The sequence below is a fragment of the Rhizorhabdus histidinilytica genome, assembly GCF_900167915.1.
Taxonomy (GTDB): Bacteria; Pseudomonadota; Alphaproteobacteria; order Sphingomonadales; family Sphingomonadaceae; genus Rhizorhabdus; species Rhizorhabdus histidinilytica.
This window is the reverse complement of the sequence record NZ_FUYM01000019.1, coordinates 1-50,250: the sequence shown is the minus strand read 5'-3', so window position 1 is coordinate 50,250 and position 50,250 is coordinate 1. Positions and strand designations below refer to the sequence as shown.

44 protein-coding genes and 1 tRNA gene are annotated in these 50,250 nt (G+C 67.2%); 27 read left to right on the top strand and 18 right to left on the bottom strand.

Annotation, left to right across the window (positions count from 1 at the left end):
* Positions 1-200 precede the first annotated feature (200 nt).
* Positions 201-2,507, top strand: a complete 2,307-nt coding sequence (locus B5X82_RS24345; protein WP_079650901.1) for a TonB-dependent receptor — start codon at positions 201-203, stop codon at positions 2,505-2,507.
* A 30-nt stretch (positions 2,508-2,537) separates the two neighbouring features.
* Here the strand turns inward: B5X82_RS24345 and B5X82_RS24340 are convergent, their stop codons facing one another.
* The 3 genes from B5X82_RS24340 to B5X82_RS24330 form a co-directional block, all read right to left on the bottom strand.
* The gene (locus B5X82_RS24340; protein ID WP_079650900.1) at positions 2,538-3,644 is read right to left on the bottom strand and encodes a calcium-binding protein; all 1,107 of its coding nucleotides are present in this window, start codon (positions 3,642-3,644) and stop codon (positions 2,538-2,540) included.
* Positions 3,645-3,761: 117 nt separating this feature from the next.
* Positions 3,762-4,715: a quinoprotein relay system zinc metallohydrolase 1 gene (locus B5X82_RS24335; protein WP_079650899.1), complete on the bottom strand. Its 954-nt coding sequence runs from the start codon at positions 4,713-4,715 to the stop codon at positions 3,762-3,764.
* Positions 4,712-5,512: a quinoprotein dehydrogenase-associated SoxYZ-like carrier gene (locus tag B5X82_RS24330; protein ID WP_079650898.1), complete on the bottom strand. Its 801-nt coding sequence runs from the start codon at positions 5,510-5,512 to the stop codon at positions 4,712-4,714. Before B5X82_RS24330 ends, B5X82_RS24335 begins: the two co-directional genes overlap by 4 nt.
* Before the next feature lie 75 nt (positions 5,513-5,587).
* Here B5X82_RS24330 and B5X82_RS24325 point away from each other — a divergent pair, with 75 nt between their 5' ends.
* Together B5X82_RS24325 and B5X82_RS24320 are read left to right on the top strand one after the other, a co-directional pair.
* Complete coding sequence (locus tag B5X82_RS24325; protein WP_079650897.1) at positions 5,588-6,136, top strand: rhodanese-like domain-containing protein; 549 nt, start codon at positions 5,588-5,590, stop codon at positions 6,134-6,136.
* Between the two features lie 81 nt (positions 6,137-6,217).
* Positions 6,218-6,661, top strand: a complete 444-nt coding sequence (locus B5X82_RS24320) for a pseudoazurin (RefSeq protein WP_223811300.1) — start codon at positions 6,218-6,220, stop codon at positions 6,659-6,661.
* A 12-nt stretch (positions 6,662-6,673) separates the two neighbouring features.
* Here B5X82_RS24320 and B5X82_RS24315 read toward each other — a convergent pair whose 3' ends face one another.
* Positions 6,674-8,041 (bottom strand): amino acid permease, encoded by a 1,368-nt coding sequence (locus B5X82_RS24315; protein WP_079650895.1) that lies wholly within the window; start codon positions 8,039-8,041, stop codon positions 6,674-6,676.
* Between the two features lie 174 nt (positions 8,042-8,215).
* Positions 8,216-9,049 (bottom strand): helix-turn-helix transcriptional regulator, encoded by an 834-nt coding sequence (locus tag B5X82_RS24310; RefSeq protein ID WP_235862792.1) that lies wholly within the window; start codon positions 9,047-9,049, stop codon positions 8,216-8,218.
* 105 nt (positions 9,050-9,154) lie between these two features.
* Between B5X82_RS24310 and B5X82_RS24305 the strand changes: the two genes are divergently transcribed.
* The 6 genes from B5X82_RS24305 (at position 9,155) to B5X82_RS24280 (ending at position 15,375) form a co-directional block, all read left to right on the top strand.
* Positions 9,155-10,321, top strand: coding sequence for an acyl-CoA dehydrogenase family protein (locus tag B5X82_RS24305; RefSeq protein ID WP_079650894.1), 1,167 nt, complete (start codon positions 9,155-9,157; stop codon positions 10,319-10,321).
* A gap of 32 nt (positions 10,322-10,353) precedes the next feature.
* Positions 10,354-11,112, top strand: coding sequence for a crotonase/enoyl-CoA hydratase family protein (locus B5X82_RS24300; protein ID WP_079650893.1), 759 nt, complete (start codon positions 10,354-10,356; stop codon positions 11,110-11,112).
* 3 nt (positions 11,113-11,115) lie between these two features.
* Positions 11,116-12,297 (top strand): thiolase family protein, encoded by a 1,182-nt coding sequence (locus B5X82_RS24295; RefSeq protein WP_079650892.1) that lies wholly within the window; start codon positions 11,116-11,118, stop codon positions 12,295-12,297.
* Between the two features lie 21 nt (positions 12,298-12,318).
* On the top strand, positions 12,319-13,083 hold the full coding sequence (locus tag B5X82_RS24290; RefSeq protein WP_079650891.1) for an SDR family NAD(P)-dependent oxidoreductase: 765 nt from the start codon (positions 12,319-12,321) through the stop codon (positions 13,081-13,083).
* 136 nt (positions 13,084-13,219) lie between these two features.
* The gene (locus B5X82_RS24285) at positions 13,220-14,578 is read left to right on the top strand and encodes an aromatic ring-hydroxylating oxygenase subunit alpha (RefSeq protein WP_079650890.1); all 1,359 of its coding nucleotides are present in this window, start codon (positions 13,220-13,222) and stop codon (positions 14,576-14,578) included.
* Positions 14,575-15,375, top strand: a complete 801-nt coding sequence (locus tag B5X82_RS24280; protein WP_328588207.1) for an enoyl-CoA hydratase/isomerase family protein — start codon at positions 14,575-14,577, stop codon at positions 15,373-15,375. Before B5X82_RS24285 ends, B5X82_RS24280 begins: the two co-directional genes overlap by 4 nt.
* 14 nt (positions 15,376-15,389) lie before the next feature.
* On the opposite strand, the gene B5X82_RS24275 is transcribed toward B5X82_RS24280, so the two are convergent.
* From B5X82_RS24275 to B5X82_RS24260, 4 genes are read right to left on the bottom strand one after another with little or no spacing between them, the layout of a single operon-like run.
* The gene (locus tag B5X82_RS24275) at positions 15,390-16,466 is read right to left on the bottom strand and encodes an acyl-CoA dehydrogenase family protein (RefSeq protein ID WP_079650889.1); all 1,077 of its coding nucleotides are present in this window, start codon (positions 16,464-16,466) and stop codon (positions 15,390-15,392) included.
* A gap of 31 nt (positions 16,467-16,497) precedes the next feature.
* Positions 16,498-17,682: an acyl-CoA dehydrogenase family protein gene (locus B5X82_RS24270; protein ID WP_079650888.1), complete on the bottom strand. Its 1,185-nt coding sequence runs from the start codon at positions 17,680-17,682 to the stop codon at positions 16,498-16,500.
* On the bottom strand, positions 17,679-19,343 hold the full coding sequence (locus B5X82_RS24265) for an AMP-binding protein (RefSeq protein ID WP_079650887.1): 1,665 nt from the start codon (positions 19,341-19,343) through the stop codon (positions 17,679-17,681). Before B5X82_RS24265 ends, B5X82_RS24270 begins: the two co-directional genes overlap by 4 nt.
* A 1-nt stretch (position 19,344) precedes the next feature.
* Positions 19,345-20,106 (bottom strand): acetoacetate decarboxylase family protein, encoded by a 762-nt coding sequence (locus B5X82_RS24260; RefSeq protein ID WP_268878264.1) that lies wholly within the window; start codon positions 20,104-20,106, stop codon positions 19,345-19,347.
* Positions 20,107-20,424: 318 nt separating this feature from the next.
* On the opposite strand from B5X82_RS24260, the gene B5X82_RS24255 reads away from it, so the two are divergent.
* On the top strand, positions 20,425-21,498 hold the full coding sequence (locus tag B5X82_RS24255; protein WP_176152688.1) for an AraC family transcriptional regulator: 1,074 nt from the start codon (positions 20,425-20,427) through the stop codon (positions 21,496-21,498).
* A 7-nt stretch (positions 21,499-21,505) separates the two neighbouring features.
* Here B5X82_RS24255 and B5X82_RS24250 read toward each other — a convergent pair whose 3' ends face one another.
* The 3 genes from B5X82_RS24250 to B5X82_RS24240 are packed head-to-tail and all read right to left on the bottom strand — an operon-like array spanning position 21,506 to position 25,851.
* On the bottom strand, positions 21,506-22,309 hold the full coding sequence (locus B5X82_RS24250; RefSeq protein WP_079650904.1) for an enoyl-CoA hydratase: 804 nt from the start codon (positions 22,307-22,309) through the stop codon (positions 21,506-21,508).
* A 14-nt stretch (positions 22,310-22,323) separates the two neighbouring features.
* Positions 22,324-23,571, bottom strand: a complete 1,248-nt coding sequence (locus B5X82_RS24245) for a cytochrome P450 (RefSeq protein ID WP_079650884.1) — start codon at positions 23,569-23,571, stop codon at positions 22,324-22,326.
* Between the two features lie 15 nt (positions 23,572-23,586).
* On the bottom strand, positions 23,587-25,851 hold the full coding sequence (locus B5X82_RS24240) for a TonB-dependent receptor (RefSeq protein ID WP_176152687.1): 2,265 nt from the start codon (positions 25,849-25,851) through the stop codon (positions 23,587-23,589).
* A gap of 268 nt (positions 25,852-26,119) precedes the next feature.
* Between B5X82_RS24240 and B5X82_RS24235 the strand changes: the two genes are divergently transcribed.
* From B5X82_RS24235 to B5X82_RS24210, 6 genes are read left to right on the top strand one after another with little or no spacing between them, the layout of a single operon-like run.
* Positions 26,120-26,653 carry a nuclear transport factor 2 family protein gene (locus B5X82_RS24235; RefSeq protein ID WP_079650882.1) on the top strand — a complete coding sequence of 178 codons (534 nt, stop codon included), beginning with the start codon at positions 26,120-26,122 and terminating at the stop codon, positions 26,651-26,653.
* Entirely contained in the window at positions 26,650-27,627 is a 978-nt protein-coding gene (locus B5X82_RS24230; RefSeq protein ID WP_079650880.1) for a thiamine pyrophosphate-dependent dehydrogenase E1 component subunit alpha, read from the top strand. Before B5X82_RS24235 ends, B5X82_RS24230 begins: the two co-directional genes overlap by 4 nt.
* Complete coding sequence (locus B5X82_RS24225) at positions 27,624-28,607, top strand: alpha-ketoacid dehydrogenase subunit beta (RefSeq protein ID WP_209046993.1); 984 nt, start codon at positions 27,624-27,626, stop codon at positions 28,605-28,607. The genes B5X82_RS24230 and B5X82_RS24225 overlap by 4 nt, the downstream gene beginning before the upstream one ends.
* Before the next feature lie 21 nt (positions 28,608-28,628).
* Positions 28,629-28,859 (top strand): biotin/lipoyl-containing protein, encoded by a 231-nt coding sequence (locus B5X82_RS24220; protein ID WP_079650877.1) that lies wholly within the window; start codon positions 28,629-28,631, stop codon positions 28,857-28,859.
* Between the two features lies 1 nt (position 28,860).
* Positions 28,861-29,667: an SDR family NAD(P)-dependent oxidoreductase gene (locus B5X82_RS24215; protein ID WP_079650876.1), complete on the top strand. Its 807-nt coding sequence runs from the start codon at positions 28,861-28,863 to the stop codon at positions 29,665-29,667.
* Positions 29,657-30,412, top strand: coding sequence for an SDR family NAD(P)-dependent oxidoreductase (locus B5X82_RS24210; protein ID WP_079650874.1), 756 nt, complete (start codon positions 29,657-29,659; stop codon positions 30,410-30,412). Before B5X82_RS24215 ends, B5X82_RS24210 begins: the two co-directional genes overlap by 11 nt.
* Positions 30,413-30,835: 423 nt before the next feature.
* Here B5X82_RS24210 and B5X82_RS24200 read toward each other — a convergent pair whose 3' ends face one another.
* From B5X82_RS24200 to B5X82_RS24190, 3 genes are all read right to left on the bottom strand, one after another.
* Entirely contained in the window at positions 30,836-32,413 is a 1,578-nt protein-coding gene (locus B5X82_RS24200; protein WP_079650871.1) for a DUF4139 domain-containing protein, read from the bottom strand.
* Positions 32,410-33,774 (bottom strand): DUF4139 domain-containing protein, encoded by a 1,365-nt coding sequence (locus tag B5X82_RS24195; protein ID WP_079650870.1) that lies wholly within the window; start codon positions 33,772-33,774, stop codon positions 32,410-32,412. Before B5X82_RS24195 ends, B5X82_RS24200 begins: the two co-directional genes overlap by 4 nt.
* Before the next feature lie 278 nt (positions 33,775-34,052).
* Positions 34,053-34,139: transfer RNA gene (locus B5X82_RS24190), tRNA-Leu, on the bottom strand.
* Between the two features lie 101 nt (positions 34,140-34,240).
* On the opposite strand from B5X82_RS24190, the gene B5X82_RS24185 reads away from it, so the two are divergent.
* The 7 genes from B5X82_RS24185 (at position 34,241) to B5X82_RS24155 (ending at position 43,980) form a co-directional block, all read left to right on the top strand.
* On the top strand, positions 34,241-35,179 hold the full coding sequence (locus B5X82_RS24185; protein ID WP_079650868.1) for a complex I NDUFA9 subunit family protein: 939 nt from the start codon (positions 34,241-34,243) through the stop codon (positions 35,177-35,179).
* A gap of 10 nt (positions 35,180-35,189) precedes the next feature.
* Positions 35,190-35,990, top strand: a complete 801-nt coding sequence (locus B5X82_RS24180; protein WP_079650867.1) for an undecaprenyl-diphosphate phosphatase — start codon at positions 35,190-35,192, stop codon at positions 35,988-35,990.
* A gap of 161 nt (positions 35,991-36,151) precedes the next feature.
* On the top strand, positions 36,152-37,609 hold the full coding sequence (locus tag B5X82_RS24175; RefSeq protein WP_079650865.1) for an NAD(P)-dependent oxidoreductase: 1,458 nt from the start codon (positions 36,152-36,154) through the stop codon (positions 37,607-37,609).
* Positions 37,606-38,151 carry a DUF2059 domain-containing protein gene (locus B5X82_RS24170; protein WP_079650864.1) on the top strand — a complete coding sequence of 182 codons (546 nt, stop codon included), beginning with the start codon at positions 37,606-37,608 and terminating at the stop codon, positions 38,149-38,151. The genes B5X82_RS24175 and B5X82_RS24170 overlap by 4 nt, the downstream gene beginning before the upstream one ends.
* A 9-nt stretch (positions 38,152-38,160) precedes the next feature.
* Entirely contained in the window at positions 38,161-42,690 is a 4,530-nt protein-coding gene (gltB, locus tag B5X82_RS24165; protein ID WP_079650862.1) for a glutamate synthase large subunit, read from the top strand.
* 241 nt (positions 42,691-42,931) lie between these two features.
* Complete coding sequence (locus B5X82_RS24160; protein WP_079650861.1) at positions 42,932-43,213, top strand: hypothetical protein; 282 nt, start codon at positions 42,932-42,934, stop codon at positions 43,211-43,213.
* 53 nt (positions 43,214-43,266) lie between these two features.
* Positions 43,267-43,980 carry an extensin-like domain-containing protein gene (locus B5X82_RS24155; protein WP_079650859.1) on the top strand — a complete coding sequence of 238 codons (714 nt, stop codon included), beginning with the start codon at positions 43,267-43,269 and terminating at the stop codon, positions 43,978-43,980.
* A gap of 5 nt (positions 43,981-43,985) precedes the next feature.
* Here the strand turns inward: B5X82_RS24155 and B5X82_RS24150 are convergent, their stop codons facing one another.
* The 3 genes from B5X82_RS24150 to B5X82_RS24140 all read right to left on the bottom strand — a co-directional run bounded on the left by B5X82_RS24150 (position 43,986) and on the right by B5X82_RS24140 (position 46,171).
* The gene (locus tag B5X82_RS24150; protein ID WP_079650858.1) at positions 43,986-44,294 is read right to left on the bottom strand and encodes a hypothetical protein; all 309 of its coding nucleotides are present in this window, start codon (positions 44,292-44,294) and stop codon (positions 43,986-43,988) included.
* A 40-nt stretch (positions 44,295-44,334) separates the two neighbouring features.
* Positions 44,335-45,078 carry a Crp/Fnr family transcriptional regulator gene (locus B5X82_RS24145; RefSeq protein WP_079650856.1) on the bottom strand — a complete coding sequence of 248 codons (744 nt, stop codon included), beginning with the start codon at positions 45,076-45,078 and terminating at the stop codon, positions 44,335-44,337.
* A gap of 163 nt (positions 45,079-45,241) precedes the next feature.
* Positions 45,242-46,171, bottom strand: coding sequence for a LysR family transcriptional regulator (locus B5X82_RS24140; RefSeq protein WP_079650855.1), 930 nt, complete (start codon positions 46,169-46,171; stop codon positions 45,242-45,244).
* A 64-nt stretch (positions 46,172-46,235) separates the two neighbouring features.
* Between B5X82_RS24140 and B5X82_RS24135 the strand changes: the two genes are divergently transcribed.
* The 4 genes from B5X82_RS24135 to B5X82_RS27155 all read left to right on the top strand — a co-directional run.
* Positions 46,236-47,744 carry a CoA-acylating methylmalonate-semialdehyde dehydrogenase gene (locus B5X82_RS24135; protein ID WP_223811307.1) on the top strand — a complete coding sequence of 503 codons (1,509 nt, stop codon included), beginning with the start codon at positions 46,236-46,238 and terminating at the stop codon, positions 47,742-47,744.
* Positions 47,745-47,886: 142 nt separating this feature from the next.
* Positions 47,887-49,032 carry an acyl-CoA dehydrogenase family protein gene (locus B5X82_RS24130; RefSeq protein ID WP_079650853.1) on the top strand — a complete coding sequence of 382 codons (1,146 nt, stop codon included), beginning with the start codon at positions 47,887-47,889 and terminating at the stop codon, positions 49,030-49,032.
* A complete protein-coding gene (locus B5X82_RS24125) occupies positions 49,029-50,093 on the top strand; it encodes an enoyl-CoA hydratase/isomerase family protein (protein WP_079650852.1) in 1,065 nt (354 codons plus the stop codon). The genes B5X82_RS24130 and B5X82_RS24125 overlap by 4 nt, the downstream gene beginning before the upstream one ends.
* 11 nt (positions 50,094-50,104) lie before the next feature.
* On the top strand, positions 50,105-50,250 hold a 146-nt coding region (locus tag B5X82_RS27155; protein ID WP_235862793.1), incomplete at its 3' end, for an enoyl-CoA hydratase-related protein.

Below are 50,250 nucleotides of genomic sequence, written 5' to 3'. Positions count from 1 at the left end.
GGCAAGATCATGCGCCGCATCCTCCGCAAGATCGCCGAGGGCGACGTCTCCTCATTGGGCGACACCTCGACCCTCGCCGATCCGGCGGTGGTGGAACATCTCGTCGGCAACCGGATTAGCGCCGAGCGACCAAAGGTATAATGGAGCTGCTCCGCTCTCTCTTCCTAAACGATCGAAAGACAAGGGAAGAGGGAGCGGACATGGGGGGCAGGCAGCGGCTGATCGCCGGTATCGCCGTCATTCTGGCGCCGATGCCGGCCATGGCCGCCGAAGAGACCGAAGCTTCGGCTCCGATCGTCGTCACCGCGCCGGGCGGCGCGATCGATCTCGACGATGCGATAAGCCTGACGGGCGATGATATCGCGCGCGCCGGCCGGCCAGACCTGATCGGCGCGTTGACCCGGCAGATTGCGGGGATCAGCTTGCAGGACGCGCAGAACAACCCCTGGCAACCCAACCTCGTCTATCGCGGCTTCACCGCCTCGCCCCTGCAGGGTCAGGCGCAGGGCCTCGCCGTCTATCTCGACGGCGCACGCTTCAACCAGCCATTCGGAGACACCGTCCAGTTCGATCTGATCCCCGAGGCGGCGATCCGGCGGCTGTCGGTGCTCGATACCAGCCCGGTCTACGGCCTCAACGCGCTGGGCGGCGCGATCCTTCTCGACACCAAGACAGGTGCCAGCGATCCGGGGCTGGAGGCGAGCGCCACCGGCGGGCGCTTCGGCTATAGCGAGACGAGCCTGTCGGGCGGTCTGCAACGCGGCGCGTTCAGCGCCTTCGGCGCCTTCCAGCACAGCCGCGAGCATGGCTGGCGCGACCACAGCCCGTCGCGCCTGTACAACGGCTATGCCGACCTGGGTTTCGACATCGAGGGTGGCGGCATGCACCTGAAGCTGGTCGGCGCGGACACCGACCTGACCGGCAACGGCGTCGCCCCGGTCGAGCTGCTCGCCGCCGACCGGCGCGCGGTGTTCACCTGGCCCGACAACAGCCGCAGCCGCTATGGCCGGATCAGCCTCCATCCCTGGGTCGCGCTGTCAGAGCGAACCCGGCTCGAAGGCACGCTCTACGCGCAGCGGCTGACCCTGCGCACCGTCAACGGCGACGCCGCCGACATCGAAGGCTGCGAGGATGACGACGATGCCGGCCTCGTCTGCCTGGAGGCGGTCGGCGGCGACGAGGAGGAGGCGCAGGCGCGGCTGATCGGGGCCGACGGCCTGCCCGTCGCCGATCTGCTCGGCGGCGAGGGCTATGGCGTGCTCAACCGCGGGCGCACCCGCACCGACGCAATGGGCGCGCTGTTCCAGATCATCGACGAGCGGCCGCTGGGCGCGGGCGACAATCACTTCGCGCTGGGGCTGAGTTACGACACCAGTCGCACCCGCTTCACCACCTCGACCGAGCTGGGCGAACTGACCGACGAGCGCAGCGTCGACGGGCTGGGCACGATCATCGTCCAGCCCGACGGGGCGATCGCTCCGATCGGGCTGGTTGCCCATGCCGATTATTGGGGCGTCTTCGTGCAGGACCGGCTGCCGATCCTGCCGGGCCTCTCGGCCGAGATCGGGCTGCGCTACAATCATGCGCGCATCCGGCTGGTCGACCGGATCGGCACCGCGCTCAACGGCCGCCACGATTTCGACCGGGTCAATCCGGGGATCGAGCTCGACTATCGGGTGGGGCCCGGCCTGACGCTGCGCGCCGGTTATGCCGAGAGCAATCGCGCGCCGACCCCGGCCGAGCTGTCCTGCGCCGATCCCGCCGCGCCGTGCAGCCTGACCAACTTCTTCGTCGCCGATCCGCCGCTCAGGCAGGTCGTCGCGCGCAATTGGGAGGCTGGCGCGAGCGGCAGCGGCGAGCCGGGCGGCGTCCATCTCGAATGGCTGCTGTCGGCTTATCGCGCGACCAACCGGAACGACATCCAATATATCGCCTCCGCGATCCGCGGGCGCGCCTATTTCCAGAATGTCGGCAGCACCCGCCGCCAAGGGATCGAGGCGAGGCTGAAGGCCCGGCGCGGCGGCCTGGCCGCGACGCTCGGCTATGCCTTCACTGACGCGCGCTACCGGACCCCGCTGACCCTCTCCAGCCCCGCCAACCCGGCGACCGGGGCGGACGGCACGATCGCGGTCGCGCGCGGCGACCGGCTGCCCGGCATCCCCCGCCACAGCGCGACGCTGGCGATCGACTATGCCGGGCGCGGCTGGTCGGTGGGCGGCGACATGATCGTCCGCTCGGGACAATATCTGGTCGGCGATGAAGGCAACGACAATCCGCGCCTGGGTGGCTACGCGGTCTTCAACCTGCGCGGCAGCGTCGACCTGATCCGTGGCGTCACCCTGTTCGCCGAGCTGCGCAACCTGTTCGACCGGCGATACGCCACCTTCGGCACCTTCAGCGAGGTCAGCGAGATCGAGCTGGACGAGGCGCCCGGCGCGTCGAACCCGCGCGCTTATGGGCCGGGCGCGCCGCGCCGCTGGTATGCGGGGATGCGGGTGCGGTTGTAGAGGCGGGCCGAAGCCCGCCTCTACAACGAGTCAGAAGTCTGCGACGGTGATCGAATCGGCGCTCACGCCGCTCAGCAGGATCGCCGAGTTGGCATTGCTCCCTTCATCGTCGGAGAAGAAGAGATAGGTGTCGCTGCCGACGGCGACCGACGCCACCTCGCCATTGCCCGCATGGCCGTCGAACAATTGCTGGGCGAAGAGCGAGGCCGCCGCATAGTCGGATTGCGCCGCGCCGGTCAGGATCGCGGTCGGCGTATAGCCGATCTGGATATGATCGACGCCCTCTTCGAAGTCGGAGATTGTGTCGAACTGCCCCGTGCCCGACAGCGACGATCCCCGTTCGAAGACGAAATAGTCGGCGTCCGCGCCGCCCGACAGCGTATCGCTGCCCAGATCGCCGCGGATGACGTCGTTGCCTTCGCCGCCGGAGATGGAATCATTGCCCTGGCCGCCGCGCAGCACATCGTTGCCGGTGCCTCCGTCGATGCTGTCGTTGCCGCGATTGCCATTGACGGTGTCGTTGCCTTCGCCGCCGATGATCGTGTCGTTGTCGGCGCCGCCGTTGATACGATCAGATCCGGTGCCGCCGTCGATCAGGTCGTCGCCCCGATTGCCCTGGAGATAGTCGTTTCCTTCGTCACCAAAGAGGTCGTCCGCGCCGTCGTCCCCACCGGAACCGGAGAAGCCGAAGACATGGTCGTTGCCGCTGCCACCATGGAGCGTATCGGCACCGCCGCCGCCGAAGACATTGTCGTTGCCCGCACCGCCGTCGAGCACGTCATCGAACGCGGTGCCCCGCATATTGTCATGGCCCGAGAAGAGCTGAGCCAGCGCTTCTTCCCCATGACCCGACGTCGCGTCGGCATAGAGTTGGGCGGCATCGCTCTGAAGGCCGTTGATGCTGAGGTTCAAGTCTCCGTTGATGCTGTAGTCGATATCGCGCACGGTGCCCGCCGTCGGCGCGCCCGAGCCGTTATAGGTGAAGCCGTTTCCGTCGAAATCGGTGACCACGCCGCCCGAGCCGGTCACGCTGAACGAGGTGCCGTCCGCATCGTGGAAACTGCCGGAGAAGAGATCGGCCAGGCTAAGCTGGTCCATCCGGATCGCGGCATCCGTGCCGCCTTTGAGCTGTACCATTTCTGGTATCCTTTCTGCATCGCGATCCCCTATCGCGCGCACAAACGCCGAAAGCCGTGCCGAGTTGCACTGTTCCGGCAAAAGACCGCGATCGGTCGTTTCGCAGGCCCCCCCGCCTCAGTCGGCGGGCTCGTCGATCCGCGGCAGCAGCCTGGCCTCGATTCCCGGATAGAGGTGCGAGACGCTTCGCTGCAGCTCGTAGCGCGCTGCCGCCATCGTCGCGAAGCGGTCGGGGATGGGGAGGTCGCCGGCCTCGACCATGTCGAGGCCCGATCGGACCGCCTCTGTCAGCGTCGCCTCCAGCCAGTCAAGCCAGTCGCGGGTCTGGGCGATCGCCTCCCGGCCGGATGGATCGAATGGACCATGGCCGGGGATCGTCGCCTTGTGGTCGAGCGCCGCGAGCCGGTCGAGGCTGGCTCGCCAGGCGGAAAGGTCGGCGGTCGGGGTGCTCGGCGCGCGGTCGTGGAAAAGCAGGTCGCCGCCAACCAGCAGGCCGGTGCGCTCGTCGACCAGGGCGAGGTCGGCTGCGCTGTGCCCCGACAGCGCGATCAGTCGCAGGCGCCGCCCGCCGAAATCCTCCACATCGCTGATGATCGGCTGGCCGGGCAGGACCAGTTCGGTTCCGCGCATCCAGTCGTTGAGCATCCGGTACATCGCATCGGAAAAGCCCCGCCCGTCGCGACGCATGTCGTCGATCGTGCCGGGCAGCGCCGCGACGATCGCGGGATCGAAGGCGGCGATGCCCATGCCATGGTCGGGGTGGAGATGGGTGACGTAGACCCGTGCGACAGGCTTGCCGGTCAGCTTCTCCGCCACCATCCGGAGCGCGCGGCCATAGCGCAGCGAGGGGCCGGAATCGCACAGCACCGTGCCGGCGGGCGTATCGATGATGGCGATATTGGCGATCGCGCCGCCATTACCGGGCTCGATCGGTGCGTCGGCGCCATGGATCATCCAGATGCCGTCGGCGACCGCGACCGGATCGATCCGATAGTCAGGCGGTGCGGCGATCGCCGGGAGGGCGAAGCAGGCCGCGAAACCGCCGAGCAGGGTGCGCCGGTCGATCCTCATCGCGCGGGCGCCGACTGTTTCGCCACCGTCACCGCGGCGCGATAGTCGCGGCCGTTGGTGTCGCGCGCCTCGATACGCAACGGCTCGCCCGCGCCCGCCTTGGGCAGCAGCGTGATCGCCGGATCCTCGGCCACCGACGCCCAGATCTCCATGCTGCCCAGCACGCGCCCGCCGCCGCTCTTCACCGTCAGCGCCTCGAGATGATAGGTCGGGATGTTGTCGACCAGGCCGGTGTCCATCGGATGGCGGAAGGTGACGCGCAGCCGGCTCGCGCCGGGGCCGGTCGGCCAGGCCTCGCCGCGCATCTCGCCGAGATGCTGGGCCCAGTCGCCCTTGACCCGGCTGACCGGCGGGGCCGAGCAGCCGCCGCCCGCCGCGTCGATCCAGCGGCCCGACACCAGCCATTGCCCGTCGGCGAGCTGCACCGCCGCGCGCACCGGCGTCCGCTGGTCGAGCTTGATCCGCGTCGCGAGATAGGGCTCGGCCGCCTGCGGGCGATAGTCGATCGCGACCGGGATCGGGTTGAGATCGGCGAACAGGATGATCCGGACCACGCCGCCGATGCCCCGCGCGTCGACCGCGACCGGGAAGACTCGCTGGTTCTCCGCGATCGCGGGGAAGGCGACGCGGACGCGCGGATCGAAGCGGACCGGATCGTCGCCGAACAAGGTGCGGGCATGCGCCTGCCACATCGGCGAGCCGAGCGGATCGGTCGGATAGGCCCGTGCCGAGGCGGGCAGACCGCTCGTCGCCAGCAACAGCGCCAGGCCGGCGCGGATCATCAGCTTCACGCTCATCCTCTCCCTTGGTGCAATGGTAGCGGGAGCGAGGACGGGCTACCATTGGACCTTCAGACGAGATCGGACGCGACCATGGCAGGCAGGGGGATGATCGGGGTGTTGCTGGCAGGCCTGCTGGCCGGGGCGCCGCCGGTCATGGCGCAGGACGCGTTGTTCGACGCCGCCGGCTATCGCATCGCCCATTATCGCGCGCCGGTCGATCGTCCGCCCGCAGGCACTCCCCGCATCGCCCCGCCGGCCGCGGCGCGGCTCCGCCCGGATGTCGACGCGCTGTTCGTCGACGTGACCCCGGCCCAAGGGGCGGTGCGCGACGCGGGCGGGCAGTGGCGCCTGGCGCAGCCGCACGACAGCATCCCCGGCGCGCACTGGTATCCCGAGGCCGGGCGCGGCGTACTGGCGCCGGGGATCGGCGACTGGTTCGAACGGGGGATGGCCCGGCTGACGGCGAAGCGGCGCGACCGGATGATCGTCGTCTTCTGCCTGGCCGATTGCTGGATGAGCTGGAACGCGGCGAAACGGCTGCGGACGCTGGGCTATAGCAACATCTGGTGGCTGGCGGAGGGGAGCGACGGCTGGCGCGACCTCGATCTCCCGCTCGCGCCCGCCCGGCCCGAACCCTGACGCAGGACCTGGTAGGACCAAAGGTCAATTTTGCGCGGCGGACAGGGCGCTATGACGGCAGGCGAACAGAGAGGAGTTCGCATGGTCCGCTTCGCCCCCATCTCGATCGCCGCGATCGCCCTGCTGGCCGCGCCGCCGCCGGCTTATGCCAAGGACATCGTCGTCCACATGAAGAATATGGGCAAGGACGGCGCGATGGTGTTCGAACCCGCCTTCGTCAAGGCGAAGGTCGGCGACCGGATCGTCTTCAAGCCCACCGATCCCAGCCATAATGCCGAGACGCTGCCGGCGATGCTCCCCACGGGCGCGGCCCCGATGAAGGGCGCGTTGAACAAGGAGGTCGCGATGACGGTGAGCGCGCCCGGCCTCTACGGCATCAAGTGCATGCCGCATTATTCGATGGGCATGGTCGCGCTGGTCCAGGTCGGCCAGCCCGCCGCCGCCGACGTCGCGGCGGCGAAGGCGGTCAAGCTGCCGCCGTTGGCCGCCAAGCGGATGACGGCGCTGCTGGCCAAGGTCCGCTGAGGCGGCGGCGCGTCACCGCGCCTTGCGCAGCAGGAAGATCAACGCGACGAGCAGCAGCCACGGCACGCCGATCGCGACCGATATCCGCCATATTCCGCCGCTGAACAGCATCGCCGCGACGATCGCCAGCAGCCCGGCGAGGCCGATGCATTGCGGTATTGGGAAGAAAGGCGCGCGATAGGCCAGCCCCTCCGTCCCGACGCGGCGGCGGAAGCGGAAATGGGTCACCAGGATGAGCATCCAGGTGAACAGCCCGCCGAACAGCGCGATGCCGAGCATATATTCGAAGGCGCGCGGGCTGAGCAGCGCGACGGCGGCGGCGATGAGGATGCCGAGCCCGGATGCGAGCGCGGCGCGGGCGGGCACCGCCGCTCCGTTCAGCACGCCGAACGACGCGGGCGCATCGCCGGCGCGGGCCAGCGAGAACAGCATGCGGCTGGCCATGTAGAGGCTGCTGTTCATCGCCGACAGGGCGGCGCACAGCACGACGAAGTTCATCACGCTCGCCGCCCCGACGATGCCGAAGCCGGCGAACACCTTGACGAACGGGCTCTGGTCGACGACCGCCGCGCCGCTGCTCGACCAGGGCACGATGGCGAGGATGATCGCGATCGACAGCAGGTAGAACAGGCACAGCCGGACGAGCAGGGTGCGCATCGCGCGCGGCACCGCCGTGCCGGGATCATCGGCCTCGCCGGCGGCGACGGCGATCATCTCGATCCCGAAGAAGGAGAAGATCGCGATCATCGCGCCCATCCACACGCCCTTCAGGCCGAACGGCAGCGGGCCGCCGTCGACCATATAGTTGGACAGGCCGATCGCCGGCGTGCCGACGCCCAGCACCATGCCGAGGCCGAGCAGGATGAAGGCGAGGATCGCCGCCACCTTGATCGCCGACAGCCAGTATTCGACCGTGCCGAAGCTGCCCACCGCGCGCATGTTGACGAACAGGATGCCGCCGCCGGACAGCAGGATCGACAGCCACACCGGCAATGCCGGCACCCAGAAGCTGAGATAATGGCCGACCGCGACCGCTTCGCTGCCGATCAGGATCACCATCTCCGCCCAATAGGTCCAGCGCGCGATCCAGCCGGCGAGGGGCGAGATGTAGAGTTCGGCATGGGTGCCGAACGATCCCGCCGTCGGGTTGAGCACCGCCATCTCGGCCAGGCTGAACATCACCGCGAGCGAGATCACCGCCGCCAGCAAATAGCTCAGCAACACGCCCGGCCCGGCATAGCCGATCGCCAGCCCGCTGCCCATGAACAGCCCGGTGCCGATCGCGCCGCCGATGCCGATCATGGTGAGCTGGCGCCGGGTCAGGCCGCGTTCGAGGCCTTCCTCGCGCCGCCGAGCGCCGTTCGGCGATGATATGTCCACCCTTGTCCCTTTCGTCCCGGTCTCGACCGATCGGCCTCGTGATCGACCGGCCGATCGCCGGATTGATGTGCTGGACGCCCGGTAGCAGCGTCGGGTCATAGCGCAACATGTTGTCGTGCCAGGCGACGTGGCGGCGGTATTTTCAAGGCTCGCAAGGATATGCGCCCGGCGTTTTCAGCCGGCGGACCATTCCCCCACCTGCGATCCGGTCGGCGCTGTCAGGAATCCGAGCTGGGCCGCCCGGAACACCGCCTGGGTGCGGTTGACCGCACCGAGCTTCAGCGATGCGTTCTGGAGGTGGAAGCGAATGGTGGGGCGGGCGCGGCCCATGATGATCGCCACCTCGTCGTCGGTCTTGCCGCGCGATATCCAGCGCAGGCAGGCGACTTCGAGCTGGGTCAGGGCGACGGGATCGGGCAGCCACTTCTTCGCGGTGAGCGCGAGCCTGGCATAATCCCCGATGAAGAAATGGCTCATCAGGTAGAGCGCCGGCCCATGGAGGCGCAATTCCTCCGACAGGTCGGCGCGGCGGTCGTCGATGCGGGAGAAGGCGGCCAGGCCGATCCTGCTGAACGGCAGGTGCACCGGGACGACGATGCTCGCGGCGTGGGAGATGGTCTTCCCGAAATAGGAGAAGTCGAAGCCTTCGAGGATGCGGCGGCCCGCCAGGTCCCAGGCGCCGTCGCGATTGGCCCAGAAGGGCTGGCTTTCGATCCGGCATGCTTCCGCGAGCGGCGTGCGGAGCGCGAAGCGGGGGTCGGCCCACCAGCAATCGGCTTCCTCGCTCCATCCGAACACGGTGGTGGCGAGCAACTCGCCCTCGGCATCGCGCATCGGCAGGCGCGCCGCGATATTGTCGGTGGCGGCGATCCTCAGCCCGACGAGTTCGCGGACCTTATCCCGAAAGTGGATCGCCGCCGGACGGATGTCCTCGACCGACGCTATCCGGACCTTCGGGATATCGATTTCCATCGGCCGTGGATAAAGCATCGCCACGGCCGTTACCATGGCCCTCCCACCCTGGCAGCTATCAGATTCAACCATCGGCGATGACGCCGGCGGGCCATAGGGTGGTGCGCAGCTTCCGGGCATCCACCAGCAAGGAAACCGATTGTGCCGGTCCTCGATCTTCAGCCGCCGGGCTTCATGGACAGCGACGAGCTGCGGCTTTTCGCCGAGTCCGCCCGGCGTTTCCTGGCGGACCATGCCGACACCGCCGAGACGCGGCGGTGGCGCGATCAGGGGCACGTCTCCCCGGAGGCATGGAGGAAGGCGGGGGAGGCGGGGCTCCTCGGCCTGTCGATCCCGGCCGAATATGGCGGCGCCGGCGCCGATTTCCGCTTCGAGGTCGTGTTGATGGAGCAGCTCGGGCTCCAGCATGCCCTGAACTTCGCGATCCCGCTGCACAATGCGGTGGTGGCGCCCTACATCGTCAGCTTCGGTACCGAGGCGCAGAAGCGGCGCTGGCTTCCGCGTGCGGCCTCCGGCGAAGCCATCCTGGCGATCGCGATGACCGAGCCCGGCGCCGGATCGGACCTGCAGGCGATGAAGACTACCGCGGTGCGCCGCGGCGACGATTATGTGCTGAACGGGCAGAAAACCTTCATCTCCAACGGGGCGCACGCCTCGCTGATCATCGTTGCGGCGAAGACCGACAGGGATGCCGGCGGGCGGGGCATATCGCTGTTCCTGGTCGACACCCGCGATCGTCCGGGCTTCTCGCGCGGCCGCCTGCTCGACAAGCTCGGCCAGGAGGGGCGCGACACCGCCGAACTGTTCTTCGAGGACATGGTCGTGCCCGAGGATTGCCTGCTCGGCGGCATCGAAGGGCGCGGCTTCGCGATGATGATGGAGAAGCTGCCCCAGGAAAGATTGGTGATCGCCTGGCAGGCCATGGCGATGATGGAATGCGCGCTGGAAATGACCGTCGCCTATGTCCGCGAACGTCAGGCCTTCGGCCGCGCGGTGATCGATTTCCAGAACAGCCAGTTCAAGCTGGCAGAGGCGAAGACATCGGCCACCGTCGCCAAGGTGTTCCTCCACCATTGCACCGAGCGGCTGATCGAAGGCGGGCTCGATCCGGCGACGGCCTCGATGGCGAAATATTGGACGACCGAAGCCCAGGCCCGGCTGATCGACGAATGCCTGCAACTGTTCGGCGGCTATGGCTACATGCTCGAATATCCGATCGCCGAAATGTACAAGGATGCCCGCGGCTATCGCATCTACGGCGGCACCAGCGAAATCATGAAACTGCTGATCGCGCGGACCTTGGTCTGACGCGGGTGGCCGATCGCTTTCAAGGAGAGACCATGGACGTCGAAACCCGGATCGAGGGCGCGGTGGCCGTCATCACGATCAACCGCCCCGACAAGCGCAACGCGATCAACGGAGCCGTCGCCGACGGCATGGAAGCGGCGCTGGCGCGGCTGGAGGAGGACGATCGGCTGCGGGTCGGCGTCATCACCGGCGCGGGCAAGGATTTCTGTGCCGGCATGGACCTGAAGGCCTATCTCAATGGCGAGAAAGTCCGTTCGGCCCATGCGGGCTTCGCCGGGATCACGCAGAACCGCTGCACCAAGCCGCTGATCGCCGCCGTCGAGGGCCATGCGCTGGCCGGCGGGCTGGAGGTCGCGCTGGCCTGCGATTTCATCATTGCCGCGGAGACCGCCCGGATCGGCCTGCCCGAGGTCAAGCGCGGGCTCGTCGCCATGGCCGGCGGGCTGCTGCGGCTGCCGCGGCAACTGCCGGCGCGGATCGCGGCCGAGATGGCCTTGAGTGGCGATATCTACCCGATCACCGACTTCGCCCACTATGGCCTGGTCAACCGCATCGTCGCCGAGGGCGAAGCGCTGGCGGCGGCGATCGCCTTCGCCGGCAAGTTCGTCATGAACGCGCCCCTGGCGATCGCCGCCAGCAAGCGCCTGCTGCGCGACGGACGACACTGGGACGAACAGGACATGTTCGCTCGCCAGGACAGCATCACACGCCCGATCTACCTGTCCGAGGACGCCCGCGAGGGTGCCGCGGCCTATGTCGAGAAGCGCGTGCCCAACTGGAAGGGACGCTAAGCGATGAACAACCATCCCGTCATTGTCGATATCGTTCGGACGCCGATGGGGCGCGGCAAGGCCGGCGGCCAGCTCACCGATATCCACCCCGTCGACATGCTCTCGCAGACGCTGGCGGCGCTGGTGTCGCGCAACGATCTCGATCCGGGGCTGGTCGACGACGTGATCGTCGGCTGCGTGACCCAGGCCGCCGAGCAATCCTTCACCCCCGGCCGGATCGCCTGGCTCGCTGCCGGTTTCCCGCAGCACGTGCCGTCGACCACCGTCGAGCGGAAATGCGGATCGAGCCAGCAGGCGCTGCAATTCGCCGCGCAGGCGATCGCCGTGGGGGACTGCGACATCGTCGTCGCCGCCGGGGTGGAATCGATGAGCCGCGCGCCCATGGGGTCGGCACGGATGGGGAAGGACCCCTTCGGTCCTGCCTTCGCCGCGCGCTTTCCCGACGGGCTGGTCCCGCAGGGCATCGCCGCCGAGCTGATCGCCGCGCGATGGGGCATCGGCCGCGAGGAGATGGACATATATTCGGCGGAATCGCACCGCCGGGCCGCGGCGGTCCACGAGGCCGGAGGGTTTGACGACGAGATCATTCCCGTGCGGGTGGGCGACAGGATCGTCGGCGCCGACGAGACTATCCGTCCCGGCACCGACCCGGCGGCGCTCGCCGGCCTCAAGCCCGCGTTCCAGCATCCCGATTATGAACGGCGTTTTCCCGAGATTTCGTGGCGGATAACGGCGGGTAATTCGTCGCAGATCAGCGACGGCGCGGCAGCGGCGCTGCTGATGAGCGAGCGGTCGGCGGTGCGGCTGGGGCTACGCCCGCGCGCGCGCTTCGTCGCCCATCATGTATGCGGCGACGACCCGCTGCTGATGCTGACCGCGCCGATCCCGGCCACCCGCCGGGTGCTCGCCAAGGCGGGCCTGTCGATCGGCGACATCGATCATGTCGAGGTCAACGAAGCGTTCGCGAGCGTGCCGCTTGCCTGGCGCCGCGATCTCGACGCGGATCCCGCCAGGCTCAACCCCCGCGGCGGCGCGATCGCACTGGGACATCCGCTCGGCGCGTCGGGGATCCGGCTGATGGCGACGATGCTCAACGGGCTCGAGCAGAGCGGCGGCCGCTACGGACTGGAAACGATGTGCGAGGCCGGCGGCATGGCCAACGCGACGATCATCGAGCGCTGCTGACAGGGACAGGGGAGGAAGGACATGGAAATCGCGGGGAAGGTGGCGCTCGTCACGGGCGGGGCATCGGGGCTGGGGCGCGCCTGCGTCGAGCGTCTGGCGGCGGCCGGCGCGCGCGTGGTGATCGCCGACCTGCCGTCGTCCGCCGGCGAGGCGGTGGCGGGAGAGATCGGCCCGGCCGTTCGTTTCGTCGCGGCCGACGTGACCTCCGAGGAGGAGATGCGCGGCGCGCTCGACGCGGCCGACGCGCTCGGTCCGCTGCGCATGACGGTCCATTGCGCCGCGCGCGGAGGATCATTGCGTGTGCTTGACAAGCAGGGTGTGCCGGGGACGCTCGACATCTATGAGGCTGTCGTCAGGACCAATCTGATCGGCACGTTCAACGTGCTGCGGCTCGCCGCCGAACGGATGGCGCGCCTGGAGCCCGAGGCGGGCGAGCGCGGCGCGGTGGTGCTGACCGCCTCGGTCGCCGCCTATGAAGGGCAGGTCGGCCAGATACCCTATGCGTCGGCCAAGGCGGGCGTGGTCGGCATGACGATCGTCGCGGCGCGCGACCTCGCCAGCCGCCTTATCCGCGTCTGCACGATCGCGCCGGGCCTGTTCGATACGCCGCTGCTGGCGCGGGTGTCGGAGGAGGTCCGCGCCGGCCTCGCGCGGTCGGTCCCGAACCCGGCCCGGCTGGGCACTCCGGCCGAATTCGCGGCGCTGGCGCAGCACATCCTTGAAAACCCGATGCTCAACGGCGAGACGATCCGGCTGGACGGCGCGCTACGGATGAGCCCGCGCTAGGCCCGTCCGCCTGTCGCGCGATGGGCGGATTTTGTCGCTGCATATCAAGAAGAATTGGGAGGGTTCGATCTAGTCTCCGGGGAGAAGATCGGAATGGGCCCGCACCTGCCGGGGCCTGACGGGAGCCCTGAAGACAATGCCGAACGACCGTTATTCGCCCGATGACGTCCGCGACGATTTCGTGCCGAAGCAGGTCTATTACGCGCAGGATTTCGCCGAGCTGGAGGCGGAGAAGCTATGGCCGTTCGTCTGGCAGGTGGCGTGCCGGGCCGAAGAGGTTCCCAATGTCGGCGACTATGTCACCTATGACATCGTCGATGACTCGATCGTCGTGATCCGTGCCAGCGAGACCGAGATCAGGGCCTATCACAATGTCTGCCCGCATCGCGCGCGCAGGCTGACCGCCGGCGCGGGGAGCCACAAGCAGTTCGTCTGCCCCTTCCACGGCTGGCGCTTCGGGCTGGACGGCCGCAACATCAAGGTGGTCGACAAGGGCGATTGGGATGGCTGTCTCCACCCCGACGACATCAGCCTGTCCGAGGTCCGATGCGACCAGTGGGGCGGCTTCGTCTTCATCAACATGGATCCCAAGGCGGAGCCGCTGCGCGACTTCCTCGATCCGGTGCCGGACTATTGCGACAAGTTCGAGTTCGAGAAGCTGCGTTTCCAGTGGTACAAGACGGTGATCATGCCGTCGAACTGGAAGACGGTGCTCGGCTTCTTCAACGAATTCTACCATGTCCAGCAGGCGCATCCGCAGCTTCTGGAATTCACCGACGACTATTCGAACAGCGGCGAGTTCGGCCGCCATTCGCAGACCTGGTTCCATTCGGAAGGGGCGCTGCCTTTCCGGCGTTCGCCGCGCCTGCCGCCTCGGCCGGAGCCGCCGATGAAGGATCATATCGTCCGGTTCGCGGAGCAGTACAGCACCGACCTGCGCACGATGCTGACGCCGCGCAACTATGCAGCGGCGATGCGCGTGCGCGACGAGGTGGCGCCCGAGACCGGCCCGATCGAGACCCTCGCCAAATGGATGGAGTTCCAGATGGAGGCCGCGGCGGCCGATGGCGCCGGCTGGCCGTCCGAGCTGACTCCCGAATATGTCGAGCGGTCGGGTCTCGATTGGCATGTATTCCCCAACACCATCTTCCTGCACGGCTTCGTCGACGGCGTGCTGTGGTATCGGGTGCGCCCCAACGGGCGCGACCCGGAGAGCTGCATCTTCGATATCTGGTCGCTGGTCCGCTATGGTCCGGGACAGGAGCCGCCGCTCGAACGCGAATTCTACGAGGATTGGCGCGACGGCGAATGGGGCCTGATCTTCCGGCAGGATTTCGAGAATATCCCCGAGGTCCAGAAGGGCTTCAAGTCGCGCGGCTTCAAGGGCGAACGCACCAATCCGGTGCAGGAGCGCGCGATATCAAGCTTCCACCGGGTGCTGCGCCGCTTCCTTGAAGACCCCTATGACAAGCCGCGCGTGACCCGCCAGCGATGAGCAGCATGATGTACAGCCAGTATCGACATATCCGTTTCGACCGCCGTGGCCGGATACTCACGGTGACGATGGACAATCCGCCGCTCAACACGGTCAGCCGGGCGCTTCACGACGAGCTGTCCACCGTCTTCGCCGACGTTGCCCGCGACGACGAAGCCGACGTCGTGGTCCTGACCGGCGCGGGCGGCGCCTTCTCCGCCGGTGTCGACCTGCCCAAATTGCTCGAGGCGACCGACGACAAGGCGATGCGAACCGCGCTGCTGTCGCGCGCGCCGCATATCGTTCATTCGTTGCTCGGGCTGCACAAGCCCGTCATCGCGCGGGTGAACGGCCATGCGATGGGGCTGGGGGCGACGCTGGCGTTGCTCTGCGACGTCGTCATCGCGGCCGATACCGCCAGGATCGCGGACTCGCACGTGGCGGTCGGGCTGGCGGCGGGGGACGGCGGGGCGTTGATCTGGCCGCACCTGATCGGCTTCGCCCGCGCGCGCCATTACCTGCTGACCGGCGATCCGATCAGCGCGGGCGAGGCGGAGGCGATCGGACTGATCTACAAGGCGGTGCCGGCCGAACGCCTCGACGAGACCGTCGATGCCTATGCGGATCGGCTCGCGAACGGTGCGGCGATGGCGATCCAAGCGACCAAGCAGTCGATCAACATGGAGCTTTGCCGCCAGGCGATCGCCAGCGCGGAAGCACAGATCGGGCTGGAGGGCTATACGATGGCCTCGGACGATCATCGCGAGGCGATCATCGCCTTCATCGAGAAGCGGAAACCGGTCTTCACGGGGCGCTGAGCAGGGGCCCGCCGTCAGGTCGAAAGGGCCATGTAGCGGGCGAGGTGATGCTCCACGTCGCCGAAGCTGCGTTCCGAAACCATCATCCGGCGCAGATAATGGCCGACTTGGTATTCGGTGGTCATGCCGATGCCGCCGTGCAGGTGCACGGCCGTCCCCGCGATCCGCTTGGCGGCGCCGAAGGTCTTGACCCAGCAGCTCGATATCGCCCGCCGCCGTGCGACGCCGTCGCCGTCGTGGACAGCGGCGACGGCCTGATAGAGGCTGGAGCGGATGCTGTCGGTATCGATGAATATCTCGACCAGGCTGTGCTGCAGCGCCTGGAAGCTGGCGAGAGGCTGGCCGAACTGGCTGCGCGTGGACAGATAATCGGAGGTCATCGCGATCGCCCTTTCGAGTCCACCCAGCGCATCCGCGCAAAGCGCCAGCCGCGCGTCGTCGAGCGCGTCATCGATCGCCTCGATGTCGATCCGGCCCAGAAGGCTCTCCGATCCGATGATGAAGGCGTCGAAAGCGACATCGGCGACGGCGCCGTCGTCGATGGTCGCGTAGCGGGAGACGGTCGTCCCGGTCGCCGCCGGGTCGACCAGGAACAGCCCGATCGTGCCGTCGTCGAGCGTGGCGGACAGCAGCAGCCGATCGGCGTCGCCGCCCCCCGGAACCAGGATCTTCGCGCCCGACAGCCGGAAGCCGCCGCCGTCACCGGTCGCCCGCATCGAGGGCGACAGGGCATAGCGCCGTCCAGGCTCGTACAGCGCGGGCGCGACGCGTATCGACCCGTCGGCCATCGCCGCGAGCAGCTCCCTCCGCGCGTCCCCGTCCGCGGTGCGGTCGATCAGGCGCATCGCGACGATCGCCGAGCCGGCATAGGGCTCATGCGCCAGCGCGCGACCCATTTCCTCGGCGAGGATCAGGATATCCTCGATATCGCCGCCGATCCCGCCGGCATCCTCGGGCGCGACGAGGGCGAGCCAGCCGAGATCGGCATAGCTCCCCCATGCCGACGCATGGCGATCGCCTTCCCGGTCGGCGAAGAAACGGCGCGCGCTGTCGCGCAGCATCTCCTGTTCATTGCTCGCCGTGAAATCCATATCGTCCGCCTTTCGCGCCGCGCCGTCCGCCTCAGCGGAACAGGGTGTTCCAAATGATGTTGCGCTGTATCTCGTCGGTCCCGCCGAAGATCGTCGCCGCCCACCAGTAGAGATATTGGGTGCTGCGCCCCGGCGCCGAGGCTGGCGCACCTGCGGGTAAGGGCAGGCTGTCGTCGGGCCGGAAGCGCGGAATCACCTGCGGGCCGAGGATCGCCGTTTCGAGATCGGCGGCGCGCAGCAGATATTCCGCGCCCCGGATCGCGATCGCCGAGGCGGCCGCGTTCAGCCGAGGGCCTTCCTCGCCCGCCAGGACGCGCAGCACCGACCATTGCAGCGCCTCGACGTCGATCGCCAGCAGGGCGTGGCGGCGGCGATATTCGGCCGCCTCGACCGGGCCAAGACCACGGGTGCATTCGTCGTCGATCAGGCCGGGGATGCGGGCGAGATAGCGGCACAACATCCCCACATAGGCATTGTGGGTCCGCTCATGGCCCAGCAGAAACTTGGCCTGGGTCCATCCTTCGTTCGGCTTGCCGATCAGATGGCCGGCGGGAACGCGGACATCCTCCAGGAACACCTCGTTGACATGGGCGTCGCCGTCGATCGTGCCGATCGGCCGGACGGTGACGCCGGGCGCGTCCATCGGCACGATGATCATCGACAGCCCGGCCTGGGGCTTTGCGTCGGGATCGGTGCGCGCGAGGCAGATCATATAGTCGGCCATGTGCGCGTCGGTCGTCCAGATCTTCTGCCCGTTGATCACATAGTCGTCGCCGTCGCGGACCGCGCGGGTGCGCAGGCTGGCGAGGTCGGAGCCGGCCTGCGGCTCCGAAAAGCCCTGGCAGAACCAGCAGTCACCGCTCAGCATCGGGGCCAGGAATCGTTCCTGCAATGCGGGCGACCCGAAGCGGCATATCACCGGACCGACCATCGACATCGCGATCAGGCTATATTCGGGGGCATTGGCCAGCCCGCATTCGAGCTCGAAGATATAGCGCTGGATCGGCGACCATCCGGTGCCGCCATATTCGCGAGGCCAACTCGGCGCCGCCCAGCCGCGCGCATGGAGCTTGCGCTGCCAGGGATCGACCGTGGCCCGGCCATTATGGAACCCCATCGCCTCTCGCCGCGCCAGGTCGGCGGGAAGCTCGGCGGCGATGAAGGCCCTGACCTCCTGCCGGAAGGCCTTGTCCTCATCCGAAAATGCAAGCTTCATCGCACCTTGTCCTTTTCGAGCGTCTCCCGCGCGGCGATCGACCGAAGCTGATCCTTGCGGACCTTGCCCGATGCGGTCTTGGGCAGCTCGGCGACGATCATCAGATGCTCGGGCGTTTTCTGCCGGGCGAGGCCGGCGTTGTGGACCTGGGCGGCGACGTCGGACATGTCGACATCGGCGCCGGGAGCCGGGACGATGAAGGCGCAGATCGCCTCGCCGGTCCGCCGGCTCGGCATCGAGACGACCGCCACCTCCTCGATCAGCGGCGACTGGAACAGGACGTCCTCGATCTCGCGCGCGCTGATATTCTCGCCGGCGCGGATGATCAGGTCCTTCTTGCGGCCGGTGCAGACGATATGATCGCCGTCGACCAGCCGGCCGAGATCGCCCATCCGGAAGAAACCGTCCTCGTCATAGGCGTCGGCATTGTCCTCGACGCGGGCATAGCCGAGCGCCATGCTCGGTTCGCGTGCCAGGATCTCGCCCTCGGTGCCGGGCGGGAGGGGTGCGCCGGTCGCCACGTCGACGATCCTGACCTCGCAACGGTGCAGTCGGCCGTCGGTCTGCGCCGCCAGCGGCAGATCGTCGCGCGACGCGGGGCCGACCGTCATGGTGGGCACCTCGGTCGCGCCGAAGGTGCGATAGGGGATGCAGTTGGGGAACTGCTCGGCAGCGTCGACGATGAGCTGCGCAGGCACCGATGCGCCGCCGCACATGAAATAGCGGAGTGAGGTGAGCGGCTCTCCCCGTGCGCGCGCCACTGCAAGGAAATCCTGGAGGAAGGGCGTGGCGCCGAGCATGAAGCTGCACGCGTGGCGCCGCACGAGGTCGAACGCCCGTTCGGGTTCCCAGATGTCGACCATCACCGCGGGCACATTGCATATCCAGGGCGCGTTGAGCGCCCACAGGAAGCCGCTGACATGCGTGACGGGGGAGGGGGAGAAAGTGACGTCGTCGGGCCCCAGCGCCATCGCGGCCGCCATCTTCACCGAATCCGCGCCGATGCTGTTGTGCGAATGCAGCACCCCCTTGGGCCGGCCGGTGGTGCCCGATGTGTACATCAGCATCTTCACGGCATCGGGATCGACCGCCAGCGGCGTCGCGAGCGGCGCGGAATCGAGCAGGTCGTCGAAGCTTTCGAGCCCGTCGATCCGGTCACGCACCACGATCACCCGTATCGGTTCGGCCAGATCGGGCGCGATCCGGGCCATCATCGCGGCATAATCGAAACCACGAAACGAGCGGGGCACGAACATGAGCCGGCTGCGCGCCTCGTTGAGCATGTAGGTCACTTCGGCGTCGCGGTTGATCGGCACGATCGGGTTGATCACCACGCCCGTCATCGCCGCGGCCAGATTGATGACCGCGCACTCCCACCAGTTCGGCAATTGGAAGGAGATCACCTGCCCTGGGCGCAAGCCGATCGCGACGAAATAGCCGGCCAGGCGTTGCGCACAGCCGTGGAGCGTCTCGCAGCTCAACGCTAGGTCGCCGTCGACCAGCAGTATCCTGTCGGGCGACGTCCGGGCCAAGTCGCGAGCGAATTCTGCGACGGTGCGATTGGTCCAGTCGCCGCTTGCCACCGCGCGTTTGGCGCGATCGTCATCCCAGCGGAACCGCCAGCCGCCGACATCGCGCCGTTCGCTGATCGCGTGCGCCATCTCAGAGCGTCTCCGTCAGGCGGCGCGTGGCGCTACGGTCGATCTCGGCGCGGCCCTCGGCGACGAAGGCCCGGCGCTGCGCGACGATAGGGAGGTCGGCGAGGGCGGCGACCACGCGGGCCGACATCGGCGCCTCGGCCGGCGAAGGGCGGTAGAAGGACAATTCCCCGTCGCCCGACCAGGCACGGTCATAATGCCAGCGCATGACGTTCACCAGCGGATGATCGACATCGGGTTCCGGCCCATCGCCGGGGATCAGCTTCCAGCCATAGGTCCGCACTTCGGACGCGGTCCGGTTGATCTTATCGAGTGCTTCGGTCGACAACGGGCGCAGCCCGATCACCCGGCCTTCGATCAGTCCGGCCTCATATTCGCGAGCCGCGAAGCCGCGTCCGTCGGGCGCATGGTCGATAGCGTCCATCGTCGCCGGGAGCTTGGCGAAGCCCATATATTCACGCCCGGCGATCAGCGCGGCGGGCTCGGTCACCCACATCACCGGCGCGAACCCTGCCGGACGCGGGTCCGCCGGATGCAGCGCGCCGACCGTCACGACGATCTCGCCATAGCCGCGTCCGCCGAGGTAATCGACCTCCCGATAATCGATGCGCGAGATCGTCACGATCGGTGGATCGGCGGGCGTGAAGAAGCGGGGCATGAGCCGCGCCGCGGCCTGCGTCGTCGTCTCGAAGCTGATGGAAACGACTTCGGCGAAAGGCACGATGGTCCGATCAGGCATAAGACTCGGGCCGAATAGAGCGGGCATGTCAAATCGTCGGGATGCCATGAAATCGCTCCTGCCCCTCTCGAATATTGTCGGCGACCGAGCATAGAGCCGCAACTGATGCTCTTCTTGGCAGGTCGCGACATTGAACTGACATCAAGCGACCCGGCCGTAAGGATGTCCGTCTTTGTGAAGCGGCCACATTACTGCCACATCATCCTATTTGCTCTGTCGGGCAATATCTTGATTTTAGACGACAAAGAGCAGATGATTCGCGGCATAGATCGCGCGGAAGGCCGGCACGGACCGAGCCTCGACCGACGCGGCGGACGCCGGACACCGGCGCGAAGGAGGAGAGTAATGGCCGATACCGCGATGATGGTCGAAGGCGATATCGACGAGGCCAATGCGAGGGTCTCCCTCGTCCGCGCCGACATATTGAGGCTTTATCCCGAGGTCGTCCGTCGGCTGGGCGGGGACCCCGACGCATTGCTCGCCCGGGAGTCGATCTCCGCCAGCATATTCGAGCAGAAGGGTGCGATGATCTCCTACCGCCGCGCCATCCGGCTGCTGCACCATACGGCGATCGAGCTCAATTGTCCCGATTTCGGCATGATCTTCGCTTCCTTCCAGGGGGGTACGGCGGTGCTGGGTCCGCTCGAAGTGGCGATGTCCAACGCACCGACGCTCGGCGATGCCTATCGCTATTGCGCGGAGCATCTGCGGACCTACAGCCCGGCGAGCGAGCTTTCGCTGGAGAATGAGCGCGGCAGCGGGCGGCCTTATATCCGCTGGGCGATCCGGCTCGACCGGCTGCCGCACCAGGAACAGGCGATCGAGCAGGGCATGGCGCTGATGCATCATGCCATCGGCGCGCTGTCGGGCGGCACCGTCCGCACGCGCGAGGTGTGGTTCGCGCACGACCATATCTCCGCACCGTCCCGCTACAGCCATTATTTCGGTGCGCGGGTCGAGATGAACGCGCCCTTCAACGCGATCTTCCTCAACCGGGCCGACCTCGCGGCGCCGATCGCCAACCGCAACCAGCAACTCTACGACATGGCCACCGCGTTCATCGACACGCAATTCCCGAGCTCGGCCAAGCCGCTGTCGGCGCGGGTGCGCTCGGTGGCGGCGCAACTGCTCTCGCAGGGCGGCTGCCTGCATATCGACGTGGCGGCGGCGCTGGGCATGCATCCGCGCACGATGCAGCGCCGGTTGAGCGAGGAGGGCGTGAGCTTCGAGGAGATCAAGGACGAGGTCCGCCGCGACGCCGCCATCCGCTATCTCGGCCAGCGCACCATCCCGCTGACTCGGGTGGCGGCGATGCTCGGCTACAGCGAGCCTTCGGTGCTTACCCGTAGCTGCCACCGTTGGTTCGGCAGCAGCCCGCGCAAATTCCGCAAGGCGATGGCGTCGGGAGTCTCGGGCTGATGCAAATCTAGCCCGAGATCACCCGCTTGCCGTGGTCGACGGCCTTGCCGAGGCCACGCGCCATCGTCTCGCCGACCTCACGGGTGAAGTGCGACAGCTCGTGCGCGGTGAAATGCGCTTCCAGCGCGGCGCGGAAGCCCGCCAGATCCTGGCCGTTGTTCAGCGATCGCTTGGTCAGCCGGATGCCGAAGGGCGGCGCCTCGGCGATGCGCAGCGCGAGCGCCATGGTCGCTTCGTCGAGTTCGGCGCGCGGCACCAGCCGGTTTACCAGGCCGATCTCGCGCGCTTCGGCGGCGGTCATCCGCTCGCCCGTGAACAGCATCTCCTTCGCACGGCGCAGGCCCATGACCCAGGGATGGACGAGCACCTCCACCGCGGCCGCTCCCATGCTGTGCACCACCGGATCGGCGAAATAGGCGTCCTCGGCGGCGACGATCAGGTCGCACATGTTCGCCATCATGAAAGCGCCCGCCACGCAGGCCCCCTGGATGCGCGCGATGGTAGGCTTGGGACAGTCCCATATCCGCAGGCAGAGCCCGTAATAATGCCGCTCCTCATAGGCCCAGCGCTCCTCGACGGAGAAGTTGGAGCGCTTCATCTCGCCTTCCTTGAGGTCGTGCCCGGCGGAGAAATGGTCACCCGCCCCGCCGATGACGATCACGCGCACGTCGGCATCGCGCGTCGCCTCGCCAAGGGCGTGCTCGATCTCGGTCAGCATCCGCTGGTCCTGCGCGTTGCGCTTGTCGGGCCGGTTCTGGACGATGACGGCTACCGCACCGGACCTTTCATAGCTGATCGCTTCATAGTCCATCGGTATATGCTCCATCATGTCCGGTCGAAGGCGATCTCGAGCCGGTTGGGTCCATAAGCGAAGAAATGCGCCTGCCATTCGACGCCTGCTTCTCCACGCGCCAGACGCAGGTTGCGCATGCGCTCCAGCAGGCGGCCGATGGTGATCCGCATCTCGCCCCGCGCCAGCAGGTTGCCGACGCAATAATGCGGGCCGACACCGAAGGCAAAGTGGCGTCGCGCATTGGAACGGCGGATATCGAAGGTGCCGGGATCGGTAAAGACCTCCGGATCGTGATTGCCGGCGCCGAAGCGCAGCACGATGATCGAACCTTCGGGGATCGGCACGCCGCCGATCTCGGTGTCGCGGGTCGCGCGGCGCCACAGCCCCTGGACCGGCGCATCGATCCGCAACACCTCCTCGACGAAATTGGCGATCAGCGAAGGGTCGGAGCGCAGTTCGTCCTCGAGGCCGGGGGTGGTGGCGATCCTGTGCAGCGCGCTTGCGATCGCGCCGACCGTGGTGTCGCTGCCGGCAGGCAGCATCTGCTCGACAATCTGGATGATCTCCTCGATCGACAGCCGCTGGCCGTCGACATCGGCATGGACGAGATCGTTGAGGATGCACGGGCGCGGCGTCCGGCGATATTCCTCGATCCGTTCGACGAGGAATTGCTGCAGTTCGCAGATCGTGTTGGTGATCTCGACCTGGCGCTCCTCGTCATTGCTGGGATCGCTCTCCTGGACGATCGCATCGGCCCAGCGCTTGAAATCGGCATAGCGCTCGCGCGGCAGGCCGATCTGGTCCGACAGCACGTGGTTGGGGATCTTGACCGCCAGGTCATAATAGAATTCGGCCTGGCCGCGATCGATGATCTGGTCGACCATCTCGTCGACCACGCCCGCCAGATATTCCTCCATCCGCTTGACGGTCGACAGGGTGAAGACCTTGTCGACCAGCGAGCGGTGGAAGCTGTGGATGGGCGGATCGGCGACGACGAGCGCGGTGACGGGCATATAGCCCTTCTCCCGGTAGATCGCATCGATCCGCTCCTGATAGGGGGCGGTCTTGACGAGGAGCTGGCCGGTCACGCTCGAAAAGGTCTTCGGGTCGCTCGCGGCCTTGCGAATGTCCTCATAGCCGGTGACGATGTAGAAGCCGTTCGACTTGTCGTAATAGACCGGCCCCTGTTCCCGGATTTCCCGATAGGCCGCGAAGGGGCAACGCTGGATGTCCGGATCGTTGAAACTGATCTCCCGCTTCACGCTGCTGCCTTCGTCCATGAGTTGCCCCGCGGCTCAGAAATCATAGCCGACCGTGATACCGAATTCGCGCGGCTCCTCATAGGAAGCGCGGGCAGCACCGGCCGAGATGGTGGTCGAGCTGAACGACTTGCTGTTGGTCAGGTTGTGCGCCCACACCGAGTAGCGCAGCCCGCCGCCGTTCGGCTTGTAGGCGATCTCGGCTGCGACCTTGGCATAGGAATGCTGCACGAGCAGGTTGAAGGCGTCATAGGGCATGAAGCTGCTCGAATAATGGATGCTGGGCGTGATGCTCAGCTCGCCATCGCCCATCCGGGTGGCGTAGGTCAGGCTGCCGACCGCGCTCAGCTTCGGCGCGCGCACCAGCCGATGCCCGCTGACGTCCGCGACCACGGGCGGCAGGCCGCCGGCGGTGATCACCGGCTGATAGCCCGCCGCGTTCGGGAAGCGGCGGAAGTCCGCCTTCGGCATCCATGACGCGCCGCCCGCCAGGGTCAGCTCGGGCGTGATCCGGAAGGTGCCATCGAACTCGAAGCCGTAGATCCGCGCCGACGCGGCGTTGGTCGGGATGATGGTCGTTCCGGTGAACGACTGGATCTGCAAGTCCTTATAATCGTAGAGATAGGCCGCCAGGTTCAGCGAATAGCCGGGCCGCGCGGTCTTGTAGCCGACTTCATAGGCGGTGATCTTCTCCGGGTTCACCGGCGCGCCGGGGGTCAGGATCGGCAGGATGCCGCTCTTGAAGCCCTTGCTGAAGGTCGCGTATACATTGCTGCTCCGGTCGATCGCGTAGCGCAGGCCGACGCGCGGCGTGAAGCTGTCCCAGCTCGGATTGGCGAAGTTGGTGAAGGGCGCGCCGAAGAAGGTGATGTAGCCCTTCTTCTTCTCATAGCTGTAGCGCAGGCCCGCCGTCAGCGTGAGCTGATCGGTCAGGTTGTAGTCGGCCTGCGCGAAGATGCCGTAGGCGCGCGTCTTTACTCGGGTGGTGGCGATCAGTAGCGGACCGTAGACCACGCCGGGAGCACCGGGCTGGGCGCCGCCGCTGAAGTCGCTGATGACGCCCGAAAGATCGCCGTTGCTGTGGAAATAATTACCGCCCGCGACGAACTTCAGCCGTCCGATCTGTTCCGACGTGAACAGGAAATCCTGCAGGAAATTATTGTTCGGCTGGGTATCCTCGAAAGCGATGCAGGCGAAGGTGGTCGGTGCGGCCGCGAGGCACTGGGGCGAATAGGACGCATCGACGTCGACCTGCTCGCGGTGGCGGCTGCGGGTGTAGCTGGTAGTCGAGGTCAGCGTGCCGGCGCCGGTGTCGATATCGATCTTGGCCGCACCGCCGTAATTCTTGATCTCGGTCAGCGGATCGGGCGCGTCATAGGCATATTGGAAGGGCCGCCGGCCGTAGACCGCATCGGGATAGAAGGCGCCCGCGGTCAGCCCGTCGACCGGAAGGCCGGCGCTGCCATGGTCGGTCTTGCGGTGCATGTAATAGCCGGTGAGCAGGATCGAGACGCCGTCGCTCGGCGTGAACAGCAGCTTGCCGCGCAGCGAGAGCGACTTGAGCCAGTCCATCCGATCCGAGCCATAGGCCTTCTGGATCGGCGCCGGCAGCAGCTTCTGGACGATGTTGGTCGAATAGCCGTCGACGTTGCGATAGCCGAAGGAGAGGCTCGCCGCGACCTTGTCGGGAACGATCGGCCCGCTCAGGAAGCCCTTGAGGCCGAGGTCGTAGGACGAGCGGCTGGGCCCCGATCCGTCATAATAGCCTGCGGTCGCGCTGATGCTGCCGGTGGTGGTGAAGCTGGGCGCCCGCGTGAAGATCTGGATCGCGCCGCCGGTCGAGTTGCGGCCGAACAGCGTGCCTTGCGGACCCTTGGCGACCTCGACCCGCTCGACGTCGGGCAGGTCGATCGAGGCGCCCGCCTGGGTGCCTTCGTAGACGCCGTCGATATAGAGGGAGATCGGGTTGTCCGATCCTGGCCCGGTGACCAGCGTCGTCACGCCGCGCAGCGCGGGCTGGACGAAATTGCCCTGCGCCTGGAAGGTCAGGCCGGGGGTGACGGTGGCCAGGTCGCGCAGATTGTCCACGCCGGCCCGCTCGAGCTGCGCGCCCGTCTGCACGGTCACGGAGATCGGCACGTCCTGCAGTCGCTCCGACCGGCGCTGCGCCTGCACGATGATCTCGCTGCCGTCATAGGAGCCGTCCGGGCCGCGCGAGGCCGGGGCGTCCGCGCCCTGCGCCCAAACCGATGCCGAAGACGACAGCAGGACCAGGGCGACGCTTCCGAGTCTGAGATGCATTTCTTCCTCCCCTATGCGGCTTATTATGCTGGCCTTTTCCATAGGCCGCACGATGGTCGGACAATGAGGTTCGGGCACGGCGCGCGTCTTTATCTTTGACGACAAAATCCCGATTGCAGGCGGTCAATCACCCGGCGACGGCCGGCACGGTCAGTGCCCCGGAAGGCGCGGATGGCTCTTGTCGTTCCAAGCACATAAATTGTCGCGGCCTATCAAGATGCAGAAGCCGCACCGACCCTAACATCCGTCGACCAGAGAGGTGAACCCCATGCAGGATGCGCTGTCCGACCTTCTACACCACCACAAGATCCGCCTGGTGCTCGAACGTTACTGCCGCGGAATAGACCGGCTCGATGCCGATATCCTCAACAGTGTCTATTGGGACGACGCGATCGATAATCACGGCATCTATGTAGGTCCGGCGCGGGGTTTCGCCGACTTCATCATTCCCAACCTGCGCGAGCGCTGGACGTCGACGATGCACACGATCGGGCAGTCCAACATCGTCGTGGAGGGCGACCGGGCGGCGGCGGAGACCGTCTTCCTTGCCCATCATATCCGCCCCGATGGGGATGGCATCGCCGACGACGTCGCTGGCGGGCGCTATTCGGACATCCTCGAATGCCGTGGCGGCGAGTGGCGGCTGCTCGATCGGACGGTGGTGATGGACTGGGTCTACACCCATGCCGGCCTGGCCAGCGGGGGGATCGATCCCACCGTGTTCGTCGTGGGCGAACGGGGCGGCGGCGACTTTGGCTATCGCGCCTACGAGAAGATCAGGGAAAGGAAAGCCGAGCGATGACGAAGCGACCGGATGCGGCCACGCAGCTCGCCATCTACCGCCGGATGGCGCTTATCAAGGCGAATGACGAGCGATCGCGCAAGGTGATCATGACCGGCAGGCTGGTCATGCCCTATTATTCGCCGCGCGGCCAGGAGGTGATCCCCAGCGCCGTTTCCGCCAATCTGGACGACAGCGACTATATCTGCACCATCTATCGTGGCACCCACGACATGCTGGCGAAAGGCGTGCCGCTCAAGGACCTCTGGGCCGAGCTTGCCGGCCGCGTCACCGGCACGTGCAAGGGCAAGGGCGGCCCGATGCACATCACCCACCCGAAGTCGGGAGTGATGGTGACGACCGGTATCGTCGGCAGCTCGATGCCGATCGCCAATGGCCTGGCCTGGTCTTCGCAGCTCAAGGGCGACGGTCGCGTCACCGTCGCCTATTTCGGCGACGGCGCATCGAATATCGGCGCCTTCCATGAGGCGCTGAACATGGCTTCGGTGTGGAAGCTTCCCGTCGTCTTCGTCTGCCAGAACAATGAGTGGGGCGAGCATACCGCCTATCGCAAGGCGACCGCCGCGGCGCGTATCGCCGATCGCGCCGCCGCCTATGCGATGCCGGGCGTCCGCGTCGACGGCAACGACGTGTTCGAAACCTATGCCGCCGCGCGAGAGGCCGTCGATCGCGCCCGCGCCGGCGGCGGACCGACGCTGATCGAGGCGATGACCTATCGCTTCCATGGCCACATCTTTGGCGATGCCGACGCCTATATGGATCCGGCGCGCAAGGCGGCGGCGATCGCCGCCGACCCCGTTCCGCGCTTCCGCGCCCATCTGATCGCCGAGGGACATGCGAGCGAGGAGGAACTGGCGGCGATGGAGGCGCGGATCGAAGCCGAGATCGACGAAGCGGTCGAGCATGCTTTGGCGAGCGATTTCCCCGACGTAGCCGAGCTGCGCCGGGACGTATTCGCGATGGAGATCGCATGATGGCCCAGATCACGATCCTGGAAGGCATCAACCGCGCATTGGCCGATGCGATGGCGGCGGACGAGACCGTGCTGTGCTTCGGCGAGGATGTCGCCGACCCCGAGGATGGCGGCGTCCTGGGCGTCACCAAGGGTCTGTCGAGCCGCTTCGGCGAGCACCGCGTGCGCTCGACCCCGATCGCCGAGCAGGCGATTATCGGCGCCGCGATCGGCGTGTCGCTCGGCGGGTTCAAGCCGGTGGCCGAGATCATGCTGATGAACTTCACCACCGTGGCGATGGACATGATCGTCAACCACGCCGCCAAGCTGCGCTTCATGTCGGGCGGCCAGACCAACGTTCCGATCGTCATCCGCACCATGACCGGAAGCGGCTTCGCCAATGGCGGGCAGCACAGCGACTATCTGGAAGCCTGGTTCGCCCATACGGCGGGCCTCAAGGTGGTCGCGCCGTCCAACCCCGCCGATGCCTACGGCTTGCTGCTGAGCGCGATCGACGATCCCGATCCGGTGCTGTTCATCGAGAACCTGCCCACCTATTTCACCAAGGGCGAGGCGCCGGCCGCCGGGCATCGCGTGCCGATCGGCAAGGCGAGCGTGCTGGCCGAAGGCGCGGACCTGACCATCATCGCCTATGCGCGCATGGTGCAGGAAGCGAAGGCCGCGACAGAGGCGCTGGCGGGGCAGGGGATCGGCGTGGAACTGATCGACCTGCGCAGCATCGCGCCCTGGGACCGCGAAACCGTGCTGGCGTCGGTCGCCAGGACCGGTCGGGCGATAATCGTGCACGAGGCGGTGACGCCGTTCGGTGTCGGCGCGGAGATCAGCGCGGTCATCAACGAGAGCCTGTTCGGTGCGTTGAAGGCGCCGGTGAAGCGGCTCGGCGCTGCCTTTTGCCCGGTGCCTTTCTCACGGCCGCTGGAGAGCGCCTTCGCGCCGACCGCGGCGACCATCGAGGCCGCGGCCAAGGCGCTGCTCGCGTGACATATCCCGGAAAGGAATCCCATGGCCGTTGAGGTTCTGCTGCCCAAGATCGGTTTCTCGATGAACGAGGGCGTGCTCGCCGAATGGCTCGTCCAAGATGGCGGACAGGCGGTCGAAGGCAGTCCGCTATACGCGCTGGAGAGCGAGAAATCGACGCAGGAGGTCGAAAGCCCCGCGACCGGGACGCTGCGCATCCGTGCGGCGGTCGGCGAGACCTATCAGGTCGGCGCCATCCTCGCGGTGATCGAATAGCATGGGCGGCCGGCTGACCGGAAAGGTCGCGCTGATCTCCGGCGCCGCGAGCGGGCTCGGCGCGGCGGAAGCCGCCCTGTTCGCGCGGGAGGGGGCCCGGGTCGTGATCGGCGACGTGCAGGCGGAGCAGGGGCAGGCGGTTGCCGATGCGATCGTGCGCGGCGGCGGACAGGCGGCCTTCATCACGCTCGACGTCACCGAAGCCGCGAGCTGGCAGGCGGCGGTGCGGTTCGCCCTGTCGCGGTTCGGCGCGCTGACGACGCTGGTCAACAATGCCGGCATCTTCCGGATGGGCGGTGTGATGACCACGACGCAGCAGAGCTGGTCCGACGTGATCGCCGTCAACCAGACCGGGCCGCTGCTCGGCATGCAGGCCGCAGCACCGGCGCTGCTTGCCGCGAAGGGGGCGGCGATCGTCAACATCTCGTCGATCTATGCCGTCACGCCCAGTCCCGACGCGATGGCCTATCACGCGTCGAAAAGCGCATTGCTGATGATGAGCCGCGCCGCCGCGCTCGAGTTCGCGCGCCAGGGCATCCGGGTGAACACGATCCTGCCCGGCCGCATCGACACGCCGATCTCCGGTGACATCGCCCCCGATCAGCTTGCCGCCGTCAACCGGCGGATTCCGATGGGATGGACCGGCGATCCGATCGATATCGCGCAAGGCGCGCTCTATCTGGCATCCGACGATGCGCGCTATGTCACCGGCGCCGAGCTGATCATCGATGGCGGCTGGTACGCCAGCGCCGGATCGCTGATTGATCCGCCCGAGCCGGCTATGGCAGGATCGGCCGATGGAGATTGAAGGCCTTGCCGCGATCGTGACCGGAGGCGGATCGGGCCTCGGCGCGGCCACCGTCCGGCGGTTCGCGCGGCGCGGCGCGAAGGTGACGATCGTCGATCGCGATCCCGTGGCGGGGCAACGGCTCGCGGAGGAGACCGGCGGCATCTTCGTCCAGGCGGACGTGTGCGACGAAGGAGAGGTCGGGGCCGCGATCATGGCCGGGGAAGCGGCGCATGGCGTCGCGCGCATCCTCGTCAATTGCGCGGGCGTCTCCGAATTGTGGCCCACCGTCGGTGAGGACGGCCAGCCCCATTCGCTCGCCGCCTTCCGCCGGGTGATCGACATCAACCTGGTCGGCACGTTCAACGCATTGTCGCAGTTCGCGGCGCGGCTGTGCACGGTAGGCCCGATTGGCGAGGAACGCGGCGTGATCGTCAACACCTCCTCGATCGCCGCCTTCGAGGGCATCGCCGGCCAGGCGGCCTATAGCGCCTCGAAGAACGCCATCGTCGGCATGACCCCGCCGATCGCGCGCGATCTCGCCTCCCGCCATATCCGCGTCATGGCGATCGCCCCGGGGACCTTCCTCAGCCCGATGGTCGAGGCGTTGCCGCAGGACTATAAGGATGCGCTCGCCGCGATGGTGCCGCATCCGAGCCGGCTCGGCGCTCCCGACGAATTCGCGGCGTTCGTCGAACGGGTGGTGGCGACGCCGATGCTCAACGGCACGGTGATCAGACTCGACGGCGCTGCCCGGTTGGGTTGAGGTTGGGCGGCCGGAGGCCGGCCGCCCCGCCTTCTTCGTTCAAACGGGCTTGGCGCCGGGCGTCCCGCATTTGACGAACTTGCCCCGGCTATCCTTGCAGCGCGTCGGCTGTGCCTTCTTTTCGGGGCATTTCACGAACTTGCCCTTGGCATCCTTACAAGGGGCGGCGACCGAGGGCGCCGCGGCCGTGAACATCAACGCGGTAGCAACAGCGATACAAAGAGCCTTCATCGTCCTTCTCCTGATGGATCGGCGACCGGAGACTGCGCCTGGAAGGATCGCGGGGGAAGTGAAGGATTGTTAACTGGCGGCGGTGGAGCGGCGGCTTTATATTGGCCGGCCCGCCTCGAACGCGGCCTTGGCGAGCAACCGCTGATGGACGCGTCTCCGCCGCTCGTCGTGGTACAAATCCCGCTGCTCCGGTCAACGCGCGAGGCGGACCGAGTAGGAAAGCGAAGCCGTACCGTTTTCGGGCACCGTGACGGGCAGCACCCATCCGCCGCGCCCGCGCTCGATGCCCGGCGGTCGTTCCGCGAGATCAAGCGGCACGATGATCTCCGCCTGCACCGGCACCGGCCGGGCATTGGTGATATCGATCCGCCAGTCCTGCCGCCGGCGCGTTTCGCGAACCTGGGCCAGCCGCCACTGGACGTCGGGGCTTTGACCGATCGGCAGCTCGACCCGCTCGTCCACGGCAAGATCGCCGAGATCGGCGTTGCCGACCAGCAACGCATTGCCCTCGACTTCCTCGAAGATCGCAACCGTGCCTGCCGGCAGCGGCACGCCGAGGCCCCTGTCCTTGCTGTTCTTGCCCCGCAGAAGGAATGGCATCGACCGATAGTCCGGCGATCCGGCGGCGGCATTGGCCGAATAGACGCGGTCGAATTCGGCACCGGGCCGGTCGATCATCGCCACCTGCTTCTGCCCTTGCGCGGATATCGTCACCCGCTCGGGCACGCGGTACAGCTTGAGGTCGCCCAGCTCCTCCTGCTGCGCAGCCATCGCGACGGGCGCGGGCGGCGGGGGAGGAGCGGGCATCGCCATTTCGAGGGCCACGCGTCCACGCCGCTGCGCCGTCACGACGATGTTCTCGCCGCCCTCGTACAGCATCGCATCCCCATCATTTTCCGGCCAGGGCAGGCGCGTGAATAGGTGCCGGGGATGGGTGCTGGTGCCGTCCATGGGCCAGCATGTGAGATGGAGCGCGGGATCGGGCTGTCGGAGCGGAGGCGCGTTGCGTTCCTTGCGCGGTTGTCCCGCCACAACTTGCAGGCGCGCGTCGTGGAAGCTCTGCGTCCCGCCGTTGGCGACGGTCAGCCAGGCGAACAGGCCGAGCTTGCCCGTATCCTTGTCCATCCTCGCGACATAGCTCGCCGACCAGTCGAAGCCCTGCGCCATGTAGGTAAGCTGGACGGTTGCGGTCACCGCCCGGTCGCTGCTGGCGAGCACCGACAATGTCGGGCTCGACGACAGGTCGGCAGGAATGCCGGGGTAGAGCATCCGCTCGGGCAGGCCGGAACAGCCCAGCGCCTCATAGCCCGCCGCCGTCTGGACGATGACGCCGCCATTGGGGCCGGCCTGGATGATCGCGTCCTGCTCGATCACCTTCCCGGTCCGTCGATCGGTACGCCGGAGCGTGACGCGGCGCTTGAGGAAGGCGTCGACCAGGCCGGCCGGCGAGATCAGCCGCGCATCGCGATTCTTCTCACGTACGCCTTTGGGCAGGCCGGTGACGATCGCGGTTTCGGGCAGCAGCCCTTCGGCCACGCCCTCGAAGCGGACGAGGTTGTCGCCGGCAGGGATGGTGATCGTCCGCGTCTCGCTGATCAGCGCATAACCCTGTGGCCAGTTGCGATCGAGCGCGCCGCTGCCGCGATGGGGAGCGCGATAGATCGTCACCGACACGTCTGAAACGTCGCGCGAGACGACGGTCTCCGCGGAAGCGGCGACCGACCAGCCGAACAGGAGCAGCAAAGGTGCGATCACACGCACCCTTCTCAATACCGCGTGTCGAACGTCGCGGTCAGTTCGGCCGTGCCGTTGGCAGGCACCGGTACCTTCCATTCCATCCGGTCGGCCGAGACGCGATGGCCCTCGATGCTCTGCGCGACAAGGCGGACATCGCCCCACAGGCCGTCTTGCGCCACATCGACCGCCACCGGTTCGGGCCGGGCGTTGGTGACGGTGTAGCGCATCGCCGTCTGCCAGCGGCGATCGGAGAGCCGCTTGCGTTCCACCACGACCGTCCTGACCTTCACATCGAAGGCATCGCCGGTGGAGATGGCGAGCGACGAGCCCATCGGGGTATGGTCGATCCGGCTTTCGCCGATGAACTGCGGGTCGCCGCGCGCGTCGCGCATATAGACGCGGATGGTGCCGGCCGGGAGTTGGTCGCCCAGCCCGCCCTGCTTGCCGGTGGAGAATTTGATGACGCTGGCGGCGCTGCGCGGATCGTCATTGTTGGCGAGCCAGCCATTGACGAACTCATAGGTCTTGCGCGCCGGCGCGCCCTTCACGTCGAGGAAGCTCACCTGCTTCTGTTGGGCGTTGGCGATCGTCGTGCGTTCGGACAACGGATAGAGATAATAATCGCCCAGCCGCTCGCGCGGACCGCTTTCGGTGCCCGCCTGGTCGAGCCGTCCCTGGAGCGCGCGAAAGCGGTTCTGCCCGCCGCCGACATTGCCCGCGACCAGCAGCGTCCGGGCATTGGCATAGCTGGTGCCGGTATTGTTGGTCAGCGTGACCCAGCCCTGCATGTCGGCGGCGGCGGTCTTCTCGTCGAACAGCATCACATAGTCGCTGGTCCAGCCGAGACCGGGCGTCAGATAGGACAGACGGGTCGGGATCGCTCCGGCCTTCGCGGCGTCGATCGTCACCGAGAGGGTGGGGCGGGCGCGCAGATTCTCGGGCACCTTGTCGAAGACCACGCGCACCGGCAGGCCGTCATCGCGCAGCACCTCGATATGGTTGCCGATCTGGAGGACGATACCGCCATTGGCCGCCAGCACCTTCGCCTGTTCGCGCGTCTCGGCGCCCGTCGCGGGGTTGGTGCGGACGATGGTGATCGTCTGGCCGACCGCTTTCTCCATCAGCTTGTCGGGCGAGAGCAGGTCATAATCGAAATTCTGCTCGACGATGGCGAGGCCGCTGCCGGCGAGGCTCGCGGTCTCGGGCCGGATCTGGGCCGAGACATCGGAAAATTCCTGCCGGCTGCGTCCCGCCGGAACGGTCAATGTGCGCCCGTCCTGCACGAGAGCGATATTATTGTTGTAGATCGTGACCGCCACATCGCCCTGAGCGCTCTGCGCCAAGGCGAGGCCGCTCGAGAGAAGCAAAGGCAGTGTCGCCAACAGGCTGCGCATCGATATCCCCTGATTTTGGCAGATAGTGGCCTATGCCGTTGCGCTTGAAAAGGCCCGGAAATCTTTGCCGTCCGGCAGCCTCTGACCGGCGCGAAGCCAAACCGATGGAGCGGTCGTAGCGACTTTGCGACGGGAAGTGGGCGTGCAGCGGGGATCGCTGTCGTGCACATGACATCCCGGCCACCTGGCGTGTCCCCACGTCGAGCCGCGGCCGACGGAGCCTATTCATCCCATGCGCCGCCGAAGCGGGTGATCGTCTCGGGGATTTCCGGAATGAGTGGTGCCCAGGAGAGGACTCGAACCTCCACGGCCTTGCGGCCACTGGCACCTGAAGCCAGCGCGTCTACCAATTCCACCACCTGGGCATCCGGGGTGAGGCCGGGCGGATAGCGGCGCTCCTTGTGCCTTGTCAACAGCTTCCGTGCAGGGCAATGCGAGTTCATCTGAACATCAAGGGATTCTGAGGATGAGCCGTCTTGTCACGCTGTTCGGCGGGGGTGGGTTTTTGGGCCGCTATGTCGCGCAGGAGCTGCTCAAGGCGGGCGCCCGCGTCCGTGTCGCGGAGCGCGATCCGTCGGACGCCTGGTTCCTGAAACCCCTGGGTAGCCTGGGGCAGACGCAGTTCGTTCCCGCGTCCGTCACCAAGCCGGCCACCGTCGCCGCCGCGGTCGCGGGGGCCGATTCGGTGATCAACCTGGTCGGCATCCTCAAGGGCGACTTCGATTCGGTCCATCGCAAGGGGGCTGCCCATGTCGCCGCCGCGGCGAAGGCGGCGGGCGCCGAATCGCTCGTCCATGTCTCGGCGATCGGCGCCGATCCCGAATCGCCCTCGGCTTATGGTCGCAGCAAGGGGCAGGGCGAGGCCGCCGTGCGCACCGCCTTCCCCGACGCCACCATCATCCGTCCCTCGATCGTCTTCGGAGCAGAGGACGGCTTCCTCAATCGCTTCGCGGCGATGCAGTCGGCGCCGTTCGTGCCGGTGCTGCGCGGCGCGGTGAAGTTTCAGCCGGTCTGGGTCGCCGACGTGGCCCGGGCGATCGCCGCCGCGGCGCTCGATCCCGGCGCCCATGCCGGCAAGACCTATGAGCTCGGCGGGCCAGAGGTCGTGACGATGGCCGAGCTCAACGCCTGGCTCGCCCGCGCGACCGGCCACAGGCCCACGTTCGTGCCGGTGCCCGATTCGATCGGCGGCATCCTCGCCTCCGTCGCGGGCATCCTGCCTGGCGCGCCGATCACGCGCGACCAGTGGCGGATGCTGCAGGTCGACAATGTCGTGGCGCCGGGCGCCAAGGGGTTCGAGGCCTTCGGCATCAAGCCGGCGCCGATGGAGGCGGTCGCGCCCGCCTGGCTCGTTCGCTACCGGCCGCACGGCCGCTTCGCCTCTCAGACCAAGCCCGCGGCCTGACACCCGCTCCATGGAGATGTCGCTGCTGTCGATCGTCCTCCTCGGCATCGTCGAGGGGTTGACCGAATTCCTGCCCGTTTCTTCGACCGGGCACCTGATCCTCGCCGGGGAGGTCATGAAGGTGCCGCAAGGCACCGAGACCTTCGACATCGTCATCCAGCTCGGTGCGATCCTCGCGGTCGTCGTGCTCTATCGCGAGCGCTTCGGCGCGGTGCTGGCCGGGCTCGGCCGACGCGATCCGGCGGCGATCCGCTTCACCCGCAACGTGCTGGTCGGCTTCCTGCCGTCGGCGGTGATCGGCGCGGTCGCCTATGGCGCGATCAAGGCGATGCTCAACACCCCGATCATCGTCGCGGTCGCGCTGATCCTCGGCGGCATCGCAATCCTGGTGATCGAGCGGCTCGTCCGCAACCCGACCTGCGACAGCGTCGAGGGCATGTCGCTCAGGACCTCCTTCGGCGTCGGACTGATCCAGTGCCTGTCGATGATCCCGGGTGTCAGCCGTTCGGGCGCCACCATCATGGGCGCGCTGACCCTGGGGGTCGAGCGGCGCACGGCGGCCGAATACAGCTTCTTCCTCGCCATCCCGACGATGCTGGGGGCCACGACGCTGGCGCTGTGGAAGGCGCGGCACGAGCTGGGCGATGCCCAGACCACCGCGATCGCGATCGGCTTCGTCGTTTCCTTCATCGTGGCGATGCTGGTGATCCGTTGGTTCCTCGGCGTCGTGACCAAGCATGGCTTCGCGCCGTTCGCCTGGTATCGAATCATCGCCGGCTCGGCCGCGCTGATCTGGCTCCTGGCCAAATAGTACCGTATCGGACCTATGTGGAAGGATTTCTGCTTATCTGTTCATATTCCGCGATGGTTTCCACAGATAATAGGTAAGCAGAACTAACCTATTGTGCGGAATGCGCGTGACTCCGGACCGCGATTGTGAGAATGCGCCTCCGAACGTGGAGGGCATTTGCCATGGCGAACGAGCCGATGCTGAAATTCGTGGGCGTGGGACAAGCGTTCCCGTCCAAGCGCGGGGCCGATGCGCGCATCGCTGATTTCGGAGAGATCGCGGCGCGCTATTCGGATGACAAAGCGGGCGAGCAGGCGTCGCGCTGCTCGCAATGCGGCGTCCCCTATTGCTCGACGCATTGCCCGCTGCACAACCATATCCCCGACTGGCTGCGCCTGACCACCGAGGGGCGGCTGCGCGAAGCCTATGAGCTCTCGAACGCGACCTCGACCATGCCCGAGATCTGCGGCCGCATCTGCCCGCAGGATCGGCTGTGCGAGGGCAATTGCGTGATCGAATTCTCAGGCCATGGCGCGGTGACGATCGGTTCGGTCGAAAAATACATCACCGACACTGCCTGGGAGCGCGGTTGGGTCGAACCGGTACAGGTCGGCCCCGCCAGGGGCCAGTCGGTCGGCGTGATCGGCGCGGGGCCCGCCGGCCTCACCGTCGCCGAACTGATGCGCGCGCGCGGCTACGACGTCCATGTCTACGACCGGCACGATCGCGCCGGCGGCCTGCTGACCTATGGCATCCCCGGCTTCAAGCTCGAGAAGCCCGTCGTCCAGCGCCGGGTGCAGCGGCTGATCGATGCCGGCATCGTCTTCCACCAGGATTTCGAGGTCGGCCGCGATGCCTCGCTCGACGATCTGCGCGACCGCCACGACGCGATCCTGATCGCGACGGGGGTCTACAAGCCGCGCGCGATCAAGGCGCCCGGCGTCGGGACCCCCGGCATCGTCGAGGCGCTCGACTATCTCACCGCGTCGAACCGCAAGGGGTTCGGCGATGCAGTGCCGGCGTTCGACGAGGGGCTGCTCGATGCGAAGGGCAAGCATGTCGTCGTGATCGGCGGCGGCGACACGGCGATGGACTGCGTCCGCACCGCGGTCCGCCAGGGCGCGGCCTCGGTGAAGTGCCTCTATCGCCGCGACCGGGCGAACATGCCGGGCTCGCAGCGCGAGACGAAGAATGCCGAGGAGGAAGGCGTCGAGTTCGTCTGGCTGTCGGCGCCCGAGGCGTTCGACGGCGGCGAGACGGTCAGCGGGGTCCGTGCGATCCGGATGCGGCTCGGCGAGCCCGACATGTCGGGCCGGCGCACTCCCGAACCCGATCCGGGCAGCGAGTTCCGGATCGAGGCCGATCTGGTGATCAAGGCGCTCGGCTTCGATCCCGAGGACCTGCCCGGCATGTTCGGGGCACCCGAGCTGTCGGTGACCCGCTGGGGCACGCTCCGTGTCGACCATAAGACGATGCAGACCTCGATCGAGGGCGTGTTCGCTGCCGGCGACATCGTTCGCGGCGCCAGCCTGGTGGTGTGGGCGATCCGCGACGGCCGCGACGTCGCCGTGCGGATGCACGCCTATCTGAAGGCGAAGGCGGAACGGGGCGAGCTGGCGGCCGGAAAGGTGGCGGCATGATGCGCGTTGTCCTGACGGCGGCCGCGATCGCGCTGGCGTCGCCGGCAATGGCCGAGACCGCACCCGACGCCGCGACGCTGGCCGCCGCACGCGAGCTGATGCAGGTCACCGACGTGCAGGGGCAGATGCGCGCGCTCGGCCCCCGCATGGCGGAGAGCATGGGCCAGCAGATGCGGCAGATGTTCAAGGACGATACGATGCCCGAGGGACTTCGTACCGAGCTGACCGCAGCGATGCAGGCCTATGTCGGTTCGATGGACAGCTATTTTACCCCGGCCTTCATCGATCAGCTCGCGACGATCTATGCCCGCCACTTCACCGTCGACGAGCTGCGCCGCGTCACCGCCTTCATGAAGGAGCCGGTGATGGTCAAGTTCCGCGCGGAAACCCCGGCGATGATCGCCGAGATGCTGCCGCTGACCTTCGAGGCGATGAAGCCTGGCCAGCAGCAGTTCATTGCCAAGATCAAGCAGATCGTCGCCGACTGGATCGCGCGGCACCCCGAAGACAAGGCGAAGCTGCGTTCGCCCACGGCCAGCTAGGATTGCACGATGTCCTACGAGCATCTTACCCCCGAACATGAGCGCCTTGCCCGCGAGGGCATGTACCGCCCCGAATATGAAGGCGATGCCTGCGGCGTCGGCCTGGTCGCGGCGACTGACGGCAAGCCGTCGCGCCGGGTCGTCGCTGCCGCGATCGACGCGCTGAAGGCGGTGTGGCACCGCGGCGCGGTCGATGCCGACGGCAAGACCGGCGACGGCGCCGGCATCCATGTTGACCTGCCGATCCGCTTCTTCGACGACGCGATCGAGCATGCCGGCCACAAGCCGCGCCCGAACCGCCTGGCGGTCGGCATGGTGTTCCTGCCGCGCACCGACCTCGGCGCGCAGGAGACCTGCCGCACCATCGTCGAGAGCGAGATCATCGATTTCGGATACACCATCTATGGCTGGCGCCAGGTGCCGGTCGACGTGTCGGTGATCGGCGAGAAGGCGCTGCAGACCCGCCCCGAGATCGAGCAGATCATGATCGCCGGGCCAATGCCCGACGAGATGAGCCTCGAGGAGTTCGAGAAGAACCTCTACCTGATCCGCCGCCGCATCGAGCGCAAGGTGATCGAGGCGCAGATCCAGGGCTTCTACATCTGCTCGCTGTCGGCGCGCTCGATCGTCTACAAGGGGCTGTTCCTTGCCGAGGAGCTGTCGGTCTTCTATCCCGACCTGAAGGACGAGCGCTTTGTCAGCCGGGTGGCGATCTTCCACCAGCGCTATTCGACCAACACCTTTCCGCAATGGTGGCTGGCGCAGCCGTTCCGCGCCCTCGCGCACAATGGCGAGATCAACACGATCCGCGGCAACAAGAACTGGATGAAGAGCCACGAGATCAAGATGGCCAGCCTCGCCTTCGGCGAGCATTCGGATGAGATCAAGCCGCTGATCCCGGCGGGGGCTTCGGACACGGCCGCGCTCGATGCGGTGTTCGAGACGATCTGCCGCTCCGGTCGTGACGCGCCGACCGCGAAGCTGATGCTGGTGCCCGAAGCGTGGCAGCACAGCGCCGACGTGCCCGAGGCGCGCCGCGCGATGTACAGCTATATCGGATCGGTGATGGAGCCGTGGGACGGCCCCGCCGCGCTGGCGATGACCGACGGCCGCTGGGCGGTGGCCGGCGTCGACCGCAACGCGCTGCGGCCGCTGCGCACCACGCGGACCGCCGACAATCTGCTGATCGTCGGGTCGGAGACCGGAATGGTCGTCGTCCCCGAAAGCACGATCATCGCCAAGGGCCGGATGGGGCCGGGGCAGATGATCGCGATCGACCTCGACGAGGGCCGGATCTACGGCGACGCCGAGATCAAGGACAAGATCGCGGCCGAGAAGCCTTATGGCGAGTGGGTCAAGAACTTCCGGACGCCGGCCGATCTGCCCCGTCCGGCGGAGGACATGATCCCGCGCTGGCCGCGCGCCGAGCTGTTGCGCCGTCAGGTCGCGGCGGGCCAGACGCTCGAGGACATGGAACTGATCCTCAGCCCGCAGGTCGAGGACGCCAAGGAGGCGGTCGGCTCGATGGGCGACGACACGCCGCTCGCGGTCATCTCCGACAATGGCCGGCTGATCAGCCACTTCTTCCGCCAGAATTTCAGCCAGGTCACCAACCCGCCGATCGACAGCCTGCGCGAGACGCAGGTGATGAGCCTCAAGACGCGCTTCGGCAACCTCGCCAACATCCTCGACAATGAAGGGCAGCAGGCCGACGTGCTGGTGCTCGAGAGCCCTGTGCTCCATTGCCGCGACTGGCATATGCTGAAGGACCATTTCGGCGCCCAGGCGGCCGAGATCGACTGCACCTTCGACGTCCATGGCGGGCCCGACGCGCTGCGCCAGGCGATCGCCCGCGTCCGCGCCGAGGCGGAGACCGCGGTGCGTGAGGGCAAGGCCGAGCTGTTCCTGACCGACGAGCATGTCGGGCCCGACCGGGTCGGCATTGCGATGATCCTGGCGGCGGCGGCGGTCCACACCCACCTCGTCCGCAAGGGGCTGCGCTCCTATGCGTCGGTCAACGTCCGTTCGTCCGAATGCCTCGACACCCATTATTATGCGGTGCTGGTCGGCGTCGGCGCGACGACGGTGAACGCCTATCTGGCGGAGGCCGCGATCGCCGACCGTCATGCGCGCGGCCTGTTCGGCGAGCGCAGCCTCGACGAATGCCTGAAGCGGCACCGCAAGGCGATCGACGACGGCCTGCTCAAGATCATGTCGAAGATGGGGATCGCGGTGATCTCCAGCTATCGCGGCGGCTATAATTTCGAGGCGGTCGGCCTCAGTCGCGCGCTGGTCAACGACTTCTTCCCCGGCATGCCGGCGAAGATCTCGGGCGAGGGCTTCAACTCGCTCCAGTTCAACCTGATCGAGCGGCACGAGGCGGCGTTCGACGACGTCGTCGTGTCGCTGCCGGTCGGCGGTTTCTATAAGCAGCGGGCGGGCGGGGAGGCGCATGCCTATTCCGCGCAGCTCATGCACCTGCTGCAGACCTCGGTCGCGACCGACAGCTATTCGACCTACCTGCAATTCTCGCGCGGGGTGCGCGATCTGCCGCCGGTCTATCTGCGCGACCTGCTCGAGTTCAATTGGGCGCGCGAAGGGATTCCGATCGACTCGGTCGAGCCGATCACCGAGATCCGCAAGCGCTTCGTGACGCCGGGCATGTCGCTCGGCGCGCTCAGCCCCGAGGCGCACGAGACGCTGGCGATCGCGATGAACCGGATCGGCGCCAAGGCGGTGTCGGGCGAGGGCGGCGAGGACAAGAGCCGCTACACCCCCTATGCCAATGGCGACAACGCCAATTCGGTGATCAAGCAGGTCGCTTCGGGCCGCTTCGGCGTCACCGCCGAATATCTCGGCGCCGCCGAGGAGCTGGAGATCAAGGTCGCGCAGGGCGCCAAGCCCGGCGAAGGCGGCCAGCTTCCCGGCTTCAAGGTGACCGAGATGATCGCGCGGCTGCGCCATTCGACGCCGGGCGTGACGCTGATCTCGCCGCCGCCGCACCACGATATCTATTCGATCGAGGATCTGGCGCAGCTCATCTACGACCTGAAGCAGATCAACCCGAGCGCGCGGGTGTGCGTGAAGCTGGTCAGCTCGGCCGGCATCGGCACGGTCGCGGCGGGCGTGGCCAAGGCGCATGCCGATGTCATCCTGGTCGCCGGCCATGTCGGCGGCACCGGCGCATCGCCGCAGACGTCGGTGAAATATGCCGGCACGCCGTGGGAGATGGGGCTGAGCGAGACCAACCAGGTGCTGACGCTCAACGGCCTGCGCCACCGGGTCAAGCTGCGCACCGACGGCGGCCTCAAGACGGGGCGTGACATCGTCATCGCCGCGATCCTGGGCGCGGAGGAATTCGGCATCGGCACGCTGTCGCTCGTGGCGATGGGCTGCATCATGGTGCGCCAGTGCCATTCGAACACCTGCCCGGTCGGCGTCTGCACCCAGGACGAGGCGCTCCGGAAGAAGTTCGTCGGCACGCCAGAGAAGGTGATCAACCTGATGACCTTCATCGCCGAGGAGGTGCGCGAGATCCTCGCCAAGCTCGGCGTCCGCTCGCTCGACGAGATCATCGGCCGCACCGAGCTGCTCCGCCAGGTCAGCCGCGGCGCCGAGCATCTCGACGATCTCGACCTCAATCCGGTGCTGGCCAAGGTCGACGCGCCTGCGGAGAAGCGCCGCTTCAACATCCCGACCTTCCGCAACGAAGTGCCCGACAGCCTCGACGCGCAGATGATCGAGGATGCCAAGGCGGTGTTCGAGCGGCGCGAGAAGATGCAGCTCACCTATACGGTGCGCAACACGCACCGTGCGGTCGGCACGCGTTTCTCGGCGGAGATCACCAGGCGCTTCGGCATGTCTTCGCTTGCCGATGGCCATGTCCATATCCGCTTGCGCGGCTCGGCGGGCCAGTCGCTTGGCGCCTTTGCGGTCAAGGGTATCACGCTGGAGGTGTTCGGCGACGCCAACGACTATGTCGGCAAGGGGCTGTCGGGCGCGATCATCGCGGTCCGCCCGATGGTGTCCTCGCCGCTGGAGACGCGGTCGAACACGATCATCGGCAACACCGTCCTCTACGGCGCCACGGCGGGCAAGCTGTTCGCGGCAGGGCAGGCGGGCGAGCGCTTCGCGGTCCGCAACTCGGGCGCGACCGTGGTGGTCGAGGGCTGCGGTGCCAATGGCTGCGAATATATGACCGGCGGCATTGCCGTGATCCTCGGCCGGGTCGGCGCCAATTTCGGTGCGGGCATGACCGGCGGCATGGCCTTCGTCCTCGACGAGCATGGCGATTTCGAGCGTAACGCCAATCCGGACAGCATCATCTGGCAGCGGCTCGGCTCGGTCCGCTGGGAAATGCGCTGCAAGGCGCTGATCGCCGAGCATGCCGAGCGGACCGACAGCAAATGGGCGCATAGCGTCCTTGACGACTGGGACCGCTGGCGCGACCGCATCTGGCAGGTCTGTCCGAAGGAGATGGTCGACCGGCTCGACTATCCGCTCAACGACAGCGAGGCGGAGGTCGCCGCCGCCGAATAGGCGTCGCACCGCTCGTCGGATCGAAAAGGGACCCGGAAGCCTCACCGCTTTCGGGTCCTTCGCTTTTCACGGAGCGGCGGTGCGGATTTCTTCATCCCTGTGAGCGCCGTCACTCCGTCGAAACGTCAAAAATCGTAAACGCTGTGTTGCCATATGGGGTGTACCGATCGGTACGTGGGCTCCCTATATGAGTGGGCAACAGGGATCGCGGCGGTCGCGATCGGTACGATGGACATAGTCGATGGCGTTTCTGCAACCCGATCTGCCGCCTTCCAGCGCCTCCGCGAAGGCTGTCGCGCTTGCTCCGGCGGTGCGCGGCGTCCTCCGCCGCCCGGCCCGCCCGCAACGATCCGTGCTGCGTTTCGCGGCAGTGCTGCTGGCCATCCTGTTCTTCGTGGTCCCTGGCTATCTGGCCGCGCGGGCGACCGAATCGCTGGCGATCGGTATTCTTGCCGCGGACCTTGCCTTCCTCGTCGTGATCGCGGGCTGGTCCGCCGTCGCTGGCGGGGATCGCCACCGCTGACCAGATCGGCGGATTCGGAGCAACCACGAGGCTGCCCGCGCGTATAGGCGCGCATGGCTCATGCCCGCTTGGCCTTTCGCGCCTTCCTCCTCGTCCTGGCGACGGCGCTGGTGCTGGCGCTCTACCACTGGGGTAAGGGCCATCCCCAGGACTTGCCTTGGACGCCGCTCTCGCTGGCCGATCCCGTGGGGCGGTTCACCAACTTCAAGATCGCCCGCGTGCGCGAGGATTTCCCAGCTTGCCGCCGCCTGCTCGACGACGCGGCGGAAGCCTATCGGGTCCTGCCGCCGGTGCGGGGAAAGGCCACCTGCGGATATGCGGACGGCGTCGCGCTCGTTCCGTCCGACGGTTTCTCCTATGCGCCGCGCGCGGAGATTTCCTGTCCGGTCGCGGTCGGCCTGTTCCTGTGGGAGAAACAGGTGCTCCAGCCCGCCGCCCGTCGTCACTTCGGCCGCCCGGTGGTCCGCGTCGACAGTTTCGGCAGCTATGCCTGCCGACCGATCCGGGGCGGGCGGGAAGGGCGATGGAGCGAGCATGCCCGTGCCAATGCGATCGATATCGCTGGGTTTCGCCTGGCCGGCGGGCAACGGATCAGCATAGCCGGCGACTGGGCGCGAGAGGGCCGGGAGGCGGCTTTCCTGCGTGAGGTCCGTAACGGGGCATGCTCCATGTTCTCGACGGTTCTCTCGCCTGATTACAACGGCTTGCACCGGGATCATCTGCATCTGGACCAGGCGCCGCGGGGCGGATGGTCCTTCTGCCGGTGACGCTTCTACCTGCCGTCCGGCGTCCGTTCGCCGGCACTCGCTTCGCCATTGGCGGTAGCGCTCCCGGCGGTGCCGGCGCCAGGGGCGATGCGGCGCGATTTGCGGGTTGCGCTTTTCAGGCTGCTGCCCGGTTCGAGCGCCGCCGGGTCGGCGGTGGAAGCCCGGACGTTCGCGTCGGCATCGAGCGAGACGCCCGCGCCCGGGCCGGCGGCGGTGCCGGCCGCCACGCCGACCGATCCGACGGTCTGCGCCGATGCGGCCGCCCCGATAAGGGCAAGGGCCGCCGTGGCTCCTCGCAGGATGATGGTCTTCATGTCCTTCTCCTTCTGGCCCGGCCGGGCGGGCGCGTCGGTGTCAGGCGGCGACCATGTCGGCTTCATGCGGGTAGACGCCCGCCAGAACCTGGTCGAAATGCTCGCGGATTCGTTCGTTGCAGTCGCAGGCGATGGCGTGGAGCTGCTCGACGTCCATGATCACGATCCGCCGCCGCCGTGAGCTGAGGATGCCCTTGAGGCCCAGCTGGCGCAGCGAGCGGTTGATGAAGCTGCGTCCGACGCCGAGCATCTCGCCGAGCTGCTCCTGAGTGATGGCGATCTCGTCGCGGCAGATGCGGTCGCGCGTGGCGAGCAGCCAGCGCGACAGGCGCTGGGCGATGGTGTGCGACGCGTTGCAGGCTGCCGACTGGAAAAGCTGTGCGACGAGGCAGTCGGCATAGCGCGACATCCAATGGGCGATGCTTGGCGACTGTTGCCTCGCCTGGGCGAGCGCCGAGAGCGGCAGGCGCAGGAAACGGCCGCCGAACTGGACGTGGGCGCGGGCATAGGCGGGCAGCCGCCCCGACGACACCAGCCCGCAGACCGCGCCCTCGCGACCGATCAGTGCCGCGTCGACGAGATGGTTGGCATCGGCGGCGACCACGAAGGATGCGGCGGCATCGCCGAGCGGGAACCAGGAATAGCGCACGTCGGCGCCGGCCTCCTGCAGGATCTTGCCCGGTGCGAATTCGTGAAGGGTGAAAGATGGTATCAGCAGGTCCAGGTCGTCGGGCTTGAGAGCGCCGAGCAAGCGGTTCTGCAGGACGGTTTCGCGTTCGATCATACTCAACTCCACTGGTTGGTATGAAACGTTGCACCTCCGTGCTTGTTCACTTTGTAACAGAAGAGATGGCGAAAAAAATTGGCATCCGAAACGAAAATCGCGCTTTTATCGGGGCTTAAGCTCGACCTCCGAGAGCTGGTGAAAGGCCGGTGTCCGTCGTCGTTCAGCCCGGTTCGCCGAGCAGGCGGCTCCGCTGCCGCAGCATCAGGGCCGATAGCCATTCGACAAAAAGCGCGGTGCGGGGCAGGTGGCGGCTGTCCTGATGGGTCACAAGCCAGAACGACCGCGTGATCGCGACCTCGGGGAGCAGCCGGACCAGCGCATCGTCCCGGTCGCCGATAAAGCAGGGCAGCACCCCGATGCCCGCGCCGGCCGCGACCATCCGATATTGGGCGTTGATCGACGAGGAGCGCAACCGCGCCTCGACCGAGGGGTCGAGCTCGTCGAGATAGTTGAGCTCGGGCGAATAGAGCAGGTCGGGGACATAGCCGATCATCCGGTGCGCGGGCAGGTCGCCTCGCGCCGCGATCGGCGGGTGCCGGTCGAGATAGGTGCGGGCCGCATAGAGGCACAGCCGATAGTCGGACAGCTTCTTGGTGATCAGCGGCCCGCGCTGGGGCCGGGCGAGCAGGATCGCGACGTCGGCCTCGCGCCGCGACGGATCGAGGAAGCCGCTGTTGGCGGCAAGGTCGATCGAGAGATGCGGATGGGCGGCGGCGAACTCGCCCAGGTGATGCGCCACCATCCAGGTGCCGAACCCCTCCGAGGCGCTGACCCGCAAATGGCCGCGTACGTCCTCGCCGTCGGCCTGATCGCCGCCACCGGCGATCGCGTCGGCCTCGCGCTCGATCGTCTCGACCCGGGCGAGCAGGCGGCGGCCCGCTTCGGTCAGCACATGACCGTCGCGACCCTGTACGAACAGGGTCTGTCCGCCCAGGCTGCGTTCGAGCCGGCGGATGCGTCGGCCGACCGTCGTGGCGTCGACGTCGAGCTGCCGCGCAGCGGTGGTCAAAAGGCCGGTGCGCGCCAGCGACAGGAAAAATTGTAGGTCGTCCCAGTGCATCACCTGCATTATTGCAGCCCTGGGCTGCATGGCAAGGCCTTGCCAGCCGGGCGGCGCGGGTCGATGGACGGCGCCACACGCAGGAGAGCAAATCATGGCCACCCAGGTGCGGGAAATTTCCCATTTCTTCGCGGACGGCTCCACCAGCCCCGCCACCCGTTTCAGCGACGTGTTCGACCCCAATAACGGCATCGTCCAGGCACGCGTCGCGCTCGGCGCCCAGTCTGACCTCGACAAGGCGGTTGCGCTCGCCAATGCGGCTCAGCCGGGCTGGGCCACGACCAACCCGCAACGCCGCGCGCGGGTGATGTTCCGCTTCAAGGAACTGGTCGAGAAGAACATGGAGGAGCTGGCGCACCTCCTCTCCTCCGAACATGGCAAGGTGATCGCCGACGCTCGCGGCGACATCCAGCGCGGGCTGGAGGTGATCGAGTTCGCCTGCGGCATCCCGCACGTCCTGAAGGGCGAGTTCACGATCGGCGCCGGCCCCGGCATCGACGTCTATTCGATGCGCCAGCCGCTCGGCATCGTCGCAGGAATCACCCCGTTCAACTTCCCGGCGATGATCCCGATGTGGATGTTCGGCGTCGCCATCGCGGTCGGCAACGCCTTCATCCTCAAGCCATCCGAGCGCGATCCATCGGTGCCCGTCCGTCTTGCCGAGCTGATGAAGGAGGCGGGCCTTCCCGACGGCATCCTGCAGGTCGTCCAGGGTGACAAGGTGATGGTCGACGCGATCCTCGACCATCCCGAGATCAAGGCGGTCAGCTTCGTCGGCTCGTCCGACATCGCCCATTATGTCTATCAGCGCGGCGTCGCTGCCGGCAAGCGCGTCCAGGCGATGGGCGGTGCCAAGAACCATGGCATCGTCATGCCCGACGCCGACATGGACCAGGTCGTCAACGACCTGGCCGGTGCGGCCTTCGGTTCGGCGGGCGAGCGCTGCATGGCACTGCCGGTCGTCGTCCCGGTCGGCCAGGACACCGCCGATCGACTGCGCGAGAAGCTCATCCCGGCGATCGAGGCTCTGCGCGTCGGCGTGTCGACCGACAAGGAGGCGCATTACGGCCCGGTCGTCACCGCCGCGCACAAGGCGAAGATCGAGAGCTACATCCAGATGGGCGTCGACGAGGGCGCCGAGCTGGTCGTCGACGGCCGCGGCTTCACGCTGCAGGGGCATGAGAAGGGCTTCTTCGTCGGCCCGACGCTGTTCGACCACGTCAAGCCGACGATGCGAAGCTACCAGGAGGAGATCTTCGGCCCGGTGCTGCAGATCGTCCGCGCCGCCAATTTCGAGGAGGCGCTGGCGCTGCCGAGCCAGCACCAGTACGGCAATGGCGTCGCGATCTTCACCCGCAACGGCCATGCGGCGCGCGAGTTCGCGGCCCGCGTCAACGTCGGCATGGTCGGCATCAACGTGCCGATCCCGGTGCCGGTCGCCTATCACACCTTCGGCGGATGGAAGCGCTCGGGCTTCGGCGACACCAACCAGCACGGCATGGAAGGCGTGAAGTTCTTCACCAAGGTGAAGACCGTGACCCAGCGCTGGCCCGACGGCGGCGCCTCGGGCGACAGCGCCTTCGTCATCCCGACCATGGGCTAGGTTGATATTCCTCCCCGGCCCGGGGAGGGGGACCATGGATTGCATGGTGGAGGGGAGGCGCGTAGCGCCGTTGCACGTCGCCCCCTCCACCGCCTCCGGCGGTCCCCCTCCCCGTGCCGGGGAGGAATGATAAGGACCGGACATGACCGATCAGTTCGAACTGACCGAGGATCAGCGCGCCATCCAGGAGATGGCGCAGAAATTCACCGCCGACGCGATCACCCCGCATGCGGCGGAGTGGGACGAGAAGCACATCTTCCCGCGCGAGACGATACAAGCCGCCGCGGCGCTGGGCTTCGGCGGCATCTACGTCTCGGAGGAAGCGGGCGGGATCGGCCTCGGCCGGCTCGAGGCCGCACTGATCATGGAAGCCATGGCCTATGGCTGTCCCTCGACCTCGGCGTTCATCTCGATCCACAACATGGCCGCCTGGATGATCGACCGCTTCGGTTCGGACGATCTCAAGGGCCGCTACCTGCCCGACATGATCGCCTGCCAGCGGATGGGCTCCTATTGCCTGACCGAGCCGGGCTCGGGCTCCGACGCCGCGGCGCTCAAGACCCGGGCGGTGCGGGACGGCGATCATTATGTCGTCAGCGGCTCCAAGGCCTTCATCTCGGGCGGCGGCGAGAATGAGGTCTATGTCGTCATGGTCCGCACCGGCGAGGACGGCCCCAAGGGCATTTCCTGCCTGGTCATCGACAAGGACATGCCGGGCGTCAGCTTCGGCGCGCAGGAGAAGAAGCTGGGCTGGCATTCGCAGCCGACCGCCCAGGTCAATTTCGACGCCGTGCGGGTCCCCGTCGCCAACCGCGTCGGCGGCGAGGGGGAGGGGTTCCGCATCGCGATGATGGGGCTCGACGGCGGCCGCCTCAACATCGGCGCCTGCTCGCTCGGCGGGGCCCAGCGTTGCCTCGACGAGGCGGTCTCCTACACCAAGGAGCGCAAGCAGTTCGGCCAGCCGATCGCCGACTTCCAGTCGATACAGTTCACCCTGGCCGACATGGAGACCGAGCTGCAGGCCGCCCGCATGCTGCTCTATGCGGCCGCCGCCAAGGTGACCGCCAACGCTCCCGACAAGACCCGCTTCGCGGCGATGGCCAAGCGTTTCGCGACCGACACGGGATCGGCCGTGGTCGATCGCGCGCTTCAGCTTCACGGCGGCTACGGTTATCTGCAGGATTATCCGATCGAGCGTTTCTGGCGCGACCTGCGCGTCCACCGGATCCTCGAAGGAACCAACGAGATCATGCGGATGATCACCAGCCGGGAGCTGCTGCGCCAATGACCGATCCTGTGAATGATGAAGTCCTGATCTTCGTGGAGGGGCGGACCGGCCGCATCCGCCTCAACCGGCCCAAGGCGATCCACGCGCTGACCCACCCGATCTGCACCGCGATGATCCGCGCACTCACCGCCTGGGCGAGCGACGATGGGGTCGATCTGGTGATGATCGATCATGCCGAGGGGCGCGGCTTCTGCGCTGGCGGCGACATCCGCCACATCGCCGACAGCGCGAAAGGCGACGGTTCGGAAGGGCGTGCCTTCTTCCATGAGGAATATCGCCTCAACCACCTGCTGTTCACCTATGCCAAGCCGACCATCGCCTTCATGGACGGCATCACCATGGGTGGCGGCGTCGGCATCTCGCAGCCCTGTTCGATCCGCGTCGTCACCGAACGGACGATGTACGCGATGCCGGAGACGGGCATCGGCCTGTTCACCGACGTCGGCGGCGGGCGCTACCTGTCGCGGATGCCCGGGCGGATGGGCCAATATGTCGGGTTGACCGGTGCCCGGCTCAACGGCGCCGAATGCCTCGCGCTGGCGCTGGGCACCCATTATGTCGAAAGCGACGGGATCGAGGCGCTGAAGGCCGCGATCCTGGGCAATCCGGGGGCGATCGACGCGGCGTTGCGCAGCGCTGTGTCGGCGGTGCCGCCCGCGCCGATCCTCGACCGGCAGGCCGACATCGACCGGCTATTTGCGTCGGACCGCTATGAGGACATCGTCGCCGCGCTCGCGGCCGACGGCGGCGACTGGGCGCTCGCGACGCTGAAGACGCTTGAGACCAAGTCGCCCCAGGCGTGCAAGGTCGTGCTCCGCCTGCTCGCCGAATCCGCCAGGATCGACGATTTCGCCGAAGAGATGGCGATGGAATATGCGGTCGTCGTCCGCGTCATCCAACGGCCCGACATCATCGAGGGGGTTCGCGCCCTGATCGTCGACAAGGACAATGCGCCGCGCTGGAACCCGCCGACCGCGGCGGGGGTCAGCGATGCCGACATCGACGCCATCTTCGCGCCGCTCCCGCCGTCCGAGGCGTGGACGCCTCTGCCCAATGCCTGAAAGGTCCGCCGATGTCCTATGAAACGATCCTCGTCGAAACCCAGGGGCCGGTCACGGTCATTCGGCTGAACCGCCCGCAGGCGCTGAACGCGCTCAACACGCAGGTGCTGGCCGACCTGATCGCCGCCTTCCGGGCCTTCGACGCCGATCCCGAGCA

Bases quoted from the DNA above. Each gene is read 5' to 3' on its own strand.
- B5X82_RS24275 (WP_079650889.1), bottom strand. From the start codon at position 16,466: ATGGATTTCACGGCGAGCAATGAACAGGAGATGCTGCGCGACAGCGCG.
- B5X82_RS24175 (WP_079650865.1), top strand. From the start codon at position 36,152: ATGGCGAACGAGCCGATGCTGAAATTCGTGGGCGTGGGACAAGCGTTC.
- B5X82_RS24155 (WP_079650859.1), top strand. From the start codon at position 43,267: ATGGCTCATGCCCGCTTGGCCTTTCGCGCCTTCCTCCTCGTCCTGGCG.
- B5X82_RS24335 (WP_079650899.1), bottom strand. From the start codon at position 4,715: ATGAGGATCGACCGGCGCACCCTGCTCGGCGGTTTCGCGGCCTGCTTC.
- B5X82_RS24290 (WP_079650891.1), top strand. From the start codon at position 12,319: ATGGAAATCGCGGGGAAGGTGGCGCTCGTCACGGGCGGGGCATCGGGG.
- B5X82_RS24230 (WP_079650880.1), top strand. From the start codon at position 26,650: ATGACGAAGCGACCGGATGCGGCCACGCAGCTCGCCATCTACCGCCGG.
- B5X82_RS24345 (WP_079650901.1), top strand. From the start codon at position 201: ATGGGGGGCAGGCAGCGGCTGATCGCCGGTATCGCCGTCATTCTGGCG.
- B5X82_RS24250 (WP_079650904.1), bottom strand. From the start codon at position 22,309: ATGGACTATGAAGCGATCAGCTATGAAAGGTCCGGTGCGGTAGCCGTC.
- B5X82_RS24245 (WP_079650884.1), bottom strand. From the start codon at position 23,571: ATGGACGAAGGCAGCAGCGTGAAGCGGGAGATCAGTTTCAACGATCCG.
- B5X82_RS24265 (WP_079650887.1), bottom strand. From the start codon at position 19,343: ATGGCGCACGCGATCAGCGAACGGCGCGATGTCGGCGGCTGGCGGTTC.
- B5X82_RS24320 (WP_223811300.1), top strand. From the start codon at position 6,218: ATGGTCCGCTTCGCCCCCATCTCGATCGCCGCGATCGCCCTGCTGGCC.
- B5X82_RS24140 (WP_079650855.1), bottom strand. From the start codon at position 46,171: ATGCAGCCCAGGGCTGCAATAATGCAGGTGATGCACTGGGACGACCTA.
- B5X82_RS24270 (WP_079650888.1), bottom strand. From the start codon at position 17,682: ATGAAGCTTGCATTTTCGGATGAGGACAAGGCCTTCCGGCAGGAGGTC.
- B5X82_RS24300 (WP_079650893.1), top strand. From the start codon at position 10,354: ATGGACGTCGAAACCCGGATCGAGGGCGCGGTGGCCGTCATCACGATC.
- B5X82_RS24210 (WP_079650874.1), top strand. From the start codon at position 29,657: ATGGAGATTGAAGGCCTTGCCGCGATCGTGACCGGAGGCGGATCGGGC.
- B5X82_RS24340 (WP_079650900.1), bottom strand. From the start codon at position 3,644: ATGGTACAGCTCAAAGGCGGCACGGATGCCGCGATCCGGATGGACCAG.
- B5X82_RS24150 (WP_079650858.1), bottom strand. From the start codon at position 44,294: ATGAAGACCATCATCCTGCGAGGAGCCACGGCGGCCCTTGCCCTTATC.
- B5X82_RS24240 (WP_176152687.1), bottom strand. From the start codon at position 25,851: ATGCATCTCAGACTCGGAAGCGTCGCCCTGGTCCTGCTGTCGTCTTCG.
- B5X82_RS24310 (WP_235862792.1), bottom strand. From the start codon at position 9,049: ATGGTAACGGCCGTGGCGATGCTTTATCCACGGCCGATGGAAATCGAT.
- B5X82_RS24260 (WP_268878264.1), bottom strand. From the start codon at position 20,106: ATGCCCGCTCTATTCGGCCCGAGTCTTATGCCTGATCGGACCATCGTG.
- B5X82_RS24330 (WP_079650898.1), bottom strand. From the start codon at position 5,512: ATGAGCGTGAAGCTGATGATCCGCGCCGGCCTGGCGCTGTTGCTGGCG.
- B5X82_RS24285 (WP_079650890.1), top strand. From the start codon at position 13,220: ATGCCGAACGACCGTTATTCGCCCGATGACGTCCGCGACGATTTCGTG.
- B5X82_RS24170 (WP_079650864.1), top strand. From the start codon at position 37,606: ATGATGCGCGTTGTCCTGACGGCGGCCGCGATCGCGCTGGCGTCGCCG.
- B5X82_RS24295 (WP_079650892.1), top strand. From the start codon at position 11,116: ATGAACAACCATCCCGTCATTGTCGATATCGTTCGGACGCCGATGGGG.
- B5X82_RS24130 (WP_079650853.1), top strand. From the start codon at position 47,887: ATGACCGATCAGTTCGAACTGACCGAGGATCAGCGCGCCATCCAGGAG.
- B5X82_RS24215 (WP_079650876.1), top strand. From the start codon at position 28,861: ATGGGCGGCCGGCTGACCGGAAAGGTCGCGCTGATCTCCGGCGCCGCG.
- B5X82_RS24255 (WP_176152688.1), top strand. From the start codon at position 20,425: ATGGCCGATACCGCGATGATGGTCGAAGGCGATATCGACGAGGCCAAT.
- B5X82_RS24160 (WP_079650861.1), top strand. From the start codon at position 42,932: ATGGCGTTTCTGCAACCCGATCTGCCGCCTTCCAGCGCCTCCGCGAAG.
- B5X82_RS24125 (WP_079650852.1), top strand. From the start codon at position 49,029: ATGACCGATCCTGTGAATGATGAAGTCCTGATCTTCGTGGAGGGGCGG.
- B5X82_RS24225 (WP_209046993.1), top strand. From the start codon at position 27,624: ATGATGGCCCAGATCACGATCCTGGAAGGCATCAACCGCGCATTGGCC.
- B5X82_RS24185 (WP_079650868.1), top strand. From the start codon at position 34,241: ATGAGCCGTCTTGTCACGCTGTTCGGCGGGGGTGGGTTTTTGGGCCGC.
- B5X82_RS24325 (WP_079650897.1), top strand. From the start codon at position 5,588: ATGGCAGGCAGGGGGATGATCGGGGTGTTGCTGGCAGGCCTGCTGGCC.
- B5X82_RS24235 (WP_079650882.1), top strand. From the start codon at position 26,120: ATGCAGGATGCGCTGTCCGACCTTCTACACCACCACAAGATCCGCCTG.
- B5X82_RS24220 (WP_079650877.1), top strand. From the start codon at position 28,629: ATGGCCGTTGAGGTTCTGCTGCCCAAGATCGGTTTCTCGATGAACGAG.
- B5X82_RS24195 (WP_079650870.1), bottom strand. From the start codon at position 33,774: ATGCGCAGCCTGTTGGCGACACTGCCTTTGCTTCTCTCGAGCGGCCTC.
- gltB (WP_079650862.1), top strand. From the start codon at position 38,161: ATGTCCTACGAGCATCTTACCCCCGAACATGAGCGCCTTGCCCGCGAG.
- B5X82_RS24280 (WP_328588207.1), top strand. From the start codon at position 14,575: ATGAGCAGCATGATGTACAGCCAGTATCGACATATCCGTTTCGACCGC.
- B5X82_RS24135 (WP_223811307.1), top strand. From the start codon at position 46,236: ATGGCCACCCAGGTGCGGGAAATTTCCCATTTCTTCGCGGACGGCTCC.
- B5X82_RS24145 (WP_079650856.1), bottom strand. From the start codon at position 45,078: ATGATCGAACGCGAAACCGTCCTGCAGAACCGCTTGCTCGGCGCTCTC.
- B5X82_RS24180 (WP_079650867.1), top strand. From the start codon at position 35,190: ATGGAGATGTCGCTGCTGTCGATCGTCCTCCTCGGCATCGTCGAGGGG.